The 49,467-nt window shown below is 54.1% G+C and carries 45 protein-coding genes and 1 pseudogene; 25 read left to right on the top strand and 21 right to left on the bottom strand.

Features of this window, described 5'->3' with window-relative positions; translation table 11 throughout:
• Nucleotides 1-27 precede the first annotated feature (27 nt).
• The gene (locus DQW50_RS14940; protein WP_112080063.1) at nt 28-468 is read right to left on the bottom strand and encodes a hypothetical protein; all 441 of its coding nucleotides are present in this window, start codon (nt 466-468) and stop codon (nt 28-30) included.
• A gap of 222 nt (nt 469-690) precedes the next feature.
• Between DQW50_RS14940 and DQW50_RS14935 the strand changes: the two genes are divergently transcribed.
• The 4 genes from DQW50_RS14935 (at nt 691) to DQW50_RS14915 (ending at nt 4,401) form a co-directional block, all read left to right on the top strand.
• Nucleotides 691-1,038: a hypothetical protein gene (locus DQW50_RS14935; protein WP_112080062.1), complete on the top strand. Its 348-nt coding sequence runs from the start codon at nt 691-693 to the stop codon at nt 1,036-1,038.
• Nucleotides 1,039-1,122: 84 nt separating this feature from the next.
• A complete protein-coding gene (locus DQW50_RS14930; protein ID WP_112080061.1) occupies nt 1,123-2,052 on the top strand; it encodes an ArdC-like ssDNA-binding domain-containing protein in 930 nt (309 codons plus the stop codon).
• 837 nt (nt 2,053-2,889) lie between these two features.
• A complete protein-coding gene (locus tag DQW50_RS14920) occupies nt 2,890-3,489 on the top strand; it encodes a hypothetical protein (RefSeq protein ID WP_112080059.1) in 600 nt (199 codons plus the stop codon).
• 120 nt (nt 3,490-3,609) lie between these two features.
• Entirely contained in the window at nt 3,610-4,401 is a 792-nt protein-coding gene (locus DQW50_RS14915) for a hypothetical protein (RefSeq protein ID WP_112080058.1), read from the top strand.
• Nucleotides 4,402-4,833: 432 nt separating this feature from the next.
• On the opposite strand, the gene DQW50_RS14910 is transcribed toward DQW50_RS14915, so the two are convergent.
• Nucleotides 4,834-5,880 (bottom strand): DUF4352 domain-containing protein, encoded by a 1,047-nt coding sequence (locus tag DQW50_RS14910; protein ID WP_112080057.1) that lies wholly within the window; start codon nt 5,878-5,880, stop codon nt 4,834-4,836.
• A gap of 183 nt (nt 5,881-6,063) precedes the next feature.
• Between DQW50_RS14910 and DQW50_RS14905 the strand changes: the two genes are divergently transcribed.
• Together DQW50_RS14905 and DQW50_RS14900 are read left to right on the top strand one after the other, a co-directional pair.
• Nucleotides 6,064-6,276, top strand: a complete 213-nt coding sequence (locus tag DQW50_RS14905) for a hypothetical protein (RefSeq protein WP_112080056.1) — start codon at nt 6,064-6,066, stop codon at nt 6,274-6,276.
• A gap of 679 nt (nt 6,277-6,955) precedes the next feature.
• Nucleotides 6,956-7,303 carry a DUF6788 family protein gene (locus DQW50_RS14900; protein WP_112080055.1) on the top strand — a complete coding sequence of 116 codons (348 nt, stop codon included), beginning with the start codon at nt 6,956-6,958 and terminating at the stop codon, nt 7,301-7,303.
• Between the two features lie 48 nt (nt 7,304-7,351).
• On the opposite strand, the gene DQW50_RS14895 is transcribed toward DQW50_RS14900, so the two are convergent.
• The 3 genes from DQW50_RS14895 to DQW50_RS14890 form a co-directional block, all read right to left on the bottom strand.
• Nucleotides 7,352-7,789 carry a TRAM domain-containing protein gene (locus tag DQW50_RS14895; protein ID WP_112080054.1) on the bottom strand — a complete coding sequence of 146 codons (438 nt, stop codon included), beginning with the start codon at nt 7,787-7,789 and terminating at the stop codon, nt 7,352-7,354.
• 103 nt (nt 7,790-7,892) lie between these two features.
• Nucleotides 7,893-8,186 (bottom strand): hypothetical protein, encoded by a 294-nt coding sequence (locus DQW50_RS17665; RefSeq protein WP_127341344.1) that lies wholly within the window; start codon nt 8,184-8,186, stop codon nt 7,893-7,895.
• 158 nt (nt 8,187-8,344) lie between these two features.
• Entirely contained in the window at nt 8,345-9,328 is a 984-nt protein-coding gene (locus DQW50_RS14890) for a hypothetical protein (protein WP_112080053.1), read from the bottom strand.
• Nucleotides 9,329-10,097: 769 nt separating this feature from the next.
• On the opposite strand from DQW50_RS14890, the gene DQW50_RS14885 reads away from it, so the two are divergent.
• Nucleotides 10,098-11,363, top strand: a complete 1,266-nt coding sequence (locus DQW50_RS14885) for a Cdc6/Cdc18 family protein (RefSeq protein WP_112080052.1) — start codon at nt 10,098-10,100, stop codon at nt 11,361-11,363.
• A gap of 553 nt (nt 11,364-11,916) precedes the next feature.
• Here the strand turns inward: DQW50_RS14885 and DQW50_RS14880 are convergent.
• The 3 genes from DQW50_RS14880 to DQW50_RS14870 form a co-directional block, all read right to left on the bottom strand.
• Entirely contained in the window at nt 11,917-12,129 is a 213-nt protein-coding gene (locus DQW50_RS14880) for a hypothetical protein (protein WP_112077623.1), read from the bottom strand.
• Between the two features lie 195 nt (nt 12,130-12,324).
• Entirely contained in the window at nt 12,325-12,852 is a 528-nt protein-coding gene (locus DQW50_RS14875) for a hypothetical protein (RefSeq protein WP_094521150.1), read from the bottom strand.
• 11 nt (nt 12,853-12,863) lie between these two features.
• Entirely contained in the window at nt 12,864-13,445 is a 582-nt protein-coding gene (locus DQW50_RS14870) for a helix-turn-helix domain-containing protein (RefSeq protein WP_198664694.1), read from the bottom strand.
• A gap of 219 nt (nt 13,446-13,664) precedes the next feature.
• Between DQW50_RS14870 and DQW50_RS17660 the strand changes: the two genes are divergently transcribed.
• The gene (locus DQW50_RS17660) at nt 13,665-13,958 is read left to right on the top strand and encodes a hypothetical protein (RefSeq protein WP_127341343.1); all 294 of its coding nucleotides are present in this window, start codon (nt 13,665-13,667) and stop codon (nt 13,956-13,958) included.
• A 97-nt stretch (nt 13,959-14,055) separates the two neighbouring features.
• Nucleotides 14,056-14,409 carry a MarR family transcriptional regulator gene (locus tag DQW50_RS14865; RefSeq protein ID WP_094521152.1) on the top strand — a complete coding sequence of 118 codons (354 nt, stop codon included), beginning with the start codon at nt 14,056-14,058 and terminating at the stop codon, nt 14,407-14,409.
• A 67-nt stretch (nt 14,410-14,476) separates the two neighbouring features.
• Here DQW50_RS14865 and DQW50_RS14860 read toward each other — a convergent pair whose 3' ends face one another.
• Together DQW50_RS14860 and DQW50_RS14855 are read right to left on the bottom strand one after the other, a co-directional pair.
• The gene (locus DQW50_RS14860; protein WP_112080050.1) at nt 14,477-15,727 is read right to left on the bottom strand and encodes a Cdc6/Cdc18 family protein; all 1,251 of its coding nucleotides are present in this window, start codon (nt 15,725-15,727) and stop codon (nt 14,477-14,479) included.
• A 599-nt stretch (nt 15,728-16,326) separates the two neighbouring features.
• Nucleotides 16,327-17,655, bottom strand: coding sequence for a restriction endonuclease (locus DQW50_RS14855; protein ID WP_112080049.1), 1,329 nt, complete (start codon nt 17,653-17,655; stop codon nt 16,327-16,329).
• 360 nt (nt 17,656-18,015) lie between these two features.
• Here DQW50_RS14855 and DQW50_RS14850 point away from each other — a divergent pair, with 360 nt between their 5' ends.
• Nucleotides 18,016-19,812, top strand: coding sequence for a PAS domain S-box protein (locus DQW50_RS14850; protein WP_112080048.1), 1,797 nt, complete (start codon nt 18,016-18,018; stop codon nt 19,810-19,812).
• 452 nt (nt 19,813-20,264) lie between these two features.
• Here the strand turns inward: DQW50_RS14850 and DQW50_RS18260 are convergent, their stop codons facing one another.
• Together DQW50_RS18260 and DQW50_RS14840 are read right to left on the bottom strand one after the other, a co-directional pair.
• Nucleotides 20,265-21,011 (bottom strand): hypothetical protein, encoded by a 747-nt coding sequence (locus DQW50_RS18260; RefSeq protein WP_198664693.1) that lies wholly within the window; start codon nt 21,009-21,011, stop codon nt 20,265-20,267.
• 66 nt (nt 21,012-21,077) lie between these two features.
• Nucleotides 21,078-21,539 (bottom strand): hypothetical protein, encoded by a 462-nt coding sequence (locus tag DQW50_RS14840; RefSeq protein ID WP_112080047.1) that lies wholly within the window; start codon nt 21,537-21,539, stop codon nt 21,078-21,080.
• Nucleotides 21,540-21,708: 169 nt separating this feature from the next.
• Here DQW50_RS14840 and DQW50_RS14835 point away from each other — a divergent pair, with 169 nt between their 5' ends.
• The 3 genes and pseudogenes from DQW50_RS14835 to DQW50_RS14825 all read left to right on the top strand — a co-directional run bounded on the left by DQW50_RS14835 (nt 21,709) and on the right by DQW50_RS14825 (nt 28,973).
• The gene (locus DQW50_RS14835) at nt 21,709-21,900 is read left to right on the top strand and encodes a hypothetical protein (RefSeq protein ID WP_112080046.1); all 192 of its coding nucleotides are present in this window, start codon (nt 21,709-21,711) and stop codon (nt 21,898-21,900) included.
• 3 nt (nt 21,901-21,903) lie between these two features.
• Nucleotides 21,904-26,029: pseudogene (locus DQW50_RS18545) on the top strand (Eco57I restriction-modification methylase domain-containing protein).
• Complete coding sequence (locus tag DQW50_RS14825; protein WP_112080045.1) at nt 26,022-28,973, top strand: DEAD/DEAH box helicase; 2,952 nt, start codon at nt 26,022-26,024, stop codon at nt 28,971-28,973. Before DQW50_RS18545 ends, DQW50_RS14825 begins: the two are co-directional and overlap by 8 nt.
• 219 nt (nt 28,974-29,192) lie before the next feature.
• Here DQW50_RS14825 and DQW50_RS14820 read toward each other — a convergent pair whose 3' ends face one another.
• The 5 genes from DQW50_RS14820 to DQW50_RS17930 all read right to left on the bottom strand — a co-directional run bounded on the left by DQW50_RS14820 (nt 29,193) and on the right by DQW50_RS17930 (nt 34,471).
• On the bottom strand, nt 29,193-30,857 hold the full coding sequence (locus DQW50_RS14820; protein ID WP_112080044.1) for a hypothetical protein: 1,665 nt from the start codon (nt 30,855-30,857) through the stop codon (nt 29,193-29,195).
• A gap of 316 nt (nt 30,858-31,173) precedes the next feature.
• The gene (locus DQW50_RS14815) at nt 31,174-32,874 is read right to left on the bottom strand and encodes an L-lactate permease (RefSeq protein WP_112080065.1); all 1,701 of its coding nucleotides are present in this window, start codon (nt 32,872-32,874) and stop codon (nt 31,174-31,176) included.
• Entirely contained in the window at nt 32,867-32,998 is a 132-nt protein-coding gene (locus DQW50_RS18660) for a hypothetical protein (RefSeq protein ID WP_255417645.1), read from the bottom strand. Before DQW50_RS18660 ends, DQW50_RS14815 begins: the two co-directional genes overlap by 8 nt.
• 346 nt (nt 32,999-33,344) lie before the next feature.
• The gene (locus tag DQW50_RS14810; protein WP_157964880.1) at nt 33,345-33,758 is read right to left on the bottom strand and encodes an iron-sulfur cluster assembly scaffold protein; all 414 of its coding nucleotides are present in this window, start codon (nt 33,756-33,758) and stop codon (nt 33,345-33,347) included.
• Between the two features lie 566 nt (nt 33,759-34,324).
• Entirely contained in the window at nt 34,325-34,471 is a 147-nt protein-coding gene (locus DQW50_RS17930; RefSeq protein ID WP_157964879.1) for a hypothetical protein, read from the bottom strand.
• A gap of 235 nt (nt 34,472-34,706) precedes the next feature.
• Here DQW50_RS17930 and DQW50_RS17925 point away from each other — a divergent pair, with 235 nt between their 5' ends.
• The 5 genes from DQW50_RS17925 to DQW50_RS14795 all read left to right on the top strand — a co-directional run bounded on the left by DQW50_RS17925 (nt 34,707) and on the right by DQW50_RS14795 (nt 39,626).
• Nucleotides 34,707-34,844, top strand: coding sequence for a hypothetical protein (locus DQW50_RS17925; protein WP_157964878.1), 138 nt, complete (start codon nt 34,707-34,709; stop codon nt 34,842-34,844).
• A gap of 195 nt (nt 34,845-35,039) precedes the next feature.
• The gene (locus DQW50_RS17655; protein WP_127341342.1) at nt 35,040-35,507 is read left to right on the top strand and encodes a hypothetical protein; all 468 of its coding nucleotides are present in this window, start codon (nt 35,040-35,042) and stop codon (nt 35,505-35,507) included.
• Between the two features lie 424 nt (nt 35,508-35,931).
• The gene (locus DQW50_RS18540; RefSeq protein WP_241964447.1) at nt 35,932-37,689 is read left to right on the top strand and encodes a hypothetical protein; all 1,758 of its coding nucleotides are present in this window, start codon (nt 35,932-35,934) and stop codon (nt 37,687-37,689) included.
• A 279-nt stretch (nt 37,690-37,968) separates the two neighbouring features.
• Nucleotides 37,969-38,487 carry a type IV pilin gene (locus DQW50_RS14800; RefSeq protein WP_112080042.1) on the top strand — a complete coding sequence of 173 codons (519 nt, stop codon included), beginning with the start codon at nt 37,969-37,971 and terminating at the stop codon, nt 38,485-38,487.
• Between the two features lie 119 nt (nt 38,488-38,606).
• Nucleotides 38,607-39,626 (top strand): HAMP domain-containing sensor histidine kinase, encoded by a 1,020-nt coding sequence (locus tag DQW50_RS14795; protein ID WP_112080041.1) that lies wholly within the window; start codon nt 38,607-38,609, stop codon nt 39,624-39,626.
• Nucleotides 39,627-40,320: 694 nt separating this feature from the next.
• Here DQW50_RS14795 and DQW50_RS14790 read toward each other — a convergent pair.
• From DQW50_RS14790 to DQW50_RS14780, 3 genes are all read right to left on the bottom strand, one after another.
• Entirely contained in the window at nt 40,321-41,202 is an 882-nt protein-coding gene (locus DQW50_RS14790) for a hypothetical protein (protein ID WP_112080040.1), read from the bottom strand.
• On the bottom strand, nt 41,202-42,089 hold the full coding sequence (locus tag DQW50_RS18245) for a hypothetical protein (RefSeq protein ID WP_112080039.1): 888 nt from the start codon (nt 42,087-42,089) through the stop codon (nt 41,202-41,204). The genes DQW50_RS14790 and DQW50_RS18245 overlap by 1 nt, the downstream gene beginning before the upstream one ends.
• A gap of 86 nt (nt 42,090-42,175) precedes the next feature.
• Nucleotides 42,176-42,748 carry a hypothetical protein gene (locus tag DQW50_RS14780; protein ID WP_112080038.1) on the bottom strand — a complete coding sequence of 191 codons (573 nt, stop codon included), beginning with the start codon at nt 42,746-42,748 and terminating at the stop codon, nt 42,176-42,178.
• 174 nt (nt 42,749-42,922) lie between these two features.
• On the opposite strand from DQW50_RS14780, the gene DQW50_RS14775 reads away from it, so the two are divergent.
• From DQW50_RS14775 to DQW50_RS14765, 3 genes are all read left to right on the top strand, one after another.
• Nucleotides 42,923-43,672, top strand: coding sequence for a hypothetical protein (locus DQW50_RS14775; protein ID WP_112080037.1), 750 nt, complete (start codon nt 42,923-42,925; stop codon nt 43,670-43,672).
• Nucleotides 43,673-43,922: 250 nt separating this feature from the next.
• A complete protein-coding gene (locus tag DQW50_RS14770; protein ID WP_112080036.1) occupies nt 43,923-44,483 on the top strand; it encodes a hypothetical protein in 561 nt (186 codons plus the stop codon).
• Nucleotides 44,480-45,448, top strand: a complete 969-nt coding sequence (locus tag DQW50_RS14765; protein WP_112080035.1) for a hypothetical protein — start codon at nt 44,480-44,482, stop codon at nt 45,446-45,448. The genes DQW50_RS14770 and DQW50_RS14765 overlap by 4 nt, the downstream gene beginning before the upstream one ends.
• 45 nt (nt 45,449-45,493) lie before the next feature.
• On the opposite strand, the gene DQW50_RS14760 is transcribed toward DQW50_RS14765, so the two are convergent.
• Nucleotides 45,494-46,645, bottom strand: a complete 1,152-nt coding sequence (locus DQW50_RS14760; protein WP_112080034.1) for a signal peptidase I — start codon at nt 46,643-46,645, stop codon at nt 45,494-45,496.
• A gap of 563 nt (nt 46,646-47,208) precedes the next feature.
• Between DQW50_RS14760 and DQW50_RS14755 the strand changes: the two genes are divergently transcribed.
• The 4 genes from DQW50_RS14755 to DQW50_RS18880 all read left to right on the top strand — a co-directional run bounded on the left by DQW50_RS14755 (nt 47,209) and on the right by DQW50_RS18880 (nt 49,446).
• Nucleotides 47,209-47,880, top strand: a complete 672-nt coding sequence (locus DQW50_RS14755; protein WP_112080033.1) for a PepSY domain-containing protein — start codon at nt 47,209-47,211, stop codon at nt 47,878-47,880.
• Between the two features lie 97 nt (nt 47,881-47,977).
• Nucleotides 47,978-48,274 carry a hypothetical protein gene (locus DQW50_RS14750; protein WP_112080032.1) on the top strand — a complete coding sequence of 99 codons (297 nt, stop codon included), beginning with the start codon at nt 47,978-47,980 and terminating at the stop codon, nt 48,272-48,274.
• Between the two features lie 42 nt (nt 48,275-48,316).
• On the top strand, nt 48,317-48,856 hold the full coding sequence (locus tag DQW50_RS14745) for a winged helix-turn-helix transcriptional regulator (RefSeq protein WP_112080031.1): 540 nt from the start codon (nt 48,317-48,319) through the stop codon (nt 48,854-48,856).
• A gap of 290 nt (nt 48,857-49,146) precedes the next feature.
• On the top strand, nt 49,147-49,446 hold the full coding sequence (locus DQW50_RS18880) for a histidine kinase N-terminal 7TM domain-containing protein (protein WP_112080030.1): 300 nt from the start codon (nt 49,147-49,149) through the stop codon (nt 49,444-49,446).
• Nucleotides 49,447-49,467 lie beyond the last annotated feature (21 nt).

Below are 49,467 nucleotides of genomic sequence, written 5' to 3'. Positions count from 1 at the left end.
TAGACACACCTTCAGCAAGCAGACGTTCTAACTAAGCGGCTTTGTGAAGTACTGATAATGGTTCTGAAGAAGATTGACTAGTGTGCTATAATCGCCCTGGTTATTTAGATCACGAAGAATAGACACTATTTTCTCTTCGTTCTTTACCCTGACAGAGGACTTCAGAAAGACCCCCAAGAACAATCCAACAATCCCTAGCACGGCAACTAATTGGAGAGATTCAACCAGCAGCGGGGTGACCTCCACAGAACCAACCCCATAGCTAACCGGTACGCTGGCCGCCTCAAGACTCTCCAAATAGATTGAGAGCCAATACGATCCGATAATCACCAGGAAGGCGATCAAAATATACGCGAATCTGGGCTTCGTCCATAGATTGTATCGAACACGGAGTTGGCGGTGTCGAGGAAGTATAGAATAGACGGCAACGATAGAGGCGAGAAACGTGAAAACCAATAATTCAGCCATAAATTCTCTGTCTTAGTCTGGTCCCATAACACTTGCCGAGAAAGAGTGTGCCACCCCAGACAGGCAGGCGCGAGGGACGAGATTCCTCAGGGCGTCAGATTACATGTGCCATATCCAATACAGCTTTGAAAACCAATTACTAGTATAGAAATCCGCGTGCTGGTTTTTCGCGCCCCCGGAGAGGGCGAGGGCTCCATCAAGAGTCCTCAGAGGTGACTGCCTGTGAGTCAACAACAGAGTCCCGACAACGTCTCGATCGACGACATCCCACTCGATATCGCAAACACGCAATCAGAGGAGGTCAATCCCGCCGATGTCCCCGACGAAATCGAATCTATCACCCGTGGGCTCGCCGGTGAGCAACCGCCGACGAATCCCATAGTGGTTCTCAAAGCGGCTCGCTGGTGGTATCTACACGGCAAGGGCGGCACAGATCCCGCCTTCCAATGGGCCATCGAGTGGGCACATCACCTTGCGATCGACACCTCGAGTGACGTCGAACACTTCAACGAGTTCCTCGAGTACCTCGTCACGGTTGGCTTCGGGGACGAACCCCACGAGCTCCGCTAACCGCAAGCGGTTTTTTGTGCGCCCCGGAGGGTGCGGCGCGTCTTGAACTGACGCAGTCGCGGTAAACTCGAATTGGTAACTACGATGGCTACGACTAGTGACTCGTCGGTGTCCTTCGAGGAGACCGATACGCGAGACGACGAGATGAACAGTACAATCGAAGAGTGGATCGACGACCTCGTCGCCGGCGTCGACGACGCGCAGGCTAGCGCGGAGTTCCAGGAGTGGCTTGACATCCAGAGTCGCTTCCACGACTACTCCTACCGGAACACGCTCCTCATCAAGCAGCAGGACCCCGAGGCGACTCGTGTCGCCGGCTACCGGACGTGGCAGGAGGAGTTCGACCGGCACGTCCAGGAGGGCGAGTCAGCCATCTGGATCTGGGCGCCGATCATCGCCAAGCAGTGCCCGGAGTGTGAGAACTCGCCGAGCTACCACGAGCAGAGCGACTGTGACTACGACGAGACACCGTCCGAGGAATGGTCCAAAGGTCTGGTTGGCTTCAAGCCCACAGCTGTCTTCGACGCCTCCCAGACCGAGGGCGAGCCGCTTCCCGAACTCGAAACGGACGCCACTGGGGATGGCGAAGGGTTGGTGCCCGTACTCACGGCTGCAGCTGATGACCTCGGCGTGAGTGTGGAGATCGTCGACGCTGTCGAATGGGACCATGGCGACGCGAAGGGTATCTGTAAACATCAGAAGCCAGACAATGACCGCCCTGTCGTCGAGGCGAAAGCCCGTGAGAATCAGGCCGACCTGGCGGTAACACTCGTTCATGAGTACGCTCACGCGCTGCTTCATGACGATGTCGACGACGACACCGAGCGGTCGAAACGGGAGGTGGAAGCCGAAGCTGTGGGGTACATCGTTGGGCGGTATTTCGACCTCGATACGAGCGGCTCAGCGTTCTACCTTGCCGCGTGGCAGGACGACGACTCGGCGGTCCTCCAGGAGCGTCTCAGTCGAATCAGTTCGTGTGCACAGGATATCATCGGAGTGGTTACTGAGGGCTGACCCAACATCTCTTCCAGTTTAACCAACAAACGGAGGTAGCTACTGCTCTTTGTTGGTTAAGTTTATCAGCGCCCGCCGAGGGGCGGAGGCGCATTCTCACCTCCGTCGAGAGCGTCTTAATTTCTGTCAATGGCGTATTCCTCGGGGCGCAGAAAACTACAGACAGCGGTGAGGACAGCCTAGGTATCTAATACATCACCGCTGGTGACTGTAGCTACGTGATGGCCATTCACAACTCACAGTCAGGCACCCGCCTCGGAGAAGTACTTCCACTCCGCTCGCCCGAAGTATAAGTCACAGAGTCTCAAATTTTGAGGAGAGGGAGCACCGCTGAGTCGGTTTCAACAACCGGATCAACTCCAAAGTGTCACACGCTCTCTCTCCCCCTCGAAGTAGCCCGTGAACTCGTGAAAATGACTCCTGATGACCCAGAGACGGCCCGTGGCGGTTGAGGATCGCCGAATTGATATATAGAGACTCGCGAGGGACGGATTCTCGAGTAAACGGTCCTTCAAAGATCGTGATCCCCGTGCCATCATTGGATTCAACTGAGCAGTTCAGTGTACCCCGCTTGGCAGAATGATGGATAAACAGAACCTCTCGTTCTGGCACCGAGTGACCACTATTCCTCAGGTCACCGCTCTTTGATGCCTTGGAAGTGCCTGTAACTTCAGTACCCAGTTACGCCGAGTAGTTGGATGGTCGCGGCCACGATTTTTGCCATCATCGGGGGGTACGTCGTTGCGCCCAATATCTCCCCGCAAGTCGTCTGGTGTTGATACGTAAATGACGTATTTATACACAAATTTTATCCCATTGACAGTATATATTACGTGTATGACTGAAGTAGATCAGAAAATTCAGTTGGTCCGTGAGGCTGGGGAGATCGGGCTTGAGCTCTTGGAGTGCGACACTCCGCCGGTCAGCCGGTATGCGCCCGAGGGCGACGACGGCGTCCCCATCTTCCAGGAGGACGAGCAGTTCTGGAGTGCGTGGACCCAGGCCCGCGACCTGGCGGCTAAGTTCGACGACGACCCCATTGTGGAGGAGGTACGAGACGACTCGGTTCCTCACTTCGCTATCCACACCCGTCGCCAGATCGGCGGAGAACGGTTTGCGAATGTGGGATTCGTCTACGGGGCGGATGGGAAGTGCGTCATCAACTTGGAGTTCAAGATTGAAGACGGCTGGCGGGCGATCAACGACTACCAAGAGGAGCTGACCGCGCTCGACATCGGCCGGCAGATTGCGGCGGTCGAGCTCGCCGTGCTGGCGAACGAACTCCAGTCACCCGCTGAGACCTTGGACTACTGGATGACGCAGACGCTCTACTCGACTCGGCAGTCTTCGTGGGCTGATGATCGGAAGGCCAGCCCGCAGACGGTCAGCGACCGGGTCCGGTCGGCGAAGGAGAAACTCGACTTCGAGGAGGCATGATGGCGGAATCTACACGCACTTATGTGAGGGCCCACCTGGCTGAATACAGCACCAACTGAATCACTAATGGCGCTCCTTCCCTTCCGTACCGATTCAAACACCTACTCGACGTCTGTGACGATGGACGCGAGCACTGTCGGTGATACGACGGTGACGGCAGCCGTGTATGCCTCTCGGGAGCTCGAACCGGCGATTCTGGAGGCGATCTACGATCACGGGAGTGGCATCGGATTCAAACCGTTCTACAACAAGGCGAACGACTACGAACACGCCGTCCGCCGAGACTTCACCGAAGCCGTCCTGCAGGAATTTCCGGAGCACATCCGTGTGTTCTCCCACCGCCAGAGCCTGGATGGGAACGAGGACACCCAGCAGGTCGAAGCGGTCCACTCCGCGATCCACGTCCACGACATCTTGAACACGGTCGCCGAGCCCCCCGCGGTAATCGTCGATGGGAACGAACAGCAGGCCAAACCGTTCGTCGCCGCACTCGGAGGGCTGCGAGACGATCGCCCGCTGGTGGCTCACTGCCAGAAGTCGGAGTTCTACTACCCGGCGGCACTTCTCGCCGACTTGGTCTCGAACCACCTCGCCCACCGGATTAACAGCACAGACACGATGCCGCGGGCAGGGGAGCTCGTCATCCCGGCCCCACGGGCGAAGCACCATCGTGGCCAGGACTGGGGGCAGGCTATCAGCGCGACCTATCGGAACTCGCCTGAGTACACCCCTCCGACGCTCCCGGCGCTTCGAGGCAACACCGTCCGAGAGCGAGTCAATTGCTGGTACGAGGGTGCCGTCATGCCGCATGAGGGTGTGGACGAGCCGATGTCAGACTCCGTTACGCGGGTGGTCAACGCTCTCCAGCGGAACGGCTACGATGACCTCGCTGAGAAACTCCGAGAGTTGTAACTGCTGAAGTTGGAATAGCGCCATTTCCCGCCCCCACGTCCGTCGAGGGACATGGTCGAACGGGCTCAACACGCTGGCGCGCAGCGCTCACTTACTACTACTACCGGCCGCGGTGATAAATCTTCACCATAACTAATGCGAGACGACTACGGTAACAAATTCACAGTCAGACAGTGATGACCAGTTGAAACCACACGAATCTTTGTTTGGTTTGAGTTTCCGACTTTGTTAATGAAGAAGTCGGAAACGCAAACGGCTAAGCGGCACAATTAGGGCTACAAGCTACCTAAAAAATGAGCGAGTCAGCGAATTCGGAAACTCAAAGATCGGTGAGGCCGACGAGACGCAGTCAACGATCGACAAGCTGCCGCACGACACGAGATGCTCACAGCGAGCGGTGTTCTGGCGGATTTTCGAAGAGCAGTTCGTCGATTAACTCCGGATCTCCCAGAACGTTTTATCGCCGCTCGCGAACACTGAGAACTCGAAGACCCAGTAGAGCGGCGACGTTCCTTCCGGGACCTCATACGCCAGCTCACCACGCCGAGTCTCACCGTCGCTCAACGGAGTCCCCTCGTCGAAGGCACGGTCAAGCCCGGTCGTCGCTGTCAGACTCTCCTGATATGTGTACCCCTCATCGTCTTTAAGCATCATCTGGAGAATCGTCGAGAATTGCCGCTCTTCGCCGGTGTTGTTCGTGATGCTGATGTCGACGATGACGAACTCATTCCCCTCATCCGGCTCAGAAAACTGGCCGAGTGATGACTCGGTACGCGCATCGTTCACAGTGACAGCGACGTCTTGGTAGCCGATCTCCTCACCGAGACTGTAGGTTTCGACCCTGAGATTCTGCTCAATCTCAGCGATCGAACCGGCCTCCTCCTCCAAGTTTATTTGCGCCCGATCGATTCCGCCGATGATCGACGCGTTGAGGTCAAACACCAACTGGAGCCCAGAGGCATCTTCCGGTACTTCAAACGTGATCGTCCCGCGCTCAACTTCGCCGGGAGCGAACTGTCCCGCATTGAACGTATTCCCGCCACCGCCAGTAAATGTTTGATCGTACTGATAGTCCTCGTCATCACGGAGCCGAGTCTGGAGGAGATTGCTCACCGAAACGTATCCGTCGCTCACATTCTTGAGCGCAAGCGAGACGACGGCGAACTCGTTGCCTGCGTCTGGCTCGGAGAATTGTCCGAGGCTCGCCGTTCGATCCACGCCCTCAACAACGAGGTGAAGCTGATCGCCCTCAACGAGGTCGCCGACTGCGGCCTCAACCTGCTTAGGCCCCGAACCCTCTTCACTATCATCTGTGTCAGAATCGTCCTCACCGTTTGAACCATCGCCACCACTGGACCCATCACTGCCGTCACTGCCATCACCAGTAGGTTCAGGTCCGTCGCTACCTTCATCCGAACACCCAGCTACTGAGAGAGCCAATCCACTTGATAATGCCGCGAGGACCTGTCGTCTATCCATGTAGAATCGCTAAGGTGACTGATCTTGTAAATTTAGGGGGTAAATGGCTTTGTTGAAATCCTCTTCTTCAGAGAGTTTCTCACCTGAAAAGCTGGTCGATGGGAAATGCGAACCGAACAGTCCTTTCAGCTCACGCAGCGCTGCCCCAGTTATTTTTGCCGCCCGGAGATATGTCTGAGACAGATGTCTGAGGATTCTGACGACACTGACGGAGAACGGGTCGTCTTCGCAATGCTGGTTGGAGTGACGTTCGGAGCGGCACTCGGAACGACAGTTCTCCAAGATATCACACAGGGCATTGTTGTTGGTGTCGTCGTTGGAACCCTCGCTGCTCTCGTCTTCCCAGCGTGGACGGACCGACTCTACAAAACGGTAACAGACAAACTCGAAGAATAATCTGCTGAACTGATCGATAAGTGAGTACCCAGTACTGAGCGATCTTGTTCCAGGAATCTGAACTGTTCTATGACTTCGCACGCGATGACTACTCACGACTTACAGTCACGCTGCTGTCCCGGAACAGTACTTTCGCCCCGCTCGCCCGAACTATAAGTCACAGAGTCTCAAATTCTGAGGAGAGGGAGCACCGCTGGGCCGGTTTCAACAACCGGATCAGCTCCAAATCAGTGTCACACGCTCCCTCTCCCCCTCGAAGTAGCCCGTGAACTCGTGAAAATGACTCCTGATGACCCAGAGACGGTCCGTGGCGACTGCTCGTTCTGTGGCGAGACAGTCACCGGTCGGCACGCAATCATCCACTTTGAGACCGCTGGCGGTGGCCCTGGCGTGTGGGCCGAATGTCCAAGCTGTGGCGAGATCGTTGACCCCACCGATGCTCAGTAAACAGTTCATCCAGCAGATCGTCAGGCTCGAGCCGTCATCGACAACGCACCACGAGTGCCGTCACTGTGGGTACAGCGTGGAGAAAGCCGTCGATAAATGTCCACAGTGTGGCTCTCACGAGATTGCGGCCTACGATCTTGAGTAATCGCTGAAGTGTTCACGGTTGGTAGAGAAAGTTCGATACCTTATGTATCATCCGAACGCTAACGTGGGTCCGAGTGTTACATAAGGTATGGAGCAGCCGTCACCACCCACCTCGCTCCCGAAGTATCTCGCAGAGGGGCTCCCCAAACAGGATACGGAGACACTCCAAGAGGTACAGAACTATATTGAGGCGCTCATCGAGTACCGCGACCAGTCGGTCGACACTGACGAGCTTCCCGAGGCTGCCGAGCCCGTCGACGAGCCTGATGGCGCAGGAAGCGGGACCGTCGTCAAAGAGAAAGTCACCTGTGGCGACGACAGCTGTAAATGTGCCAGCGGGAATCCCTCGGATATGCACGGTCCGTATCTCTATCGCTACTATCGTGAGAACGGGACGATGAAATCGGAGTACGTCGGTAAGCCAGAAAGTGAGTAGTGGTGTGAGAAGTTTGCCATAACCACTCGTTCGTGCCAACCTGCGGTCCTAGACTTCCCCGCGAAGGGTGTCATCAACGACATCAGCGAACGCAACGTTCTCACGCACCTGTTGTATCTCGACGGTGACGCGGTCTCCGACACTCGTTTCGGGAACGATCACGACGTAGCCCCGCTCGACTTTCGCGATTCCGTCACCTTGGTCACCGAGGTTCTCGATTTCAACGTCTCGCTGTTCACCTTCCTCGACAGGCGGGCCGTCGTATTCGTGTTGCTGACCAGTGTGGTCAGCTGACTGAGTGACCTCAGTCGTGTCGGTGGCTTCGGTATCCGACGTCGATGTCGATATGAGCGCAACACGGTATGTTTCACCCTCAGAGAGTGTCCCCGTGGCTATCTCACGGTCTGGCACAGTTATCTGGTAGGTGCCATCGTCTTGCTCAACAGTCGCAGTATACAGTGTCTGGAGCGTCTCAGAAATGTCCATAAATCGCGTATTGTGTTGACTCTTGCCAGCTGACTTGTTTCTAGCGTTTCTAGTGCTCTCAACTGATTACCGTCGGTCTGATCAAGGTTCCCGAGAGACCACTTCAGGACTCATCGCCAGCATCAAACACGGCCGCAAAGTCTTCGAGAAGCTCCTGTGGCGATCGCTCATCACTACGAGACGGAAGTGGAGCTTCCCAGCATTCGATCTCGAGCGTGCGCGCATTCGACACTGACTCCGGTTCGGTTGTCACATTGAAAATTCCAGTATGATAGATCGCCAGCAGTCGCTGCTCATGAACGGTGACGTAATCGATTCCGGCCCGGTCCAGGACTGTTGAAACATTAGTAGGCTCAGATAACGAGACAGAGACGCTTGGAGACGGCGAGTCGGTCATACCAGGTCCTAGGTCTATTCTACTGATAAAACCCAACTTGAGTACGATCCGGATACACCATCTGGCCAGTTGCCGTGGCCGGTCTGTCGTCTCCCAACGAGTACGATAGAACAGTCCTCCCGCAGTCTCGGCCGTGACAGTATCCACCCAGACGCCGGCTACCCACCAGTTGAACGAGTATGGTAAGATGTCCCGGAGTCAAAACTGGTGAGTTCAGTGATACGCTGCTCCAGTTCTTCGATTTCAGCTTGGAGCTCGGTTGTGTCTTCGTCGGCACCAGCCAACTGGTCTTTGAGCCCTTGGAGACGTGTTTCTTTCATCTCTTCGTCGACGTCTGCTTTCCGAACATACTCGCTTTCCTCGATATCGTACACATCGGATTCAGAGAGTGACGTTACCTCCAACGCATCGTCGAGTTTGCTCGTATCGACGCTCATCACCCGCTCGGGGTCGATCCCCTCCGCCTCCAGTAGCTCAAGGACCGTGTCGTCATCTTTGAGTGTTCGATTTTGGCGGACAGTCCGCTGAACGGAGCCGTATTGACCACTCACGGGTTGATCGTGATGGAGGCGGTCAAGCAAGACGCCACGAACCTCTTGCCGAAGGTCGTTGGCATTGCGCTGGACATCTGACAGCAGCGTATAGAGGTTCACAAGCGTCGGCACGTCTAATTCGGTGAGTGACGTCATGTCGTGCTGCTCGAGCGCATCGATCAACAGGAGCGCGTCTGCGTACACCGGGATATCTGGCTCTTCTCGTGGACCATCGTCCTGTTCAACCGTGTGCGGATCGACGAGTGGCGACGCTGTTGGCGTCTCGCTTTCAGAGAGGGTGCCGTCCCGGTCGTCGATAGTGAATCGCGGATGGAGACTCATGACGGTGGCATACGGTTCAGCCCCGGGTGGGAGGCGATCGAGATCGAACGACCCAGTCGCATCGTCAACGCGCTCGAACAGCGTCTCGAACTGCTCCCGCTGGAGCGGGACGGTCTCACTGTCGGCCTGATACTCGATCAGCACTCGGTGTTGCTGGACGTCGGTAATGTGAAACGGCTTCTGAGAGAGCGGAGTGAGGAGTGTAGCGTCTGCTGGAAGCTCCTCCACGTTGTCGAGGAGATTGTCCCACGTCACTCGAAACGACATACTGGCGATTCAGTACTGCGAGACAAAAGCATACGGGCGTACGTGATTGAGCTCACCGTGATTAACCAACAGATAGCGGCAGAAGCGCTATTTTGTTGGTTAACTGCTGGCACAATCCGCAGAGGCTGCTATCCCGTTTTAATTCTGTCTTGTTCGTCTTGACCTCCCCCACCCCTCGTTCCGAGTGTAAGTTGTTCGCTCTATGGGGGTATGGTGTATCGGGTATGAACAGTTGTTGCTGCCGACTTCTGCTATTAGCGGTCGTGAGGTCGGGATATATCAGAAGGTCGGTCGCCGAAAGACGATTCGGCTTAACAGTATACAGAAAGTGCGGTACGGTAACGGACCACGCGCACGTTAATAAATATTATGGATTGATCGGTGGTTCGAGATCAACAGAACGCTTCCGCGAGCGAGTTACAGTCGGAACGAGGGGTGGGGGAGAAACAACAATCAGTATCGAACCTGCCGAGTTACAGTCGGAACGAGGGGTGGGGGAGAAACAACAATCAGTATCGAACCTGCCGAGTTACAGTCGGAACGAGGGGTGGGGGAGAAACAACAATCAGTATCGAACCTGCCGAGTTACAGTCGGAACGAGGGGTGTGGAGAACACTAACTGCTTCACTCGGTACAGTCGGAATGAGGGGGGTACAACCAAGTTCCGACTGTATAATTCTCCGCTATACAACCATCAAAACGACGCATTTCGGGGAGTTACAGTTGGAGCGGGGGTAGATATATGGTGGTGGCCTTGAAACGCACCCCTATGGCTGACGATGAGCATGACGATCCCGCGGACAGCAAGCAGGAGCCATCGAGTGGCGGCGACCCGCTGTTCGCTGAAGCGGGCGTGCTGAACCGGACGGAGCTGATCCGTCGGCCCGAACTTCTCGAAATCTCCACCGTTCCAGGGAGTGACCGAATCGCTGGTCGCACCGAGCAGATCCAGTATGTCGCCAGTAATATCGGGCCGCTGGTGACAAACTCGGAGCCCACCTCAGTGATGATATACGGGAAGACCGGCACAGGAAAATCGCTCGTGAGCAAGCACACCTCCCGCCGCGTCGTCCGTGAGGCAGAATCACGTGACACGAACGTCGAAATGGTATATGTCGACTGCGCACAGCACAATACGGAAGCACAGGCGAGTTCTAAGATCGCCCGCGAGTTGAACGAACTTGCCGGCGAACCCGAGTCTATCCCGCTCACCGGGCTCGGACCCTCCCACTACTATTCATACATCTGGTCGTTATTAGAAGACCACTATGACGGCGGGATCGTCATTCTTGATGAGATTGACCAACTCCAACCATCTGAGGACGCCAACACGCTCCTGATGCAGTTATCTCGGGCTGGAGAAAGCGAAAAGACGGAGTCATACATTGGCGTTATCGGCATCTCGAACAAGATCGAGTGGGGTGATGAATTAAACTCTCGCGTCCTCTCGTCGCTCGGCAACGAAGAGACAGTTTTCCCACCATACGACGCAACCCAACTACAGAACATTCTCTCTGCCCGGAAAGATGCATTTCACGACGGTGTCCTCGCTTCAGAAATCATTCCCCGGACAGCAGCTCTCGCCGCGCGTGAACACGGTGATGCCCGCAAGGCCGTTCGGATCTTGAAGAACGCCGGGAAGCTCGCTGAACAGGAGGGTGCCGAACAGGTACAGGAGCGCCACGTCAACGAAGCCCAAAAGAAAGCCGAGGTTGATCGACTCCGTGAACTCCTCGCGACCGACACACCTCACGCCCGATACGTGCTCTTAGCACTCGCGGAGTTGACGCAGAACACCGACGAATCGGATTTTCGAACTACCCGCGTCTACGATGCCTACGTGGAGGTGTGCGAGCAGGAGGCCGCCAACCACCTCAAGATCGACCGCGTCCGCGACCTGCTACGTGAACACGCTTTTAATGATACTCTTGAATCCACGCTGGAAAGCGGTGGACGAGCCGGTGGGACGTACAAGCAACACCGACTCCTGAAAGACCCAAACGTCGTTAAAGAGTCAGTGAAGCGCGAGATGTAGCATATTGGGAAATCTGGTGCGAGTAGAGTAAGAACTTCCCCAGTACAATTCCTATGAGGTAAGACTCTCCTTCGTTAACCAACATAGATCGGGGAATCGTCCAGTATGTTGGTTAAGATCGCTCACTCTCATGGAGAACTCCTGAAAAGATCCATCGCCAATAGAGTCTGTTGTTTCACTTGAAGCAGTGGTGTGTGGGTTCAATAACTATAGATCGGGTCTGCCCCTCCACCGTTTCCGAAGCTTTCGTCGATGAGCCATCGTGGGAATCCGCACACCACCATGTCCGAAGCTATTCACTAGAGAACAAGGGGACTACGAAAGAGGCGACGTAATCGGGACGGGGCGAGATGGTCCGGATCTACCCTTCCTTCCTGGTGGTTGGACAATATCTCCGAGGGATCGGACCAATTGGATCCCGTTCTCATAGCCAGTCGTCACCCGATATCCTTCTTCATCCTGCTCGACGGAGAATTATTGAATAGTTTGTCAGGGCATTATAGAACGGTTGGCATACCTCTCTTTGCTCTCTCGAATTGTTCACTGTAGGGGATTATTCTCCGAGTTTGTCTGTTACCGTTTTGTAGAGTCGGTCTGTCCACGCTGGGAAGACGAGAGCAGCGAGGGTTCCAACGACGACACCAGCAACAATTCCCTGTGTGATATCTTGGAGAACTGTCGTTCCGAGTGCCGCTCCGAACGTCACTCCAACGAGCATTGCGAAGACGACCCGTTCTCCCCCAGTGTCGTCGGAGTTATCAGACATCTGTATCGGATGCATTTTCGAGAGGCAAAAATAACTGGGGGCAGGTCGCGTGAGCTGAAACGGGTGTGTGGTTCACAGGAGCGGTGTATCAGGCAATTCCCACTAAATCTAGGGTGTCGTAGAATATTTATCACAATATTTATTTCGTGAATTCACAGCTGAATCAGCCGATAGAATGCGCTTGCTGACTGACCATTACGTGATCTCGTCAATCAGCTCAAACCCATTTTTGAACCGCACACGATTCTCGAACCCGTGGGCGTCGAGTGTCGCAACAACCGCCTCGCCGGCGTCGATGTCGGTCGTCACGATACAGACCAGACCGCTATCCGCTTCGAGCCTTTCAACTGCGGCCGCAGCAAGCGCGGTGTCAGCCTTTTCGATCCGATCCTCGCTTCTTTTCGAGGATCGAGCGATGTACGACCGAACGTCGTCCATCACTTGTGACACGGTGCCGTTCGTGTAGTCAGGCTCGTCGGCGACTGTAACCCAACCGGCATCAATGGCGCTATTGATCGGAGTCTGTCCCGGCGTACTTCGCCTCGGCGCACCACCGAGCTCGTCGTAGACCCGCTGCGGAATGACAAATGTGAGATCGTTCCGTTGAGCAAAGCGTTCGAGAGCCGTGTACTTGTTGTTCTGTTGGCGACCACACGCGATGAACAATCCTGTATCCGCGATCCACGTCACCGAATTCTGCAACGGGTTGAACGGCTCACTCATCGCTCTCGTAGTCAGCCCTCAATCGTCGGATTCTCATTAGCGTCCCGAATCTCGTCAAAATAGGGATCGACCGATTCCATATCGAGGACGACGTCTCGTAGTGCCTGTAACACGGCAATTGCGAAGGCGTGCTGAAGGTCGAGTTCCCGGGCTGCAACTCGCTCCGACATGTTCCCGTTGGCGTACGGTATCGCATACGTTAGGGCGGCAGCGAGCTTTCCGAGACCGTCTCTCTCGATGAGGAGATTGAGGTCCTGATCCCGAGGCGATCGGCCGAACGCTTCGATGAGCGTCGGCGTGATCGTATACTCGTCTCCCCCGAGATTTGCCGAGAGAGTGATCGGGACTGCTGAATACGTGTGTGTTTTCTGGCCCTCATCTCGAGTGAGGACCTTGAGCTCAACGAGCGAGCCGGCATCCGAATACGCTGTCGTCCGGGGAATCTCCAATTCATCGACAATGTCGTCGATAGTGACCTCCTCTTGCCGGAGCACGAAGGTGTAGAGCCGCGCCAGTCGTGGCTCTTCCAGCAGCTGTGCAACTGACAGCAGGCCGTTGACGGCGCGTTCGGGGTCTCCAGCTGCCTTCGACATACAATTCATAATTCATGTACTAGATAATAGTGTTTGGGATTGCCGAATCGGACGTGATACTTCGGACACCCTGTGCCGAGCGATTCGTGAGTCCTCTGTACTGAGCGATTCCTGTGTAGGTGTGAGAAGACTTCTATGACACCCTCCTAACGGTCAACGCGAACTCCTTGAGGCTCTCCAGCACACGTATTTTATCCGTCTGATGTGAGAATTGATGGTATGGGTGACCCGGATTCTCCAACCTTCTCGGTATCTCTCTCTGGTCGCACGGATATTCCAGCAGTTCTGAATCGAGCTGGCATCGATCACGTGAGTGTCCATGATCACCGACTCCTTGCTATCTATCACACGGCAATTCTCAATGTGACGACTGATCCGCATCAGATATCGGATACACAAACACTCGAGATCGAATGCTGGGAAGATCCAATTCCATCCCGTGCTGATGGAAAGTCGTCACAAGATATTCTTCAGGATTTCACCGACGTGTTCGACTCTGCCGGGGACTATTGAGAGATTCACCCCGGTGGCTCAACCTGATAATCACGACCAATATCATAACTAGCGACAGAAAGAACGATTATAATGGATACATGTTAGCTGTTGGAATATGAGTGCGTCACAGGGTGAAACCGATCTATCGGCGGACGAGCGTGCGGGTCTTGAATTGGTCCGCGAGACGGGTGGGATTCACCAGAGCGACTTTTGGAAAGAGCTGGGTGTCTCTTCGCGAAAAGGAAGCCGAATAGTCGAAGCACTTGAGAGTGCCGAGCTGATTCAGCGTGAAGAAGCGGTGTACAAAGGTCAACGGACCTACTATCTCGAACCAACAGCATCTGAGCTTGACTTTTCACTGCTGATGGCGGGTGACATGCTCTCGCCATTCATCGGTGAGGAAGAGGTCGATGCGCAGGCAGACGCCTTCTCCCAGTGGTTGATGAACCTCGCGTACGAGGAAGAGTGACTCTGTTCTTGAGGGCTTCTGACGGCTCTTAGTCACCAAAACTTAGCCACGATGGGCTTAATTCGTCTCACCGGAAGAGTTTGCCACCGCGTTGTTCATCCAGTTCGGTTATTGTATCATCCTCGGTGAGACCATCAATGATCATTTCAGGGCGTGCCGCGAGCGAGTAGCGGTAGTGGCGACCACCGCGCTGGCCGCGGTTGATCTCTTCCATCTTCGCGACGCCGTTGATCACGAGGTCATTCAACAGATCGCGGACCGTCCGAGCGGTGACCGTATCAGTCTCTGCGAGCCGTGCGGCGTGTTCGTACCACGCGTAGAAGGCGTCCATCTTCGCGGGTAGTTCGCCTTCATTATCGAGTGCAAGCAGAGTGTACGCAACGAGTTTGCCTTGGGGCGATAATGATGCAATTTCGCTCACAATCGCGCCCTGCTGGATCTCCTCTTCGGCCTGCCGGACGTGCTGTTCAGTAACGATATTGTCGTCGCTGGTGCGCGCCAGGTCGCCAGCCGTATACAACAGATCGAGTGCTGTCCGGGCATATCCAGAGCGCTTCGCGGCGAACGCGGCCGTTATCGGAACCACATCGTCAGTCAGCACACCATCATGAAACGCGTCGGCGGCACGATCTTTGAGGATCGTTCGCAGTTCGTTCGCATCATACGGTGGGAAATGAATCTCGTGTTCACAGAGCGTCGATTTGACTCGTGGATCCAGCGAGTCGCGGAACGTCGAGTCGTTCGTGATTCCGATGAGTCCAACTTTCGTATCGTCGGGATCGACAAATTTCGCAGAATTACGATTGTTACACCGCCCGAGCTTGTACAAGACGTTATCACTCGTTCCGATATTGTCAATTTCGTCTAGTGCGATCAGAACGTGCGTGGTGTCAGCCTTGCGTAACTCGTCGAACAGCATGTCGTACACGTCCCCCTCGGGGTAGCCTGTCGTCGAGATACTCGATCGGGGCGTCGACTCCCGGAGGACGTTCACGAGATTCACAGCGACCTGATAGCTCGTATTGAGGTCACGACATTCCATTTGGACGGCCGTCACGTCGACATCGTCGACGCCATCGGCGTCCTCGCGAACACGATCGAGCACGAGATGGGTGCCAACAGTCTTGCCGACACCGGTCGGTCCGTAGACGAACACGTTACGCGGTCGCTTTCCACGAATCACTTCGGAGAACATCTGGAGGTAGCGATTCAACACCTCATCGCGTTCGAGGATGCGGGACGGATCGTAATCGTCCCGGAGCACGTCTTCATCGAGGAAGATTTCATCCTCGGGCGTGAGGTGACCGAGATTGTCCATATCGGTTCCATACACAGATACCATATAAAACCGGGGCTTCAACTGTTTCGACTGACCCACACAGACACTCCACCGTTTCGAGTGTTCCAGGTGGAACGAGTAGGGGGGTCAGTTTCGGATGGATATTCGAGACCCTGTGCGACGCTAACATTTATCACAAATGTCTGCGTACCACACCCGCAAACCATTTTTTGTGAATGTAGTAGAATAAGAGAAGACGTAATAGAGACTCGATCAGCTAAAATCGTACGTAGCACTCGTCACTGTCTACTTGAACACTTGAAATAGTGGAGTGTGGGTGGTCCCGACTGGTGTCTCGTTTGTTCGACGCACTGTCCTGACGACGAACTGGCCTCGACAGGACCGACAGCAGATTGTACGCAATCGCGTCGGTGGTTATAGTTGAACACTTGAACGGGTGGTGTGTAAGGTCGACAATTAGAACGGCTGTTTGGTCATCGGAGACACTTGAAGACGTGGTGTGTGTGAGATCGGCTGGGATTTCAGCGTCGATCGCTGTCGGCGTACAGCTCGAAACACTCGAAGCGCCGGAGGGTGAGGACAGAGACAAGCGAGGTGCCGTCGCGGAGGCCGGTGATCTACTCCTCTCTTCCCGGTGGTTGAACAATATTTCCGAGGGATCGAACCAATTGGATCCCGTTCTCGTAGTCAGTCGTCACCCGATACCCTTCTTCGTCCTGCTCAACGGCTCCCACGCTGGGATGCGCAAGAAGTTGGAGGGCGGATCGAACCTCTTCGGTGGTTGGGATATCGTTCGAGTCCTCCATGCCCACGACGATCCACCGGACGTCCTCCGCTGTCTCTACGGCTCCATCGGCACGCTCGAGGGCCTGGATGACCGCAAGCAGGATCTCTCCAGCATCGATCCGGTCCTGGATGTACTCATCGAGGAGGTCGAGTCTGTCGTCTTGGAAGGCTCCCGAGCGTGTCAAGAGGGTCAGTATCTCTTCGGGTGGGACGGCATACTCGTTCCGGCGATCGAGGAGCTCGATGAGGTCGTCGACGGCAATGGTTGTCAACTCGGTCGTCTCGGCGTTATCGATCACCTTCGGAGCGAAGCCCGGAGCAACCACGATGGCGTGATCAGCCCCACGCTGGCGCCGGTGTTTGTCCACGTTGGTGACCTCTAGAGAGTTGACTCGCCCGTTCCCTCGGGCCTTCACTTCGACAACGACGTGTTTGGGGGACCGGATCTCCACGTCGGTGTCACCTCCTCCCTCGATCCAGTCGGCGGTACACCCCAGTTTGGAGAAGGCCTTCGCGACGAGTTTCTCGAACTCCTCGTGGGCAGTTCCGTCTGTGCTGGCCGCTCGGAGTTGGTCGGCGAGGTCGGGAGTTGGTCCGTCGTCTTCGTCATCGACAGGGTGGACACGCTCGCCGGCATCGGTCAGGTCGGCGATGGCGGTCTCGACCGACTCCTCTCCGGCGAGTTGGTCGAGGCGCTTGTCGGCGACTCGAGTAAATCCCTGCGGGCGGTAAGTCTCGTCATAGCCAACGAGTTCGTTGAATTCCTCAATATCGACGTCGACCTCCTCGACATCAGTGAGGAAGGTCATGTACTCCCAGGGGCTTTCCTCGTTCCAACGACCGTGTTCAACGTTCTCTCTCCAGAGATACTCCGCAAGGTCAGGGTCGTGTCGGAGTTGGAGGACTTGCCCCCTCGCGACGAAGGCGCCATCGTGGTAGACGAGCGCGATGTCGTTGCGTTCGACGTTACGCCACGTCCCATCTACTGAGGTCCCCCAGACGTGGACGAGATCGTCGTCAGATGTCGTCTGAAACAGTTCGAGATCCTCGTCACTGAGGTAGGACTCAATATCCTCAATTGGGTGCCCATCTCGGATGAACTGTTTGTAGTCCTCAAACGCGTCGTCGCGACCAGCGGGGAGGATCACGATTCCGGTCATGCTTGAGTGGAAATCACTAGTGGGAGGCAAATAATTGGCTACAACTTCATTGACTCTGTTAAAATCCTAACGAGCTGATAGGATTGGTGTACGAGATACAGAGGATGTATCCAGCACAAGAATCACCACATTTCAATCAGATAATCTCGAATTAGTTGATAAAATGTGCTTACCTATGGATCGCCAGCGATTGTATCCGCCACGGCAGATGCCTTTGATATGATTTGAATACAGAGCGTGTACGCTTACGAACCGCTGATCAGCAGACCGAAATGGCTGTACATTGGTCTGTCTTCGAATGTTGCGACTCCTATCTAACAACAACCGTAGATATATAATCTCTTCAACCAACTATCTGTTATGTCCGAGGCGATCCGGATCCTGCATGTTGATGACAATCCGTCATTTTGCGACCTGACACGAGAGTTTCTGCAGCGAGAAGATTCTCGCTTCGAAGTCGTTTCCGAAAACTCTCCCACAGACGCGCTTAATCGCATCCAAACCGAACAAGAGCAACTCGACTGTCTGCTCAGCGACTACAATATGCCTGAAATGAACGGTTTGGAGTTTCTGGAGACACTTCAACAGCAATTCCCTGATTTTTCTGCTCCATTCATATTACTGACAGGCGAGGGAAATGAAGACGTGGCTGCAGAAGCGCTGAACATCGGCGCGAGCAGCTATATCCAGAAAGGTAACCCCGAAGTGTACGAATACGTCGCAACACGCATTCGGCATGACCTTGAAACGGAACAGGCGTACCGCGACAGCCAGCGGTTCGATACACTTCTTAGCGCCATCGACGACCCGTTCTACATTCTTGATGGAAACGGCCGGTTCAGCTACGTCAATAATGCGTTCTGTGACCTCACCGGCTATGACCGGGCAACAATTCGTGGCAGTGACCCATCACTGGTTAAAGACGAACAAGCTGTTGCCGTTGGCGAGAAATATTTAGCTCAACTCCTCTCCAATGACGGCCCTGACAGTACTACGTTTGAGGTCAAAATCCAACCGAAGAACGGTGACGCTATCCACTGTGAGGACCGAATGAGCGTCCTTCCGTATGAGGGTGAGGAGTTCCGCGGTTCCCTTGGTGTTCTCCGGGACATCTCTGAGCGGAAAGCACGCGAACAACAACTCCGCGAAGCCAAAGAACGGTATCAACTGTTGGTTGAACAGAGCCTGATTGGGCTGTATATTAGCCGCGGCACAGAAATCATATACCACAACCCAAAGTTCGCGGAGTTGTTTGGATGTACGGATGAGGCGAACGTATTGGCTAGTGAGTCACTATCAGAACGTGTTCAGCCAGCTGATCGGGACCGACTGGCTGATAACCTCGGAGAGGTGATGATCGGTGACAGAGACTCGATCCGAGAACCGTTTGTCGGGGTCCAAGCCGATGGCGATACAATTAATATCGAACTACTGGCGCGGAAAATCGAACTTGACGGGGAGCCAGCGGTCATCGGAACTGTCGTGGATGCTGACGAAGATGATCAGAGCTACTGGCAATTGCGCCGGGAACGGGATCGGCTTGAAGCGTTCACGAGTATTGTATCCCATGATCTCCGGACGCCACTTAGTGTTGCTCAGGGTCGAATTGAATTGGTACTTCAGGAGCTGACAGAAGGGTCTGCTGTCGAGTCACTTGAGGATGCTGACCGGGCGCTACGTCGGATGGAAGCGATGCTTGGAGAGCTCCTGACGTTGGCGAAACAGGGTGAGGTTGTGGCCGACACCGAACCGGCTAGCATTCAGGAAATCGCAGAATCAACGTGGGAGAACGTTGAGACAGCAGACGCACACCTACATGTATCGACGGATAATAGTATTGAGGCAGACCCCGGCCGGATGAAGAGTTTGTTTGAAAATCTATATAAGAATGCAGTAGAGCACGGCAGGTCGGATATTACATTACGAGTTGGGGCGAGTGAGGAAGGTATTTATATCGAGGATGATGGGCCGGGAATCCCAGCAGATGTTCGAGAGGAAGTATTTGAGCCCGGATATTCCTCTTCCGAGGAAGGAACCGGGTTTGGGTTGAGTATTGTCGAAGAGATTGTTGAGGCTCATGGCTGGGAGATCGGGATAACCGAAGCGGAGAGCGGCGGTGCACGGTTTGATATTACTGGTGTTGAGTTCGCTGAATAGCTTTTTTTATTCGGTGCGGCGTTCGTGGCAATAGATAGATAGCTCACCGGAACAGGTTGTCTGTGAATCTCTCATACCGGCCAACCTTGACCATCTCAATTAGAACAATCCCTATACAAGACTCGCGCTGTGTATCCAGCATAGCCTCTCCAAACTATCAGAATCTGAGGATTTTAACAGAGCCGCCACGGTCGACGTCGACTGTGACGAGTGTTCTAGAGGTACTGATAAAGAGCAAGACAGCTGATCACCCGCCGAAATCGGGTGGCTATAGTAGCTGCTCAACATCATCGTAATTCCTTATGTAACTCTTACTTTCCAGTGTTATCTGTATGTTACATAAGGAATTGATATCAGATGTCGTGTGAACGAACCCGAAAAATGCCCGTTGCGGGTCTGTCGTGGGACCGAGTGGGCGTAATTAGCGCAATAATCACGACCACAGAAGCTGCTTATCCATCAAATGAATTACGGACATGATCGTTGAGATTTCTCTTTCCAAAAGCAGGGACGAACTCTTCTGAGAGTGTTTTTCGATCAGCAGCTCTCCCCAGCTCAACATCTCCATCAATCGTTTCGGCTCTAATCGCTTCGCGTTCCACAATGCTAGAGAGATCAACTTTTGGGGTGGCTTCTTTGATTTCTCCAGTAGCAAGGTGTTTCATCCAAAGGGTCCATCGGAGTCCATCAGTGCCAATCCCTACGAGGTACTTTTGGTCGATATCGCGGAGGTATTTACAGAATGTATCCTCTTCGAGGTATTGCCGAACGTCGGCCGTAGCGTCTTGTTTCGACCCTCGTACTAATTCACGGTTTGCTGCTTTCGCTTCCACGAGACACACCAACGAGTCGTCGACATTCTTGAGGAGATAATCCGGCTGTCGAGGTTCCACTTTACGATATGTTATTGGTCGGCGAATGAAGTGTGCGCCACCTGCGCTGTACTCTTCGGATGTTGGACTCCGGTATCCGAGCCCATGAAGAACCGGCTCGATCAAGTACTGCTCGGTAAACACTTCGGGTTGTTGTTCAACCCGCGCTCCAGGAAGTGTCCCTGGATTACGGAGGATATCCGCTAATTGGCCTCCTTCGTTGAGATCACGAAACTTTTGCGCAAACATCTCCAACTGAAGACGAACTCGCTCAGCAATCTGGTAATCTGGGTGGAGGGTAGGATGTAAATCGGCGTCGTCAGCCATATGGTTCGTGTCGGACGTATCGTTGATGTATCTGTTTATTCTCCAATAGTTGGTGATTTGGTTGGGTCATGATCCGGTGAATTTGATGATCCGCCATGACAGGGTTGAAATCCAAATGAGTGGGACGAGGAAGATGGAGAGCAGGACCCTATCGGTAGATCCGGTGAGGAGGTAGTAACTAATCAGTAGATAGATGACAACTCCAAGAAGTAGGTTGATGCCAGCGATGATGAGTCCGGGAGCCAGGATCCCGGATTCAAGAACATCACCGAGGATTCGAGTGAATATTTCTTTCCGTGATTTGTTTTGCCATCTCCCTTTCGAGTACCTCTTTCCGGCTGTTTGTGCGGTCTCTTTCAGTTGTGACAGTTCGTAATACCCGACGCTGGCTGTGAATGTCGATACAATCACGATAGGAAACAACAAGCGATAGCCAGTGATTGTGTAGAGATACCCGATACTTGCTACCGTCCAGAAGGCCATTAACGGGTCTCCCTTACTGGCAGCGGTAGCGTACTCCTTCGCCATGTGGTTTCACTGACAAAACTGTCCCGCGCTACTAAAAGTTCGGTCGAAGTGCGTAGCAGTCCAGTCATCTGTTCCGTGATGTGGATAGAAATACTGAGCACAGCTCATGTCCGACTCTTAGTCGAAGAAAAGTCTATACGGCTGCCCGTATTCGACCGTGTCATACGTGATGACCCGCAAACAAGTCGGGCGAAATGCCGGGAACTCGGGGCGGATCAACGTCTCCGGTTCCGAACTCGACAAACTCGGTCTCGAGATCGGTGACGCGGTTGACGTCGAAGTCGCCGACGCGACGGCCGTTGCGCATGCCCTCATCGACAGCAAGGAGTCGGACGAATTTCTCATTGTGACCCCTGCCTAACTGATGCAAAGTTCACTCACCTACCGCACGAATCGTGACCTGTTCTCTAACTACTACCTCGACGAGCACCTCCCAGAGACGGAGGAGTGGGACGAAGTCGACGACGACGAACTAGAAGCCGCGTACGACGAGATCGTCGATCTCTACGACCGGGAGAAGAGCACGGCCCCGAAGCGGAACGAGTCCCAGCTGGAGGAGAAGTTCATCCGGCCGATGTTCCGGAAGCTAGGGATTCCCTTCGAGGTCGAGGAGAGCACGAGCCGGACACAGCGCCGACCGGACTACGGCTTCTTCGAGACCGAAGACGCCGCGCGTGACGCCTTCGAGCGCCGCGAAGGGGGGGGCGACTTCTACGAGAACGCGGTCGCCGTCGCCGACGCTAAGCGCTGGGGACGCCCGCTCGACACGCGGGGGAGCGGAGAGCACGAGCGCGACTTCGAGAACCCGAGCTACCAGATCCACGTCTACCTCCAGGAGACGCCCGCCCGGTGGGCGGTGCTGACGGACGGGAAGAAGTGGCGGCTCTACTACGGGCCGACGAGCCACAGGCTCGACTCCTACTACGAGATCGACCTGCCTACCGTCCTGGAGAAGGGGGATCTTGAGGACTTCAAATACTTCTACCTCTTCTTCCGGCACGGCGCATTCCTCGAAGACTCCGGCGGCGACTGCTTCCTCGACGACGTCTATGACGAGTCCAACGTCTTCGCTCAAGACCTTGGGGAGGACCTCCAAGACAACATCTACGAAGCTATCAAGGTGCTCTCGGAGGGGTATCTCCAATACCCCGACAACGACCTCGACGAGGATGACCTAGGCCTCGTCCACGACTCCTCGTTGATCTACCTCTACCGGCTCATATTCGTCCTGTACGCGGAAGCTGAGGGGCGGGACCTGCTGGACACAGACAACGAGATCTACGAGCAGTCCTACAGCCTGAACTCCCTCAAGCAGGAGGTCGCCGAGGAGCTCGATAGCGGCGATCCGAAGTATCGTGACTGGCAGGACGACCTGAGCTCGCGGCTCGACGAGTTATTCGAGCTGATCGACCAAGGGAGCAAGTCACGCGGGATTCCTAAGGAGGACCTGCACATCCCGGCATACAACGGCGGCCTATTCCGGACTGACCCGGATGAGGACGACGACCCCGAAGCCCGGTTCCTCGCGGAGCACACGGTGGGCGACGCCTACCTTTCCCGTGTCATCGAGCTGCTCACGCGGAGCAAGCAGGAACGGTGGCGGGAAGATCTTCGTCGACTACTCGTCGCTGGATGTCCGCCACCTCGGCAGCATCTACGAGGGTCTCCTTGAGTACCAGCTGCATGTCGCTGACGGACCGTTGGCGCTCGACGGCGACGAGTACGTCGAGGCGGACGAGAGCGACGAGGTCACGGTCGAGGCGGGCGAGGTGTACCTCACGACGGGCAGCGGCGAGCGGAAGGCGACGGGCTCGTACTACACGCCCGAGTACGTCGTCGAGTACATCGTCGACGAGACGCTCGGGCCGCTGGTCGACGACATTCGGGAGGATCTGGTCGGGTACGACTCCTACAGCGAGGGCGGGTTCGCTGAGGAGTTCGCCGAGCGCGTCTTCGAGTTGAAACTGCTCGACCCCGCAATGGGGAGCGGGCACTTCCTCACGAGCGCCGTCGACTACCTCGCACGGGAGATCATCGACGCACAGGAGCGGCAAGCGGCCCAGCAGGGGATCGAGACGGTCCAGGAAGATCACGACATCAACTGGGCGCGCCGGAAGGTGGCCCAGCGATGTATCTACGGGGTCGACCGAAATCCGCTTGCGACTGAACTCGCGAAGGTGTCACTTTGGCTGCGGACGCTCGCAGCCGAGCAACCTCTCGCTTTTCTCGATCATCATCTGAAGACCGGGAACTCGCTCGTTGGCAGCGATATAGAGGACGTGCTGGCGAACGGCGACGGCAGCGATACCGGCGACGGACAGTTGACCTTAGAGCAATCGTTCGCACACACGCGACAGCAAGCCTTAGAGCACGTGATGGACCGGTTCCAGAGCCTGCTCGCCATCGACAACGAGACGCTCGAAGACGCGAAGGAAATGGAAGACGTGTACGACGCGGTCCGCGAGGACCCCCTCTACCGGCACCTGCTGGCGATGGCGAACGTCCATACCGCCGAGCGCTTCGGCCTCGACGTGCCGAGCGACGCCGATAAGCGCATGGCGGAGGCCCTGCGCGCTGATTCGTGGAGCGACATCGAAGCGCAGGACTGGTTTATAAGCGCGCAGTTGATGGCGGCAGACGAGCGCTTCTTCCACTGGGAGTTGGAGTTCCCGGTAGCGTTCTACGACGAGGACGGCGGCCGCAAGGCTGACGCCGGGTTCGACGCAGTGATCGGGAATCCGCCGTATGTGAGTCCAGAGAACCAAACCGAAAGCATCCGGAGTTACCTCACCGATTCTGAACTATACCCTTCCACTCACGGAAGATTTGACATATATCTCTGCTTCATGGATAGATCAATATATTTGGTAAAAGATGGAGGATTAACTTCCATGATCATACCGTACCCACATTTATATGAGAATTACGCTAAGAAGTTCCGACATCGACAGCTATTCGATTTGAAGACAAATCGTATATTAGACCTCTCGAATCAAGAAGTGTTCGAAAACGTAGGTGTGAGAAATATAATACAGACGTTAGAAAACACAAAATCTGACGGATATAGTATTGAGATCAGTCATGGAGAGAGAGAGTCCAAATCAATACAAGATATCTCGAATCCGGTCTCTGTGGAAAATTCGTTATTTAAGGACATATACAATAACCGCATTCGTGTTAACCTAGATAGCAAAGATACGGAAATACTACAGAAAGTCCAAGGACAGATATTTACAGGCGACTTTTATTATGTCTGTAGAGGCCTTGAGATATATTCTGTAGACGCAGGAAATACCAAAGGAGATCGGATCCATGATACAAAGCAAACAGCACGAGATAAGCCATATATAGAAGGAAAAGAAGTTGTTCCATGGACGATACCGTCCCCAAGCCGCTATATTGATTATGAACCTTCTAAAATGAAACGGCCTAGGTTCCCAGAATTATTTGAAAATGAGAAGTTGCTGATTCAGGACGTAGTTGGGGATAATGGACTGGCTGTAGCTTTAGATGATACTGGAATGTATTGTGATAATACTATAAATTGCTGTGTTAAAGTGACTGAATTAGATGATGACAAAATGCGAAATACAGATATCCCAACTGGAACAGAATATAGAGCGATTAGTGAGATCCCAAATGAGTGTATATTAGCTCAGTGGAACTCTTCATTAGTATCATATTATTATAAAAAATTGATTGAGAGCGGTCTACACGTTTATCCATCTGACATCAGACAGATCCCCGTGTATCTTCCTTCGGAATCGTCTATAGAATCAATACAAAAAAGTGAATTGCCGAAGCAGTCCACAATCAAAATTACAGATGCGAGTGAAAAAGAACTACTCGGATGGTTGTCCGGATATACAAAACAACGGATTGAATACACACACAATCGTGTCAAACTGAATTTGAACCTCCCCGACTACCTCGGTAACTACGAAGACGGCCCGGATCTTCCCGACGTCGGTCTCTTCCAGCCGAGCGAGTCGAACGTCCTCGACGCGACGACCGAGGAGTACGAGAAGCTCCGTGTGGGCGACGTGCGCGCCGAGCGCGACGGCACGAGCGTCACGATTTTCGCGACGGCGCGCTACAAGCCCGAAGACGAAGACGCGCACGAGACCGACACGTACGGCTACACCGAGACCGAGTTCGTCGAGGCGTTCACGCTCGTCGACTGCTCCGAGCGCGAGGCCGCTCTCGTCGCGGCGTTCGTCCCGGTTGCCGTTGACGACGAGATCGCCGGCTTCCGTGAGAACGCCACCAAGACGAACTCGCTCGTCGACCGTCTGAAGGCGATCACACTACCGAACCCCGACGACGTGGCCGACGATCTGGAACGCTACATCGAGACGAAGGAACGCGCCGATGAACTCGACGCAAAGATCGAGGAGACCGACCGGCTCATCGACGAGATCGTTTACGACCTCTACGACTTGACCGGCGAGGAGATCGAGATCGTCAAGTCCGCAGTCGCCGATGACTGATTTCACGGTCGGCAACCACGTCAAATTCGCCGGTGGGCAGGGCGAGATTACCAAGATCGAAGAGCGTCCAAATGGAAGCCATCTGCTCCATGTCTACACCATGGAAGGCCAACTCCGCAAGCTTCCGAGCGGCTTGCCTCATATCGAGAAGATCGACTCTACTGTCGACCGACTTGCGGCCAAACGGGTTGATGATCCGGTTCACTACGATCTGCGGGAGCGTGCGACCCGCCTCGATCTCGCGTACCGCTACGACCGGTTCCTCTCGCTGACGAACAACCGCATCGAGATCGAACCGTACCAAGTCCAAGCTGCCTACGAAATCCTCAACTCGTACGATCACCGCTACCTCATCGGTGACGAGGTCGGCCTCGGGAAGACCATCGAGGCTGGGATCGTCATCGAGGAGCTCATCGCTCGCGGTCGCGCCGACCGCGTCCTCATCGTCGCGCCCGCTCCGCTCACGGTCCAGTGGCAGGAGGAAATGCGCGAGAAGTTCGATCAGAACTTCGTCATTTACGACCGCGAGACCGTCCGATCGAAACGCCAGTCGCATCCGAACCAGAACGTTTGGGCACAAGAGGACTTCATCATCACCTCCGTGGACTTCGCCAAGCAGTCCACCGACGAGACGGGTTCAGACGCTGTCTCGCCTATCGACGCACTCGACAACCTCGAACCCGAGTGGGACGTCGCCGTATTCGACGAGGCCCACCACCTCACCGCCAGGCGGTCGAGCGACGACTCGATGGAACGAACCCAGCGCTACCGCGTCGGCGAGGCCGTCGCAAACAACTCAGACGCGCTGCTGCTGCTCACTGGGACCCCACACAAGGGCAAGTCCGACCAGTTCTACTTCCTCATCAGCCTGCTCGACCCGTACCGCTTCGGCCACGAGTCCCAGATCGAACCCGAGGCCCTCGACGACCTGATGATCCGCCGGCTGAAGGACGACATGTACGAGACGGACGGGACCCGTATGTTCCCCGAGAAGAACATCGAGGCTCTCGGCGTCGAGATGTCCGCCGCCGAGCGTAAGCTGTACGACGACGTCACCGAGTACATCCGCGAATACTACAACCTCGCCCGCCAGGAGGAGAATCAGGCCGCCGGCTTCACGATGGTCATCTACCAGAAGCGGCTGGTGTCGAGCATCTACGCCATCCGTAAATCTCTCGAGAACCGTATGCGAGCCATTCAGAACGAGGGAACCGGACAGGAACTCCCCGACGACGTCCAAGAGCTCATTCCCCAGTACAGCACCGAACCCGAGACCCTGACCGACGCGGAGCGCAATCGGGTCGAGGAGGCCCTAGAGACGGTCACAATCACGCAGAACCCCGACCAGGTACAAGCGGAACTTGACCGGGTCAAACAGCTCTGGCAGCAGGCCAAGGCCATCGAGACCGACTCGAAGGCCCAAATCCTCAAGCAGTTCGTTGGCCGGATCCTCCGGGAAGACCCCGACGAGAAGGTTCTCATCTTCACCGAGTACACGGATACCCTCGAATACCTCCGCGACGAGATATTCCCCGAGCACGATATCGCGCAGGTGTACGGCGACCTCAATCAGGACCGTCGCCGCCGCGAGATGGAGAAGTTCGAGGAGGAGGCCAACATCATGCTCGCGACCGACGCGGCACAGGAGGGGCTCAACCTCCAGTTCGCCCACATCATGGTGAACTACGACCTCCCGTGGAACCCGATCCGCATCGACCAGCGGATGGGTCGTCTCCACCGGTACGGCCAGGAGCACACCGTCGAGATCCGCAACCTCTTCTTCAAGGACACCCGTGAGAGTGAGATCCTCTCTCTACTCCTCGAGAAAACTGACCAGATCGAGGCCGACCTCGGGATGCGTTCCGACGTGATGGGTCGCGTCCTCGAAGACGTCGACCTCGACGAGACCATCATGGCCGCTATCGCGAACGACACGCCCACCGGCGAAGTCGTCGCGAACATCGAGGCGACGATAGAAGAGCGCAAGGAAGCCCTAGAGACGGTCGAAGAGCAGTTCCTCATCCGTGACCGGTTCGACCTTTCCGACGAGGACAAGGAGATACTCGACGTCATCGAGCGGAGTCAACACGGTGAGGTGAGCGAAGACGACATTGAGATCCTCGTCCGCGAGTTCTTCGATGTCTTCAAGGGAGACATCAAGGGTGTCCGCCCCGGACCCGCTCGCTCCGGTGGCGATGTCTATCAGCTGGATGTTCCCAACGTACTCTCCGGCGATCAGGTCAAGCAGCGATATCCCATGGCGACATTCACGAGAGAGGTCGCGATGGAGCAGGACGACGTCGACTTTATCGCGCTTGACCACCCGCTCGTCCAGTCGCTCATCGACTTCTGTCTCGACTCAGACCGTGTGGAGGGAAAGATTGCACTCAAGACGACGGAAGACGATGCTGCGCCCGGTATTTGTTTCACCTACCGACTCGGGTACATCTCCGGAGCTGGAGATGTGGTTACTGAGAAGCTCGTCAGCCTATACGTCACCACGAACGGAACGGTCGCCACATCATCACCCGAGATCGTCGATACCCTACCGCCCTCAGAAGCGAATGCTATCGAGGGACTCGACCGGCTGACGTCGATGGCTGATGACCTCTATCAGCAGGCGGAGATGGAGGCTTGGAACCATGTCGAGTCGTTCGCTCAGGAGGCCCGTGAAGAGCGCGAACGCGAGACGAAAATCAAACGCCAACATACAGAGCGGCATTTCGAGGAAGAGATCAATCGGTGGGAAGATCGACTTGAGACGTACCAAACACGTGATGAACAAGGTGAGGATATGTCGGCGCCAATTGGGAATGCGAACCGGCAGCTTGAGACCCTCCGACGCGAACAAGATGAGGAACTTGCCCGACTTGAAGAAGAAAAACATGTCACGCCGGAAGAGCCAGAGTTAGTAACTGCGTCCTTCATAGTACAAAATTTCTAAGTGTTCACTCCAACAACTAACCCATGTGATAGATTGGGCAAAAGAAATCGGGCTTCTCTGGCTCTGCTGAAATTCTCAACCGGAGATATGTTCTTGGAGCCATGCTGAATACAGAATGTGTATCCACACACAGGTTGTGATAGTTCGTCACCAATTCCCATAAGAATGCGACCAAGTAGCCATCGATCGACATTTGACCCTGAAGACACCGATTGATAGTCAGTATTCCACCGTGTACACGTCATCCTCGTCTTCGATCATCTCCAGCAGTTCCATATCTGTCCTGAACTCCACCGTGTCCTTCTGTATGTACGATGGGACGAGGTTCGAGACCACCATCTTCCGTACCTTTAGATCCTGCCAGCCGCCCTTCATCTCGTATTCCATCTCCTCGCCATCCTTATCTTGAGCAGTAAATCGGTCAGCTGGGCTCAGTCTGAGCCAGGTTTCTACCTTTTCCGGGAACGGCAGTCCGGTCGGCGATCCCCCGTACCTGTCCGCCTCTATATTGAAGACCTTGTGGTCGAACTTAGCATTTAGATCCTCTACGCCCTCAGCGGTGTTCATCAGTATCTCCGGCATCAGGTACTTACATTCGATGAACCAGAGTTCGCCCTCTTCGTCGTTCACGACAAGCAGGTCGATCTCAGATGAGTCTTCACCGGGGATCTCCGCGCTATGGTAGCATTCAAAACCCTGATCAGTGAGATACGCGTACAGATTTTCCTCGAACTGCTTCCCTCGCCGCGTGGCGACCGTGTTCAGAATCTCGTGGCCGCTATCCGCGTTGCCGTTCTGAAGGAGGGGAAATATCTGGTATCGAAGTAGCTGGGCGTACCATCGCGGATAGATGAACCGTGTTTGTTCCCGGGTCTTCGGCGGGCGGCCCTGTTGTTGGTAATAGGGTACGTTGACTGTGACCTCAAACAGGAAGGGGTGGGCGTCGAGGTTGTCCCTGCCGACCACGACGTACTCCCGGACCTCTTCCCAGTCGTCGCCGAAGGTGTCCTCCCCGGCCTGTGTGAGTCCCTCCTCGGTCGTCCACGCGAGTTTACTGTCCTGAAGCATAACTTCCCCATCTTCGTTGACGAACTGGCCGTCGATCCGGTCGAAAAGGTCCGAGAGACCGAATACCGAGACATGGTCGGGCATCATAGTGCCGTAGATGTCCCCGACTGTGTTGTCGGCCGACGCGATGAACAGCATCGAGAGGATGAACCCATAAAACGTGTCGCCGAAGTCCTCTAGCGTGTCGATATCGTCGCTTGACGGCCTCTCGAAGTTACGGATCTGCTCGTGGGTCTTGTCGAACAGCTCAAGTTCCTCTTCCCGTCCCCCAATCAGGCTTTTCAGGCACCGCTGGAAGCAGTATCGATATTCCGTGTCGCGCAGATCATAGTCCCCGAACAGGAACTTCCCATCTGACATCGGGACCGGGTATTCGATACAAAGCCGGAACCGGTCTTCGACGTGCTTGAGCGCTCTCACGAGTTCCGCCTGCGTAGAGAGTAGCGTGTCGATTTCCTCATCGAGTTCATCGCCGCGGTCTAAGTACTTGTCTCCGAAACTGCTCTCGTCCGCCGTATAGACGATTTGGATTAGGTAGTTGATGTAGGCGAACTCCCGCATCTTCAGGCGACGGTTTTCGTAAAAGCTGTACGAGACCTTGTTGAGACGTTCTATGAGGTAGAGGAGTAGGTGGCCCTTGTCGTACTCCTGCATAAGTTGGACTAGGTTCTCATCACGGAGGAACTGCCGGTCGCGTCTAACTTTCTCCTCAATTTCGTCCTGGTCCGCGATCTGGATATCGAGACAATTCGGACACACCAGTTTCTCGTTGTTATGGTCCAAGATGAGAAGATGGCTACAGTCAGAACAGGGCATATCCTTGTTTATGCTAGATCTGTGAGTTTAATATACCTTGGCTGGGAGCCGTCCTAAGGTCGACAGTCTGGGATGGTCTGACTACATATCGAGATAGGGGCCGCAACCCCAAAACGTGATACTATAGCCTATCGCTCAACTGGAGTAGGTTCACTGACCATCCGTGTTCGGTTAATACTCTCAGTAATAATATACACGTTGTAAGATCACCTGAATCGGGCGTACGCGACGGAATCGAGCGGTGCTCAAATCCCACAGAACCCCCGTTCGCGCTTAACCGAACATCAATGCTCCGTACATCGATGAACGTGAGTAATCATACGAACACAACAGTAACTGAGAGCAACAGAGTAATTACGATCGTATAACCAACGACCGGTAGCAGGTTCACTCTGATCACTATCCCCTCCTTGCCGACGAGACCGACCGTGGCTAGTGCAGCGATCACGTTATGGATGGATATCGCATTGCCCATCGCCCCCGCAGCGGCTTGTGCAGCGACGACGTGGACTTGGTTAAGACCCATTTCACCGGCCAACTCGTACTGCATGGGACTGAACGTGACGTTAGAAACCATAACGGATCCGGTCACGAACGTCCCTATCACGCCGATTGGTGCCACTACGGCAGCATACATCCCATCGAAGATACTTCCGATACCATCGGCGAGTGCTAGCATCATGCTCTGATCACCGGGAACACCTGTGTACTGACCCGAGTGTAGCAGGATGCCGACGGTGGCGATAATAAACACGAGTGCCACAGCGGGACCGACAGCTGTTTTTCCGGCTTTGTTCCAGGCGCGCGTGATCTCGGTGTACGAAAGCCCATACAGTGGAATGGAAACGAGTGCGGTTACCACGAGCCACGTACCCGGGGCGTATGCCCACTCAACACCGTTCGTGATTGTCGTTCCGAATATATTCACCCACGTCGGAGCAAACACATTGATCTCAGTGAGCACTCTTCCAACCGGGGTAAAGTCACGCGTCCCCACGAGGAGCATGACGAGGAGTAAGTACGGTACCCACGCCCGAACGAGCGAGATGCTTGTACCGCCATCTGTCATGGTGCCTGACCCGGTTTCGGAGTCAGTCGCTTTCCCAGTGGCTGTTAGCCCCGTCCACGTCTCTGGCCACGCACTTTCCGCGGGGAGTCGCCATTCATTCTGTGGGAGGAGTAAGCCACGCTTGAGCACAGTAACTGTCAGCCCGCCGCCGACCATCGGCGCGATAATCGATGGAAACTCCGGACCAACGAACGTGGCAGTTAGTACGAACGGAGCGATGAACGCACCTCCAGCGAACAGCGCGAGCGGAATGACGGGCCGTACTGCTGTGAGCGACCGCTTGGTGGTGTCTCCGAAAAAATAAACGAGCATTGAGACAGTAACCAACGGCATGAACAGTCCGGGAAGAAGGTGGTAGATACCGACCAGCCCGCTTACATCAGCGGAGAACGCTGTGGCTTCGGCCACAGAAACTCCATTAATCGATCCTACTGCCTGTGTCACGCCGGGGTGAATCGGTACGCCGACCGCACCAAACGTGGTCGCGATCGCATGTCCAACGAGCGCGACAATAACTGCTGCGAGCGCTGGAAACCCGAGGCCGACCAACAGGGGTGCGACGATCGCTGCAGGAGTTCCAAACCCTGCGACTCCTGTCAGAAATGTCGTAAGAAAGAACCCAACGAGAATGGTTTGGACTCGGTGGTCGCTACTGATTGAGGCGAATCCGGAAGTGATCCGCGAGATCGCGCCTGCCTGCTGAAGAGTGTATAGCAGTACCAACGCACCGAACACGATCCACAGGATCTCGATGGCAAGGAGTACTCCCCACGCCGTTGCTGCTCCAATCCATCTGATCGGGAGCTGCCAGACGGTGGCGGCTACGATAACTGCTGTTAGCCAAGCGATCGGCATCGCTTTTGCTGCTGGCCAAAGTGCCCCTACGAGTAGCGTCGCGGCAACGGTGAGCGGAAGCGCCGCTGCGGCAGCTAATAATAAGTCACTCATCAGCATCAACCTCCACAAGAGTATAATGATCGAGTGATCTGATTAAATCGGGGAAAATTTGTCTCGCTAAGTAACCACAAAAGGTTTCTATAATATTTTTCTCTGGTTTTGCGAAACTACTCATGTTCACATAATGGGCTGAATACAAAAGTATATGTTTGCCATGTAAAAACACGAATTATACATAAGACAAGATATTTGAATAATAAAAAATGAGGATAATGAAGACCGGTGCTCTATGGGAACGATCCGTTGTTGATAGACTGCGGCGATGATTCCTCGGACATGATATCACTTTGCCCCCCGGGTATCGATGTCAGCGGGCGCGGGATTTCGATCGGACCGCTACAAGTGTGAAGAGCGGACCTCTTAGGCGCATGCTAGTGAACAGTCCAATGGGAAACGCGAATGAACGGTCTATACTAGCGATATAGCAGACCACAACTGAAGCGTTACTACACCGAGATTGATCAACTAGAGGGATTGGTGGGTCCGTCCTCAATAGCCTGCCGAAAGGCAGTCAGAATCAACTCCGCACACTGGAGCCGAGGTGGTGTCAAGTCCATTCCAACATGCTCTTCAATATATTCGGAGTCCCACTCAACAATCTCCGAGACGGAGACACCAACCATCTGCTCAGACAATAGTGAGGCACCGGCTTGTGACAGTGTACACCCGTCACCGGTGAAGCGGACTGTTTCGACTGTGGTCCCATCATCACTGAGAACTACCTGAAGTCTAACTCGGTCTCCTTCAGGGTGCGTTGGGCCGACACACTGTGGGTTTGTCATTGCTGCCTCAACATCGGGAGAGGGAAGCTCACCGTAATTCCGGGGATTCTGCGAGTGATCTGCGAGTAACTCTTGGACAAACTTGTTGTTCATAAAAGCACTAAACAGCCTCATGAACAAGATTGTTCGGCTAGTCAGCCATCCTTGGTCCGTTGCATAACGAGGACGTCTGTGGATTGGATCGCTGATTTCAGAGAATTCGGACGTTGTTTGGCTGTATCGTGTGTCTCGCCATAATCTGGGTCGATTCAAAAAATCATATAGCGAGTGTGTCATCGAACGGATATTATGAGTGACACGAGAAAGTATTTGTCTCGTTGAGTTCGAAGAATAGCGTTGGAAAATACAGCTACTCTTGACACAGATCGCTATACAGAGGGTATGTAAACTGATCTATGACACCCTCATATAGTGTCTAAAAAGCACCGAGAAGGAAGTGGTTCTCGCAAAGCCGTGTAAACCCGTACTGAAATAAATAAGATAGACCTACACGAGAACACGACCAAGGTTGAGCCGTGCGAGTCATAACACACACCCGGGTATCGAGAACTGGCGAGACGCCTGACAGTAGCTCGACGAGCCGGGAGAGTACACGGGCGGCGAGCGGCTCTACGCGGTACTGTTCGACACGGACTAGGGTTCTTACGGCAACGTGGTTGCTATGGCATGATCACATTACAAGCGCCAGCCCCGAGAAATGTACTTGGGAACACGGTAGCAAATCCGCAGTAGATTGCACTGAGGAGCAGGATTCCAAAGACGACGAGCATCAATGTGCCGATCCCCTTAATCTGTTGTGCTGACATGATTGTATTTCTCGAATATTTTATAATAAAACCAACGCATGCGCCTTTGAGAAATCGACAAAACACGTTTCTCTAAACTCTGGCTCCTAGGAGGTACTGTTGGAATTGTAGAAACACCTCACTGCCGGTCCGATCGGGTGCCTTTTTAGGTGATTCTCCCCCATCTGCTATTGGATAAAGGCAGCGACTCCGCCCCTAGGCCGGTCGGAAGAGCCTTTCTCCGGAAGCTCCACCGATGAGTGACAACGACGAGGAGTCAGACGAGGATGACTCCGACGACCGAGGTGAGTCCCCGATCGACCAGCTGAAGGAGATTAAAACGGCTCTGGAGGTGATCAAGCTGGCCGCGCAGCTGGTCGACATGTGGAAGTAGTGGAGTACGCCATGCGGCGGCAACTCCACCCCTAGGCAGTTAATACTCCATTCGGGTTCGTATTAAGCAGTTTGGAAGATTACCAGGAGAACGACTCATAGATAGCAGAATGTGTGGGCTCTATTGTTTTCCCTACTTCCTTTTATTCGTCACTGTCGGCGTTACACTTATTTTGAATTATATTGTTTTTCAACTATGATCTTAAACGTATTGTCTGTGCTAGCAGCGTTAAGTGGTGGTGTGCTAGCAGTGTCATTTGGTCAAGTCCTGTCTGTGTATCGGAATGATATTCAGAATGCTCGGAGACTGAGGTCCTATCTTGAATACATACAATCGTTCAGAACGAGAGATGACGAGAATACATCACCGAAGAATCAAGCGCTAAGGAAAGCTAAAGAGTCTGCTGAAGACGTGTACATGGAAAATACCTGGTTATTGAATCAAGTCGGTGAACAGGCATTATTCAATATTTTCTTTGAATTAGAAGAAGTAAAAAAGAGCTTGAGTACAGATGAGTCCGCATCAGATACGTGGGACAATATAGAAGAACAAATAGACGTGATTGATGACGAAATAGCTCATGTTAGAATAAGAGATGCGTTCTACCGATATCTCGGTGATGAGAGGCCATACCCTAAACATTCTGAAGTTGCTGATAAATAAAGTCTAGAAGCGAGTTTGACGGGGACTCTCTTCAAATCTATTCGGCTCGAAGCCAAGATCTGTGTACAGAAACGGGGGTTTTCTGAACAGTAAAATCAAATCTACAAGGCTCTTCCCGAACTCAATGAAACACTACTGTCCGCAAATTGATAGAACATTCTGTAATGAATACAGGGCGCGAATCCGCCGCACGCTAATTCATACGAATACCGCAAGTATAAGAAGATTTATACTAACACATCACCTCTACTGCGCGATTATGAATTCACGACGACGTGATAGTCACGCAGACAGCATGCGACGTGCTACCACAAGCAGACGGGCGTTACTCACAGCAAGCGGCGCCGTCGCAATCGGCGCGCTAAGTGGCTGTCTGAGCCAAGTCGCGTCGTCAGTCACGAACACAGGGTCGTCGCCTGCGGCAGTGTTCGCAGGTGCGGATTGGAATGACGATGAAACGGAGGTCACACTCACGTCCGAAGACGAGATCTTTGGCGAACCGCACGTCGCTCGGTTGACTCCGACGCTTGCTGGGCGAGTTGAGTTGGAAGGGTGGGTAACTTCGACCGCGCTCACCGCGGCGAACTACAACAACTCTCGGAGTAACAAATCAAAAACCCGGGCTCCTGACGGGGATGAGGATGCCGATGGTGTTGACGACGACGTTCGCGGTAAGGACTACAACTCGCCCCGAAGTAATCGGAGTATCGCAGGCCCCAGCGATATCATCGACGACGATATCGACGAAGACGATGAGACGTTCCGGCGCGTCTCGCGGCTTGACGCACAGCTCGAAGAGGCGACGACTGCGGCTGCGACAGCAATTTCGAAGCGGAGTGCGCGGACAGGGCGGAATCCGGAGACGGAGAAAGAGATTACTGAGGCGTTAGGTGACATGGAAGCAGTGCTGGCCGAGATGCGGGCAGTGCTGGAGCGATGTTCAGACGAGTCCTGTGTCGCGGCACTGGCGAACGTCGCAGATAGGGAGACAGACGTTGTCCGAGCGCAAGAATACGCTCAGGACGACGAGTGGGAGGCTTTCGGTCTTGACAGTGGTGGTGACGGGAACGATATCCTCGTCGGAGATTACTTGCTTCCACCAGTCGGGTTTGATTCATCGGAGTTGTTCAGTCCGGGAGAGCAGGCGGAGCTTTTCAGATATCTTGAGCAGAAGCCTGTTGTTGCGGAACGGTTCTCGGTGTGTTTGCCTGATGCTGAGGTTCCGGGTGGAAACGGCAGTATCGAGGACGCGGTGACGCCGGAGCGGCTCTTCGCCTACCTGACGGGTCGGTCCGATGGTGAGGGTAAGGTGTACTCGTGGGGGAATTCAGAGTATGCTGGCCCGGATGAGAGCGGTGATTGTGACGATGTCAGTTCCACTGTGTCCCCGGGTGCGGTGTGCGGGGAAACACCCCACTTCGTTGCGGAGATGACGGGGCCTGTGGCGACGGGCGGTGGACTCGTTGCTGAGCGCACTGCTGACGGTCAAGTTGTTGTGACGAACTCTCCACCGTCTGCTGAGGGTGGTGTGTCTGTCGTGGTGTGCCCGGTTAAGCATAAGCCGTTCGAGCCGGACGGGTTGGATGCGTGGGCAAAGAAAATGGATGACGTGCCTGTTGAACTTGCTCAGCAGGGTCGATTGCTCAACCTGACAGTAGCGCAGGTGATGGTCCAGCCACCAGGGTGTCCGGAGTCGGTTCCGGCCCTCATATATGTGAGTCGAGGGCTAAGCGACGGGCAGCTCATCTACTCAGGCGGGTGGATTATCGACGATGCTGCGTTGTACGAGAATTCGACGACGGTGTTGTCGATGGCTGGGGCGGCGCAGGTGATTGGTATCGAGTGCTGCTTCGATTACTCTGCTGACGCTGATGGAGATAGGCTCAGTGACTTAGTGGCACGAGCAGGGCTGAGTGAGCGTGCTCGTCGGGGGGCGCGAATCGACTCAGGAACGGTCGATGAGTTGGTCAAGGCGGGAGTGTCTTCAGCGGACTCGTTTGACCCTGAGGATCCTGTGATGAGTGACTTTCTTCGGTCTCGGTCTGGAGGAGGCGGCGGTGATCGGGTGGCCCTGACGCACGTGGCGGTGGATGCGCCGGTGTTACACTTAGTAGACGCTGCGAGTGCGTCGGATGATGTGAAATTCAAGACGGGGGCTGAGCTCTCGAAGAGCGTGAACTGATTGTCTGTACGGCACTGTGGCACCCCATGTGGCGACCCGAGTTTTTCCGACGGTATCGCTGTGCTGTGTACATCCTCTGTATCTCGCACGCCGTTTTTATCAGATTCAGATGATTTCAGCAAGTCAATCGCAGTGTAACCAACATCTGCCGCAGCTACAATAGATTATGATGAACTTGATATCTGGTGATTGAGGATTGGTTTCTCGAATGAATTCTGTAGAGAATGTATAGCTTGTCAACCCTATAGATATTTTATCAAGCAGAGATTAGTTGAGCTAATGAGTAAGGATGACCGCGCTGTTACTCCTGTCATCGCAACAATTCTCATGGTCGCGGTTGTGGTCGTTTTAGCAACAACCATCTCTGTATACTTCTACGATCTTAGCAACACTATAGAACCAGCCCCAAACGCCGCATTTGAGCAACAACTGCTTGACGAAAGTGGTCCTAATGAGCGTCTTGAGGTTACCCTCACACATGGAGGTGGAATCCGTGCAAACCGGGTGCTGATCGTCGCAACAGAGCCAGTCGATATTGGTGGCCCAGATACGGACCCAAATGGTGGTTACGCAACGGTCGGAGAGAAATTGACAGAGGGGAATGATCAATCCGGTGTTGGCGAATACTGGACAGCAGGAGAGACGATAAAACTCGGTGGCGTTGGGGACCTGTCTGGGATCACAATTCGCATAGTCTGGAACCCAACAGAGGTGAAAAAAGATGGCGCAGGTGGAAGAGAACCAAGCGAAGTAATCGGCGAAAACGCTGCAGTAATTTGGGAACACACTGTTGAATAGGTGCCTTATTGGCACCTGCGGATCCTGACGACGACCAATCGCACAATACAGGTGAAGGGCTCATCGGTCGGTGCGGACCTACCAAAGAGTAAGTAACCAGCCGACAGAGAATACGACATATGAGCGACGGCGACTCGAAACCGGATGACCTCTCCTCCGAGTTTTTCCAGCAGATGGTCGAGGCAGTCGGCGTCGGCGTCGGGATATACGGACAAGACGGTCGGTATATCTACGTGAACGACTCTTACGCTGAGCTGTTCTCAGTCACGCCGGCCGATCTGGTCGGAGTAGCGATTTGGGAGGTCGCACCCGAAGTCGACCCCGATACGTTCGACGCGTACTGGGACTCATTCGCTGACGGTGACACACGGCAGGCGGAGACTGTCCATGAGTACAGTGGGAACCGCGTGCCCGTGGCGACGGTCACAACGCAGCGAACGATTGACGGGGCGCCGTACCACTTTGGGACAATCAAAGACATTACTGAACGCAAGGCTCAGGAGCGTGAAATTCAACAGCAGAACGAACGTCTGGAGAATTTCGCCGGGCTCGTCTCACACGACCTTCGGAATCCGCTCAACGTCGCGCAGGGCTATGTCGATATGCTACAGGCAGACATTGACCGCGATGAGCTAACTCTCGTTGACAACGCGCTTGAACGGATGGATTCGCTGGTGTCTGAGCTGTTACAGCTCGCACGGACGAACACACCGGTCGGGGAGACAGACCCAGTGTCGTTGTTCGACACCGTGACGAAAGCCTGGGACTCAGTCGCAACGATCGACGCCGACCTGCGGTTGGCAGGCTCCGATACGCAGATACTTGCGGATGAGTCCCGATTACGGGAATTGTTCGAGAACTTATTCCGAAATGCTATTGAACACGCCGGGGCAGATGTAGAGGTAACCGTCGAAGCACAGTCAGACGGCTTCTCAGTCGCCGATGATGGACCTGGAATTCCACCCGAAGAGCGTGATCGAGTTTTTGAGACCGGGTTCACGACGAATCCGGACGGGACGGGATTTGGCTTGAATATCGTCCAGCAGATTGTTACCGGCCACGATTGGGAGATACAGGTTACGGAGAGTATCTCGGGGGGCGCACGATTTGTGATTACCGGCGTCAAGACGGTGGATTAGTACGTAGTGCTACATGCGCGACTCGTCTCTTTCACGGTGTTCGGAACGGGATCCGAATCGCCAGAGTTCAGTCCGGTCAATTCGCAGTTCTCATCGACCGGCTGTTTCAGTCGATAATGTATCTGAAGAAGAGGATTTCAACAGAGCCAAGGATTTCTCAAGACAGAAACTTAGAGGGTTGCTGACACGCGGCATTTCACCGGGATAAAGGCGGAAACTCGATGGTACAGCTGACACTCACTGACTCCGTTAGCCTTTGCGTAGCACATTGTTGATGGACTGCGGTCTTTCGGTTTGCGGTGCGTGAGTCAAATTGGAAGTTCACGGTAGAGACGCTTAGAGGGTCGGTTAGTTCCCCCGCTCAACTAGTGACGACTGTACCAACAATCTCCTACAAAAGAGCGATTGTGAAATTCAGATTACGAACAGCACTGATGGTGGTACGCAATTCGAGATTACAGAAGTTGACTCTGACGTGTAGATCTCCGCTCACAGCACATGATAGAGACAGACCAGCTTTGATTTGTGAGCTCTCTCATTGATCGAGTTGATCCCGTACAATTCAGACGGCGACGAGTACGCGACTCATACTCTTATCCTGCGCGGGGTGGTGAGGAATCTAAGGCCTGTGTAGATGCTGGTAACTATAGGACGCAAGTTATGTACTAATTTTTCTTTGAATCACGGGTAGAAGCTACTCACTGTCGAAGAAGAATAATACTACGAGGTAGCTGCTCAAAAAGCCTAGCGCGTATCCCAGAAAGTGTGTGTACGTGTTTACCAGCCCGGCGTCCGATAACGGGTCTGCCGGGAACGCAGTTATCAATACAGCGATAATAACGACGATCGACCAGACACCGAACTCAACAAACCCTGGCGGCGGTCCACGGAGAGTCGACCGATCGACCCCGGAATGTCGCAGCGTTACACCGTATCCGACGACAGCGAGGAACGCGACGAACGTCAAAACGATTGTGAGGCCCGGTTGGACGACAGCAACTGCGAGCGGGATCACGACACTCAATCCTACGAAAAACAGGCCGGCAGCAATGTTCCGTCGGACAAAATTATCGATGCTGAACCGGCGGCGGACGTACTGGGCAACTGCAACCGGGAGGTAGCCGACAAACGCAAGTGTCAATCCGGATGCTCCTAGCGAAAGGGCCTCACGGGGGACAACGAGGTTCAGCCCGGATAGCACGAACGGGAATGTAACGAATACTACGACAAAGACGGTATGAAACAGTTGTCTGCGGTCGGCAAGTACCGAGAGGAGGTACGCCGTTGGGACGACGACGAGATACGCCGTGAGGTTCCGAAGCAGGTGGACACTGTTCGCGTGGGTGAAGTTGGAAGTAAACGCTGTCAGCACGCTCGGGTCAGCGTATGAGAACGCCAACTGCCGTCGAACCTCTGACGGGAAGAGCCCGATCACAAGGAGTACTGCCGCGGGAAATAGGAGGAGAATAATATCGACCCGCCGAACAACACGCTGTACTGCATCAGCAAACGACTCCTCTGCTGGTAACTCAAGTCTAGACTCGGTAGTCATCCCTTCGTCGGTTGTCGTCGTCATTATTTTTTCTCCGTGTTGGGCTTGAAGCCATTAGTGGCTATTCGGACCCGGTAGACATAGCTGAGTGACAACATCATCGCGATAACGCCAATGGAAATCAGCGAAAACGGATTGCCGAAGCCGGCGAGTTCGATCAGACTGCTCTCGAGGTCGGCGTCGGGGTCGACACTTGGATCGGTGGCGTCACTGACTGTGTCCGTGTCGTCGTCGGGGTTGTCTGCTCCCTCCTCGCCTCCCTCATCGTCTTCTGTCGGTCCGTCTGGTGTATCCCCATCTCCATTAGTGGGCTCGTCATTACCGCTACCACCTCCGTCGCCGCCACTGCTACTATCGTCATCACTACCGGTGTCACCTCCGCCACCGCTGCCACCTTGGCTGCCCCCGCCTCCAGCCTGGCCGCCACCACCGCTGCCGCCACCACCAGTACCGGCGTCAGGGACATCGACCTCAAGCTCGATGGTAGATGAGAACCCTGTGCCACCCGTTGAGACGACCGCACCGAACAACACCGACTCACCGGGCTGAAGTTCGATCGTTCCGTCGTTGAAGGTCTCTCCCGTGTCCATCCGTTCAAGCGCGACACGCTCGTCAGTGCTTTCGAGGTGAACGGTCGTGCTGGCCTCGCTGTCTTCGTAACCACCGAACCCGACGACAAACAGGTCATCAATCCGCGTCTGGCTCCCTGGCGGGAGCGTGTCGAAGCGGATTCGAACCTCGTCGTTCTGGTCAATTTGTACGTACTGCTCGCCGCTCTCACTATCGGCGGCATCGAGATACATTTCAGAATCGGGCGCGACCTCATCACCGTCGGTAAACGCCGCTGCGGTGGCGACTGCGCCGCTACAGAGGATAATAACGGCAATCACGACGGCGACGGTGCGGTTCATTCGATTCGGAGTTCGTCAGGGGAGTCGTTGCCAGCTTGTTTATTCAGCAGCGCTTCGGGATACGGCACAGAGTGCGTGGAAATTTTTTAATTACTGTCAACAGCCTCTACGATGAACGTTACCTGACTAATGTCATCTAGGTCGTTTGTGCCGTCGTTTGTACCATCGTCTCGGAGATCAACGATAATGTCTATCTGTTCTGTTTCGGTATCGTCTAGTCGAGACTTGTTCCCCTTGCCGACAATAGAGACGGTTGAGTCATTCCCATCATCAATACGAAAATCGAGGACTCCTCCATCACTGATTCCGACATCTTGGTCCTCCTTGACGAAGAGATCGACTTTGAGGCTATCACCGTTCTCGCCGGTGTTATTCTCCACAACGAGCGCCTGCTTGAACGAGGTTTTTGACTGCTCATTAAGATCGCTCTGTGAGAACTCGATTACGTTGACTGCGTTGCTCTCGTCAGTACCGATGAGTCGCTCTGCCCCGACAGCGTCTGAGTTTCGTTTGAATATTATTTGCGCGTTGTCGTCGTTGTCGACATTGAGTGTAACGTCACGGTCGGCTTCGATTGAGGTGAACGCCCCGGATCCGAATGCGGCTCCAACCCCGATGCTGGCGGTACCGATTCCCGCGAGAACCACTCGTCGTTTCATTACCCCTCCTTCTAGCCAGAGGGGTATAATATTGCGGCGCGTTAGTAGGCGACCCTGCGTACAAAAGCCGCTTCAGGATGTCCCTGAAGCCAAACAACCCAGCTAAATAGCGCATTTAGGCTGCTAACGCGGCGCATTAATATGTAGCCTCCTCTGTAATGTGTGAGTGTAAAAATGAAGCTTAACCGCAGAAGCGTACTGGGTGCGATCGGGCTGGTGGGAGTTGGAACAGGTGCGGCGTTCGGGTCGGGTGCGTTTACCTCAACTACTGCCGAGCGTGCGGTCGAAGTGAACGTGTTCGGTGCCAATGCCGGTCCAGACGGGGTTGTTGAGATAAATGAGCTTGATGGTGGTCCTACACAGCAACAAAATGCTCAGGAAGAAATCGCAGAGACAATCACCGGTAACGCAGTCGACGTTCTCGTAGACATTTCGTCGGACTCCGTCGCCGTTCGTGCTAATGATGGCACCCTATTTAGTGATGGCACCGCACTATTCCCCAATCCAACAGACGGATCATCAGTATATGGTCAGAACAGCGGGGACCCATTTGATGACGGAGCTAATATTGACAACGAAGAGGAATACGTTAGTCTCGTCGCTAACGATGTGACGATCGTATTTGGCCCTGGAGACAGTGATGGTGCGGGTGTGCCACCGAACTCGGTGCTTACGTACGACCCCTTCTTTGCCTTCGCCGATCCGCAAGGTAACGGATCGAGTGTTGAATTCCAGACCACCGCCAATGACAATGCGGAACAACTTCTTACCAGTATTGCAAGCAGTTCTGTTAGTTCAGCAGACGGCTCAGGAGTTGAATTCAGTACTGTATCCAACCGGCAAGAAGAAAGCGCTGAGATCAGCACCGGAACCGCCAGTACAGAGACAGAGAATCTAGATATCGTAATCGGACAATCGAACTAAGTTTGTAACCGGTACAACCCGATGACGCATCGTACAATCTGGCTTGTGGGATTTATTTTGTGCGATAAGTAGTCTAAGAGGACAGAACGGTACTGTATGTAGGCTAAAACACAGAATAACTCAATTCTTGTCTGACAAAATAGCTAGGTATTACCCTATCTACGTGGATGTAGAAAACCGCCTGATTTATGTTTCTAAATATCATTTTGATTACGTAGCAAAGCAATCCCCTTCCACTCTCAAATCACATATGAACTCTATAACACAGGTCGAAACCGACGACTCCCCGCTTTCGAGTGACGAGATCCACGACCTGTTGAGTAACCCGCGCCGCCGCCACACGCTCCACATTCTGAAACGCGACGACGGCACAGCGGAACTCTCGTCGATCGCCGAGCAAGTCGCGGCGTGGGAAAACGACAAGCCACGGTCGAAAGTCACCTCCCAAGAGCGCCATCTCATCTACACTTCTATACAACAGAACCACATCCCACGGCTAGAACGGGCAGGCGTAATCAGCCATGAGCGGGGTGAGCTTGAGCTGACGAACGAGGCTGAAGAGCTTGACGTCTACATGGACATCGTTCCTGGGAATTCGATTCCGTGGGGCGAGTACTATCTTGGGCTATCGGCGTTTTCACTCGCACTTGTGGCTGCCGTCTGGGTCGGTATCTTTCCGGCGTCGGTTCCGGAGTTGGTGTGGGCGGCGTTGATCGGTGTGTTGTTCGCCGGTTCAGCCGCGTATCACGTATATGAGAGTCGAGAGACGGTGCTTGGTAGTGGCTACGAACCGCCGGAGTTCCGAGAATGAGCGAGAATAAGAAGTGGACTCGCCGAGCCGCAATTGGGTTCATCAGCGGTGGAGCTGGGTTATTAGCACTGAGAACGGATGCAGCGATACAGATTCAGGCCGATCGAGGGGTGAATCTCGGGACGACTACCGACACTGAGGCCCTTCTGCCGCTTATCGATGAGTCAGTAAGTGCGGAGATCTCGGGCTTCGGAGACGAAACCACGGTCTACAGAATAGCGGAGAACAACGTGAACTGGGATTTCACCGACGTGAGTCTCTCGAACATCAAAACGGAAAGTGGAGACGATATCAGTCGAGGAAACAGTCCTATTACTGTGTCGACTAGTGGAGAAGACGTCGTCATCAGCTGTTCCGGGAGCACGTTCAGCGGTAAGTACGAACTCAGTTTCGACCTGAAAGCAGAGAGCGAAGGCGGGCAGGTGTCGGTCGTTACGGACCGAACCGCGGGTGAGCCGGTCCCCATTGACTGTACGGTAGATGCGGACTATGCTGATGTAAACAACTACAGCGACAACGGAGAGGGCGATGCTGAACAGCCCGGCGATAAAGCGAGAGGAACGGTGGAGTACCCGAGTAACATCGGTAACAATGATGAAAATTTCGCTACACTGAACAGCCGAAACAAGGACGGTGGGTTGAAAGTCGGATTCGTACTCCCACCGGTTTCGTCTGCCGAGAAGTACGTTCTCACTGTCAGGACAAAAAAAGCGACCGGAGGCCTGGTCGCGTACATCGTGACCGGAGATGAGGACGGCGACGAGGTCAGACTGAGCTGTAACAAAGAGATCAAGAAAAACACGGACGAATACGTCATTCAAGCTACTAATAAGTGCGCCGCTGCTGGGGAGAAAATAAGCGATGAAAAGAATCGAAATGACCTCTTCCTCGTATTTGAAGATGGCTCAAATGGAAACAACAGATCCGAAATACGGTTCATTGACTTTCAGGCACACGAGTCGTAAGTAGACGTATCTATGTGACTATCAGCAGACGACACATCGAGTCCATTACTCAAACAGATATCGCAGTCGGTATAATATAGATTTTCTCCGCTTTTTTCGACTCCGCACTTTTTGTCGTCCAAACCCGAAGGTCGCACCGACAAGGGTAAGGACGCTTCCGAGTACCAACGCGTTGAACGCAGCAACTGCCACAAGTGGGTGAATTGAGTGGAGCCAGACGATCAGTGACGGCGGCGCGACCAGAAAGTACCGATGCTCCGAGATCGTCACGATGGCCTGTTCCCCGGGCGGAGGGGCCGTCACCGTTAGAGTCGCCGTCGCTGACCCACCACGCGGTGCTGCCAACTCATTTCGGCTCAACACTCCGTCCGGGTGACTCGTCTCCAAGAGCACCAGCATGGCAATCAGGCCGTTATTCTCGGCAGTAAGTTCGGTTTCAACAGTTTCACCAGCCGTCGTACCACCGGGAAGGTCGTCACCGTCGATGACCACCTGTTGGGTGCCCGCAGGCGCGAACAGCGCCGCATTGGCAGGCACTAAGATTAGAAATGCTAGCCCGAGTGCGACCCACCGACCGTCGATGCCCTTGGTACCAAATCGAGACCGGTTCCGCGTTCTGTCACGTCCTTGCCGACCTCGGAAGTCATCAGCGAACACGATCAAAAGCAGTACCAAACCGATTGAAATGAATAGCCCACTCAGTGTCCGAGAACCCACCGTCTCAAGACCAAACGCCTCAGCGACTGTCGTCTGTGCGCTCTCGGCTGTACCCCTGACGGTTTCGATCCCGGTTCCAAGCCCAGGCACGCGAACGACCTGTCCGTTTATTTGGAGGGCGGTGGCAACAACTCGGTCTTCCGTCACCACGGGTTCTTCGCCCTCTTGATCACGAAACGGATTGTTGTCTCCGCGTGTGATGTACCCCTCGTCGGTAATCCCAACGACCCGATGCGTCGTGAGCCCGCCACCCTGTAGTTCGATCGCATCAAATACGATGACATCTCCCGACTCAATGTCGTCTGACATAGTGGCCGGGACAGCAACAAAGCCGTCACCGGCTTCGAGTGTCGGTGACATACTCCCAGACGTAACGTATCCCAATAAGACTGGTTGACCAGTAAGTTGTCCGACAACAAGAGCGATAACAGCGAGAACCGCGAGGATCGCAAGAACATCCGCCGCGGTCCGCCGTAGCATACGATAGCTACTGATGGTGAGCGTTTTAATTTGGCGTTTGGTCTCGCGTGTGGCGGATGTTTTTAAAATAGGCGTTCAGAAAACGGGGGTTATCTGAACAGTAAATCAAATCTACAAGCCTCTTTCCGAACTCAGTGAAACACTACTATTCGCAAATTGATAGAACATTCCGTGATGAATACAGGGCGCGAATGTGGTACGAACTGAGGCCGAGGTACGAGAGAGAGTAATCGGTCAGTACAGTCCGTATATTGCCTGTGTTTGATTACACTCGGCACGTTTTGGAATCTCTCTGGAGGCCGTTATCACGATTGATTTTATACCAGATTCAACAGACTCAATCTATTGATACTGCTGTCGGACCAACTTGCGCTGTGTCTCATGTACGTCCCAGATTAACAAATATGTCTATTATCGGATGACATGTGGCTGGTAGAGCGATTACGATTATCTACAGACTCCAGATGTAATGAGTTGTTAGAGGCGTGTACCACTGCTAGACTCATATACCAAACGACACTTTACACGTGGTCCCGTATAGTCGTAGTGAGGCTACGAAACTGATGGAATCTAACAGTCGGAAAATAATCGGAGGTGCCGTTGTTGCAATCGCCTTGCTCGCCGTTGTCGGCAGCGGGGTAGCATTCGCGCAAGGGAGTGGCTCATCACTCGTATCGGACGTTGATGACGACGACTCGATCCCAGAGAGTAACGTCACACTTTCTGAGCAAGAAGCAATTGATATCGCAACTGCCGAAGCTAATGGGACTGTTAATGAAGTTGAACTTGAAAACGAAGACAGCGTACCCGTCTACGAAATAAAACTCGTGACGACAAGCGGCTCAGAGACCGAAATTGCTGTCCACGCAGACGATGGCACGGTCCTCGAAACTGAGAGCGAAGACGAGGAGATGGACGAAGACTCGATTTCGGAGAGTAACGTTTCACTCACTGAGCAAGAAGCAATTGATATCGCAACTGCCGAGGCCAACGGAACTGTTGACGAAGTTGAACTCGAAACCGAGGATGGCGCACCCGTCTACGAAGTCGAACTCGTGACGGCAAACGGCTCAGAAACTGAAGTTGCCGTCCACGCAGACGATGGTACGGTCCTCGAAACTGAGAGCGAAGCCGACGAAGATGAGCGGGAAGACGAAGAGATGGACGACGAAGATGAGCAGGAAAATGAGGAGGCAGACGACGAGGATGAGTACGAAGACAGCGACGACGAATAAACGGTGGTGTCGCTCAACAATATGACCGCCAGAACCAACGGTCGCGTGTGACCACCGTGGCAAATAATTAGATAGCCCCCACACCCAATTTCATTACATGACGGAGATTGAATTGTTTGAACCGGAAACGTTCATCCGGGCTCTTACGCTCTTAGTGACGATGATTGTGGTTCTTATTACCGCGTTCGCTTACTACCGCACCCGGGTCCGTCGTATTCTTGTCCTTGCGCTGCTAGCAACGCTACTCGCAACCGATCTCATGTTAGAGGTCGGTGACGAGTTCTTCGAGGAAGGTATCCCACACTTCGAGTTGCTCACGAGCCTGTTTGCACTCGGGATTGCACTCCTCTTGTTATCGACAGTAATCTGGCGCTTCGATTGGCAGCCACGATGATATCCCCACGCGCCACAGCCGGCTCACAGAAACGAAACGCAGATGGTTAGACGCCGACCTCACGACGGCGAGGAAGACATCCTTGAGCTAGAGACGCGGAAGGAGATCTTCGAATACGTCAAAGCAAACCCGGGTGTTCACTTCAGCCAAGCGAAGCGCGAACTCGATATGGAGACCGGGCTTTTACAGCACCATCTCGACACGCTCGAAAACTATGACGTGCTCATGAGCGAGGACCATCAGGGTAAACGCCGGTTGTTCGTCGCCGAGGAACTCGATAGTGAAGAGCGTGAGATACTGTCGTCCCTCCGATACGAGACGACCCGCCATGTCTTGTTGTTCTTGATACAAGAGGAGACGGCCCGAAATGGGGCGATCGCCGAAGAGGTCGGCGTGGCGCCAGCGACGGTTTCTTGGCACGTGTCACGCCTCGTTGAAGAGGGGATTATCTCCGAGGTTCGAGATGGCCGAACGACGCTCTACACTGTTGCCGACGAGGAATTGACGATGCAACTCCTCGTACGATATCAGGAAAGTTTCGTTGACAGGGCAGTCGATAATGTGCTTAACTTCTGGGGTTAACTCCGCGATCTGAGGTACAAACTAATTAAAATATGATCCATTCTTACACCACTACCTAACAGATACATGTATCCACAACATGGTCACCAGAACATACGTTACAATCAAAGAGCTTCCGGCAGCCTACACGCAAGCGAATTCTATCGGTTGATTTAGCATTCAGATAAAAAACGCAGTTCCCGTGCTGACAACACCCTGTGTATCTCGCACGACTTTCCTGACAGGTAGCGGGGAAGTACGCGATCGGTACATGAATGGCCTTTATATGACATTTTGCTAATTATCCTAATATGAGTGTGACCCAGTTTGATCTAATCTTGTTCGGGGTTCCGGCTCTGATATCAGTAGGTGTCGCGCTGTTTGCGTGGCAACATCGATCGAGCCCCGGTGGCAAGCCACTCGTCATCCACGGACTCGGATCAGCCGTCTGGATACTTAGCTATGGAATAAGCACCAGAATAAATAGTCAGTTGATTGCTCCACGTATGTTGGGCGTTTCGTGGCTTGCTGCGGTTGTGGTGGCATTCTCCGGTATGTATGTCGCTGTGGAGTATACTCAGTACCTCACAAAGCATCGTCAGCTAACCTGACTTGAGTCACCTGTTCTGTCG

The organism is Halorubrum sp. 48-1-W, from assembly GCF_003287355.1.
Taxonomy (GTDB): Archaea; Halobacteriota; Halobacteria; order Halobacteriales; family Haloferacaceae; genus Halorubrum.
This window is presented reverse-complemented; position numbering and strand designations above follow the sequence as displayed.

What these genes read in the sequence shown, in the direction of transcription:
- DQW50_RS14940 (WP_112080063.1), bottom strand. Translation starts at nt 468, where the DNA reads ATGGCTGAATTATTGGTTTTCACGTTTCTCGCCTCTATCGTTGCCGTC.
- DQW50_RS14930 (WP_112080061.1), top strand. Translation starts at nt 1,123, where the DNA reads ATGGCTACGACTAGTGACTCGTCGGTGTCCTTCGAGGAGACCGATACG.
- DQW50_RS14920 (WP_112080059.1), top strand. Translation starts at nt 2,890, where the DNA reads ATGACTGAAGTAGATCAGAAAATTCAGTTGGTCCGTGAGGCTGGGGAG.
- DQW50_RS14915 (WP_112080058.1), top strand. Translation starts at nt 3,610, where the DNA reads ATGGACGCGAGCACTGTCGGTGATACGACGGTGACGGCAGCCGTGTAT.
- DQW50_RS14910 (WP_112080057.1), bottom strand. Translation starts at nt 5,880, where the DNA reads ATGGATAGACGACAGGTCCTCGCGGCATTATCAAGTGGATTGGCTCTC.
- DQW50_RS14905 (WP_112080056.1), top strand. Translation starts at nt 6,064, where the DNA reads ATGTCTGAGGATTCTGACGACACTGACGGAGAACGGGTCGTCTTCGCA.
- DQW50_RS14900 (WP_112080055.1), top strand. Translation starts at nt 6,956, where the DNA reads ATGGAGCAGCCGTCACCACCCACCTCGCTCCCGAAGTATCTCGCAGAG.
- DQW50_RS14895 (WP_112080054.1), bottom strand. Translation starts at nt 7,789, where the DNA reads ATGGACATTTCTGAGACGCTCCAGACACTGTATACTGCGACTGTTGAG.
- DQW50_RS17665 (WP_127341344.1), bottom strand. Translation starts at nt 8,186, where the DNA reads ATGACCGACTCGCCGTCTCCAAGCGTCTCTGTCTCGTTATCTGAGCCT.
- DQW50_RS14890 (WP_112080053.1), bottom strand. Translation starts at nt 9,328, where the DNA reads ATGTCGTTTCGAGTGACGTGGGACAATCTCCTCGACAACGTGGAGGAG.
- DQW50_RS14885 (WP_112080052.1), top strand. Translation starts at nt 10,098, where the DNA reads ATGGCTGACGATGAGCATGACGATCCCGCGGACAGCAAGCAGGAGCCA.
- DQW50_RS14880 (WP_112077623.1), bottom strand. Translation starts at nt 12,129, where the DNA reads ATGTCTGATAACTCCGACGACACTGGGGGAGAACGGGTCGTCTTCGCA.
- DQW50_RS14875 (WP_094521150.1), bottom strand. Translation starts at nt 12,852, where the DNA reads ATGAGTGAGCCGTTCAACCCGTTGCAGAATTCGGTGACGTGGATCGCG.
- DQW50_RS14870 (WP_198664694.1), bottom strand. Translation starts at nt 13,445, where the DNA reads ATGTCGAAGGCAGCTGGAGACCCCGAACGCGCCGTCAACGGCCTGCTG.
- DQW50_RS17660 (WP_127341343.1), top strand. Translation starts at nt 13,665, where the DNA reads ATGGGTGACCCGGATTCTCCAACCTTCTCGGTATCTCTCTCTGGTCGC.
- DQW50_RS14865 (WP_094521152.1), top strand. Translation starts at nt 14,056, where the DNA reads ATGAGTGCGTCACAGGGTGAAACCGATCTATCGGCGGACGAGCGTGCG.
- DQW50_RS14860 (WP_112080050.1), bottom strand. Translation starts at nt 15,727, where the DNA reads ATGGACAATCTCGGTCACCTCACGCCCGAGGATGAAATCTTCCTCGAT.
- DQW50_RS14855 (WP_112080049.1), bottom strand. Translation starts at nt 17,655, where the DNA reads ATGACCGGAATCGTGATCCTCCCCGCTGGTCGCGACGACGCGTTTGAG.
- DQW50_RS14850 (WP_112080048.1), top strand. Translation starts at nt 18,016, where the DNA reads ATGTCCGAGGCGATCCGGATCCTGCATGTTGATGACAATCCGTCATTT.
- DQW50_RS18260 (WP_198664693.1), bottom strand. Translation starts at nt 21,011, where the DNA reads ATGGCTGACGACGCCGATTTACATCCTACCCTCCACCCAGATTACCAG.
- DQW50_RS14840 (WP_112080047.1), bottom strand. Translation starts at nt 21,539, where the DNA reads ATGGCGAAGGAGTACGCTACCGCTGCCAGTAAGGGAGACCCGTTAATG.
- DQW50_RS14835 (WP_112080046.1), top strand. Translation starts at nt 21,709, where the DNA reads ATGACCCGCAAACAAGTCGGGCGAAATGCCGGGAACTCGGGGCGGATC.
- DQW50_RS14825 (WP_112080045.1), top strand. Translation starts at nt 26,022, where the DNA reads ATGACTGATTTCACGGTCGGCAACCACGTCAAATTCGCCGGTGGGCAG.
- DQW50_RS14820 (WP_112080044.1), bottom strand. Translation starts at nt 30,857, where the DNA reads ATGCCCTGTTCTGACTGTAGCCATCTTCTCATCTTGGACCATAACAAC.
- DQW50_RS14815 (WP_112080065.1), bottom strand. Translation starts at nt 32,874, where the DNA reads ATGAGTGACTTATTATTAGCTGCCGCAGCGGCGCTTCCGCTCACCGTT.
- DQW50_RS18660 (WP_255417645.1), bottom strand. Translation starts at nt 32,998, where the DNA reads ATGAGTAGTTTCGCAAAACCAGAGAAAAATATTATAGAAACCTTTTGT.
- DQW50_RS14810 (WP_157964880.1), bottom strand. Translation starts at nt 33,758, where the DNA reads ATGAACAACAAGTTTGTCCAAGAGTTACTCGCAGATCACTCGCAGAAT.
- DQW50_RS17930 (WP_157964879.1), bottom strand. Translation starts at nt 34,471, where the DNA reads ATGTCAGCACAACAGATTAAGGGGATCGGCACATTGATGCTCGTCGTC.
- DQW50_RS17925 (WP_157964878.1), top strand. Translation starts at nt 34,707, where the DNA reads ATGAGTGACAACGACGAGGAGTCAGACGAGGATGACTCCGACGACCGA.
- DQW50_RS17655 (WP_127341342.1), top strand. Translation starts at nt 35,040, where the DNA reads ATGATCTTAAACGTATTGTCTGTGCTAGCAGCGTTAAGTGGTGGTGTG.
- DQW50_RS14800 (WP_112080042.1), top strand. Translation starts at nt 37,969, where the DNA reads ATGAGTAAGGATGACCGCGCTGTTACTCCTGTCATCGCAACAATTCTC.
- DQW50_RS14795 (WP_112080041.1), top strand. Translation starts at nt 38,607, where the DNA reads ATGAGCGACGGCGACTCGAAACCGGATGACCTCTCCTCCGAGTTTTTC.
- DQW50_RS14790 (WP_112080040.1), bottom strand. Translation starts at nt 41,202, where the DNA reads ATGACGACGACAACCGACGAAGGGATGACTACCGAGTCTAGACTTGAG.
- DQW50_RS18245 (WP_112080039.1), bottom strand. Translation starts at nt 42,089, where the DNA reads ATGAACCGCACCGTCGCCGTCGTGATTGCCGTTATTATCCTCTGTAGC.
- DQW50_RS14780 (WP_112080038.1), bottom strand. Translation starts at nt 42,748, where the DNA reads ATGAAACGACGAGTGGTTCTCGCGGGAATCGGTACCGCCAGCATCGGG.
- DQW50_RS14775 (WP_112080037.1), top strand. Translation starts at nt 42,923, where the DNA reads ATGAAGCTTAACCGCAGAAGCGTACTGGGTGCGATCGGGCTGGTGGGA.
- DQW50_RS14770 (WP_112080036.1), top strand. Translation starts at nt 43,923, where the DNA reads ATGAACTCTATAACACAGGTCGAAACCGACGACTCCCCGCTTTCGAGT.
- DQW50_RS14765 (WP_112080035.1), top strand. Translation starts at nt 44,480, where the DNA reads ATGAGCGAGAATAAGAAGTGGACTCGCCGAGCCGCAATTGGGTTCATC.
- DQW50_RS14760 (WP_112080034.1), bottom strand. Translation starts at nt 46,645, where the DNA reads ATGCTACGGCGGACCGCGGCGGATGTTCTTGCGATCCTCGCGGTTCTC.
- DQW50_RS14755 (WP_112080033.1), top strand. Translation starts at nt 47,209, where the DNA reads ATGGAATCTAACAGTCGGAAAATAATCGGAGGTGCCGTTGTTGCAATC.
- DQW50_RS14750 (WP_112080032.1), top strand. Translation starts at nt 47,978, where the DNA reads ATGACGGAGATTGAATTGTTTGAACCGGAAACGTTCATCCGGGCTCTT.
- DQW50_RS14745 (WP_112080031.1), top strand. Translation starts at nt 48,317, where the DNA reads ATGGTTAGACGCCGACCTCACGACGGCGAGGAAGACATCCTTGAGCTA.
- DQW50_RS18880 (WP_112080030.1), top strand. Translation starts at nt 49,147, where the DNA reads ATGAGTGTGACCCAGTTTGATCTAATCTTGTTCGGGGTTCCGGCTCTG.